Raw genomic sequence first — 48,953 nt, 5'->3', positions numbered from 1 at the left:
TGGTGGGTGATGACGGAGTCGAACCGCCGACATTCTGCTTGTAAGGCAGACGCTCTACCAACTGAGCTAATCACCCTGTGCTGTTGAGGCGCGTATTTAATCACAGTGCCAACACTTCAGCAAGCTATTTTTTAAATTAGCAATCACTTATTAGCTAGTTATATGTTTTTTATAGATATAATTATTAAAGTAGAAATATGACTTATACATTAAATCATTCTGTAACAATAAAATTATAATTCAATTTGAAGATAAAACCAATTTAAAACAACCTTACCACAGCCATACATGGCTCAAACCTCAAAACACACTAATCTATAAATTGTCTTTTTATCCATCATCCCACTACATTACAGCCATACCAGTTTTTTTGTTCAGGGGCTAACCAGGCTCAGCTGATCATCAATATCGAACTGCAAAATTAACAAAACAAAACATGTATAAATATGCAATAAGCAATAAAATTGCCAATATAGATAAAAAAGGATTTAATAATTCATTACTGAAATCGAGAATTAAACTAAAGTAAAAGCTAAATACAATCTTAAACTACACAATAAACATATTAATAAATATAAAATACGCAATAAAATTTTAATAAATATCGATTAATTTATCCTTTACATTAATTTATTGGCTCTATCTAAGCAAAGTTAATCTGTTTACTTCTAAAATAAATTAAAAGATTATTTTTATTCAGGTTAGCATCCATGAGCATAAAATTGCTTAAAAATTCTTTTGGAATATAAAACACAGGCAAACGTTTCAGCTACCAACCTACTGTCTAACGGACCACATACATACCTTCAAACTGAATGATTACTCATGTCTGGATAGTATCCAGCATAAATGTCGGGCTAAAAATTAGCCCTTCTAAATATTTTTTTATTACTTCTCTCTGTTCACCTTGCACAAGTTAATCAGCTGGCTAAAAACAGATCTCATCAAACGCAGGAAACTTATGAACCAGCAACCTGAAGCCATTCACAATCAGCAAACCAGAAAAGAGCAACTTTATCAAACTCTACGATGTACTATTCTGGGAATCTTGAGCTTACTGTCCTACTCCTCAGTCTCAGCCTCGGCCAATATCTTTGCCAATATCCCTTTACACTTACAAAGCAAATCGATTACCACCTCATCCTACAGCGTTAAACCCAATATCACATTCTACATCGACGATTCCGGCAGTATGTCTATGAACATTGTACCCATTACATACAAATGTCGTGTAAGTAAGTGGGTACCTAATCCAGATGGAAAAGGTGGCTACTGGCCACCTTTTGCTGGCTATGAATACGGTTTTAACGTGAAACCCAAAAATACCTCAGAAGTCCGCTATAGCTGCGACACCTATCGTCGTATCGATTCAGTAAAAGAAGTATTAACAGACATCATCAATAACTATCATGATGATATGTATTTTGCTTTTCGACCCATGTGCGGTACAGGTGACCAAAAAAAATTCAACAAATTTTATGACACTTCAGATCCCGACAATTACCAGAACATGCTGGACAATATTAAAAAACTTGAAACTCCGTGTGATACACCAACCACACGCCAGTTTCCTGTCATCGCCCGTAATCTAGTGATAAACAAACTTAAATACCGTTGTCAAAAATCCTATATCATTCTGTTGAGTGATGGCGAGGCAGACAATACCTACTCCGTATCCGACAAAAACTACAATAACAGCAAAGACTCACGCTACGATGCTTATTTCGACCGTGATTACAGCAGTGAAAATGAGCGCCTCAATTTTCTGGCACGCAATCACAACATCAACAAACCATTTCGTCTGAAATACTACACAGACAGGCTCAATAATTCTAACTTTGGCAACTATATCTACACCAAGGATTATTATAATTCCAGTGGTCGATCCATTAATGCATCACCAGTTAGAAGAAAAAACGATGAAGCAGGCCAACCATGGGATGAAGTTGACCCCAAAACCGGTAAACGCTTTGTTCAAACTGCGCAGACCTTTACCATTGGTGTAGGTTTAGGCCAGCGTAATACCAATGAAGCCAAAATAGCCATTCCTTATCTGGAAAACGGTGCCACACCTAGTGGTGAATTTAATGAAAAAAACAACCCCAAAGGGCGCTTTTTCAACGCCAATTCCCGTGATGAAATTATCAGTGCCTTTGACAAAATTTTTAAAACCATTAAAGGAGAAATGACCGCTTCTACCATTCAAACCACCACTACTGCCCCCACCATTGCCATATCTAACACCAGTATCGGTAATTTATCCATTACCGCCAAAGTAGAAACCGGAGCATGGAGCAGCCGCATCTGTATATCAGATCTCGATAAAAAAAATAACAACGATACTTGCCCTATGCAGCCATCCTTTGATAACCGGCAATTACTACTGAACGATGGCAAAAACACCTATCTCTTTGATGGCAATCTAAACAGTTTGAACAACAGCACATTTAAAATTAGCAATAATAATAAAAACCGTTTAGAATGGCGCGACGGTTTACTGGCTTGGTTAAACCGCTCTCTTACCGATTCAACACTCAAAAACAATGATTTTGTATTGGATTATCGCACCCGTCGTCCGTTGAAAGATTTTGGCAATACCCGAGATATCGGCGATATCATCGACAACCCAATTCTTACCGCCGGCAATATCGAAAACAATCGCCAGCAATACCTGATTACCTCAGCCAACGACGGCATGGTCTATGTATTTCGCTCAAGCAACAGTTCAAACCACCCGTATGATTTAAAATTCAACTACATGCCAATGGGCATCGAAAGACAAAGTAACAATGGTTCTGATTTGATCGCTCATTACTATAAAGATTTAACCAGTAAAAAATACGGTTCTAACGATTCCTACCCCCATCGCTACCTCCTCAACGGCGGTATGGTCGTACAACAGACTGATGGCAGCAACAATCGCCCACAACAAATTTTTATGGTTTCTACTTTAGGACAGGCTGGGCGCGGCGCCTTTGGTATCAACATCGGCGGGCATGATGTCATAACTGGCCGTCCTCTTGCTGCAGAAAATATGAATTCATCTAATTGGTATCAAGATGTATTTCTGTTTCAGACTCCTAGCGGAAAAGACAACCAATTCGGATATACCGTTGGCACACCTGCAATTGCCCGTGTACGCGTAAACAAGGCAGCCAACGCATCGGATACATCTATAACCGACCACATCCGTCAGGCAGCATTCATCAGCAATGGTTACAACTACTCCTCAACTCTGGCTCAGGATATAAGCGCCAAACCCTCCCCTGAATCGGCATTATATATTTACGATATTCTCGGAATCGATGTAGGCACCAAAGCTTACACGCGTACAGGCACAAAAAAAGGTGAACTGATTGCTAAACTGACTGCACCAAATAGTAAAGGCGGTCTATCCAGTCCCACCGTTATTGATATCGATGGTGATGGCATAGCCGACATTGTTTACGCTGGCGACTATGGAGGAAATCTCTATCGCTTTGATTTGCGTTCCCCTAATCCGGCCAACTGGAAAGTGCATAAAATTTTTACTGCTGATGCTCCTATTACTTCAGCACCAGGTGTAGTTTTGATACAGACACCCGGACAAAATCACAGTACCAGTCAAACCGCGATTATCACGTTTGGTACTGGAAGTGATATTTATCAATCAGACTTGAATAACAAACAGCAGCAATCAGTTTATGGAATCTACGACAATTTAAATCAGACACAAGTAGAAGAAATAAATAAAAATAATTTGTTAAAACAGGAATTTATTCAAAAAGAGCGTTATAGACTACTGAGTAATTACCCATTAAACCCAAAAGTTCACCGCGGCTGGTATTTCCAACTGCAAAACAACACTGGAGAACGTGTAGTCACGAAACCAGTGATAGTATCTTATGCCGGAGCTGTCCTTTCACGCACGTACAACGTGAAAAGAGAAAACAAACTTCCTGATCCATGTAAAGTAACTACCACAACACAGCGCACCTCAGTCATCACAGGCAAAATCCAGTATAATGTAAGAAATGGAGGTGCATTACAGATTTCAGATCCCAACTTTGTGTTTGATGAACATACACCAGCAGGCGCAAGTGTCAACAAAGAAGGACCTTTTGGTTTTATAGTATTAGGCTATAATGCTATTGATATAGGTGAGTCGACTACCCAAAAGCCACTAAGTGAAAAAACGCCTCTCCCAGATAGTTGCTCACGTGCAGCTGTAGTGGCCGCCACAACCGATGGAGAAAAATTAACAGTAAATGTTCCACGCTGTCCTATCAGCATTAAGCAACTTTCATGGCGTGAAATAAGAACCAGCTATCATTAATTAAAACCAAGTATGCTTTAACAGTTTATTCTTTTTAATAGGCAGATTATATTCAAATATAATCTGCTTTATTTTCTCATACTGTGTGAATTCGTCTGATTCTTTATTTTGACAAATTATTACATTGAGCAATAATCTTCATACATATTTTGGTAAATGTCGATAATATCAATTATTTAATTCTTTATTAAAACATACCATAAAATAATTGTTTGGCTGTTAGTTTCATTATTAGGATTCGAACAGACATGTAATTAATCTGATAACTTTTGTAAATAAGTTTTAATTCAAATCAATTGACTTAAACAGTTTTTATACCTATATTATCATATATTAGTTTTTATAAAATATACTTAATTTTGAAAAATATTTTTACATTTTAATTAGTTTAGAAGACAATATCTTCATAAAATTTAACCAGCTGCCCAAGTAACAAGGTAAGGTATGAATAAAGTAGCAATTTAGAATTGAAAACCGGCTTTTCTAAATCTAAAGCAATCATGATCTCAGCAATTATTGAAGATTTGAGTGCTAAGTGAATTTTTAGTTGAATGTATATTTACATAACAATGTTTTAAATTTATTTTATTACACATTTCTTTAAAAGTAATAATATGAAAATATATATGTTTAACTGTTGATTGTATGTAATTAATTTCAAATTTAATATTTGCAGTTATATTAATCGGAGAACAACCCTATGTATAATAAAATCACAAGGGAAGAAAATTCCAGTTGTGGCTTTGGTAAAAGAATTATATTCAAAGCTGTAGCTGGGGCTTTGAGTTTAATTATGCTGCAAACTCAGGCAGCATCTAATATCTTTGCTGATGTTCCTCTGCGTTTACAAAGCAAATCTACTACCACAACTGCTTATAACATAAAACCTAATATTACTTTGTATATCGATGATTCGGGTAGTATGGGCGATTCAATCGGTTATCAATGTCAGTATCGTACATACACTTGTCAAAGATTAAACCCAAACACCAAAAAATGTTCTAACTGGGGTCCGACCAGCGGATGGAGCGGAGAGAATAATATGGTTACGGGATTTCCAGATTTAGCTAGACTAGATGAGCAAATTGATGATCCCAGTTTACCTGTAAATGAACACAAATGGACTTTTTATGGTTACTGTAAAGCTATCGGTATCGATGGTGACAAGAAAACAACCAAAATGATGATGGTACAAAGAGTATTATCAGATATTGTTGACACCAATAAAAATGAATTTTATTTCAGTCTCCAACCAATGAATAACTGGGCTGATTTAGAAAAAAATCCTAATGGATCATATCCTGCATATATTACTCCAGACTACAACAAATTTTATGATACCTCTGAGCTTAAAGATTACCAGTTTATTAAAGATCATATAATTGGCAACAAAGCGCAATCTATTCGAGGATTAAGAGCATCGGGAGGCACACCCACAGCCCTAAGGTTGAACGCTGTTGTACGCAATACAGTGATGAACAAATTGAGATATCGTTGCCAGAAATCTTATTTAATCCTATTAACTGATGGTCTGGATGCCGGAACACTTCCAATAACAGATTCCACATATTATGCCGGACGACTCAACTACGGTTATGATGGTTATTTCGATGGAAGCAATATCAGACCAGATGGTACCCTAGTAAACATAAATAATCGGTTTAATTTGCTCAATTACTACACCAATACTTTGGCAAACAAAAATTTTGGTGATTACATTTATTCCAAAGATTTTGTTAACAACTATGGTGGTGGTTACCAAGTAAATACCAATAAGTTTACGGATAAAAGATCAGTTGATGAAGCTGGTCAACCATGGAATGGACCGGATCCACTGGGCGATAAACCTGGACACACAAAAAATTTTACTCAGACAGCACAAACATTCACTATAGGTGTGGGACTGGGAAGCAGAGCTTTGTCAACTGACCAATCAAGAGCAATAGCATATTTGTTAAATGGTGCTTCTCCAAAGCCTGACTATGACCCCAAAACTAACCCAAATGCTAGGTACTTTTTCAATGCAAATTCGCTGCAGGAAATTAATGATGCATTTAAGAAAATTTTTGAAGAAATAAAAGGGAAAACAACCACTACTACAGTTAATGTCACTACCACTGCACCCACAGTAGGTGTTTCTAGTACAACAACTAAAAACGCCATGATTACTGCCCGAGTAGAAACCGGTGGCTGGAGTAGTCAGATTTGTATTAATAAACTGGATGATACAGATATTGCATCTTGCAAAATTCAGCCTGGCTATGCTAATCGTAAATTGTTGCTGAATGATGGTACAAACACTTATCTGTACTCTGATTCATTGAAAGATTTAAATAATAATTATTTTTCAATTCCAGATAATGACAAAAATAAGTCAGAATGGTTGAATGGCTTGCTTACTTGGCTTAGCCGTTCAAAAGCTGACAACGAAATTAAAAAAGACGGATATGTTCTGAACTACCGTGAGCGTAAGCAAAAAGAAAATTATGGAGACACCCGCAATATAGGCGATATTGATGATAATCCCATTCTTACTATTGGTGAGAATCAAAATAACGGATATCAGAAGTATATGATAACTTCTGCCAACGATGGTATGGTATATGTTTTCCAATCTACTAATAATGAAACTCAGCCTTATGATTTGAAATTTAATTTCATGCCTATGGCTATTGAGCGACAAAGTAATGATGGTAGTGATATTGTTGCACACTACTACAAAGATTTAACTGATAATAATTATGGTAGAGATAGTGAACATCCACATCGATTTTTATTAAATGGTGGTTTTTCTGTTTATGAAACTGAAAATAGAGGCGATGCACCTGAACTGATATTTATGGTTTCTAATATGGGTCAGGCCGGACGCGGAGCATTTGCTATTAATATCGGCGGAAAAGATTTGATTTCTGGAAAGCCAATAGGCGCTGACAATATGGGAAGCTCCGACTGGTATAAAAATGTATTTCTTTTCCAGACGCCCAGCGGAGAAAATAATAAATTTGGCTATACAATTGGTACCCCTAGTGTAGCCCGTGTTCGGGTCAATACCGATAAAGATGCCTCAGCTGTTTCAGTTAAGGATCATATCCGGGAAGCTGCGTTCCTTAATAATGGATATAATTACTCTGAAGACTACCGTAACTTGCCAACTCAACAATCTGAAGAGTCAGCATTGTATATTTATGATGTACTGGGTATAGATGTCGGTACTGCTGGTTATGTCAGAACTGGAATGCATGCCGGACAACAAATAGCCAAGATAGTTGCGCCAGGCGGATCGGGAGGGTTATCCAGTCCGGTTGCTTATGATATTGATGGTGATGGCGTTGCTGATCTTGTTTATGCCGGTGATTATGCAGGTAATTTGTTCCGTTTTGATTTGCGTAGCCCAAATCCAGCTAATTGGAAAGCGACTAAAATCTTTTCAGCGGGTGCTCCTATTACTACTGCACCAGCTATTTATGAAGCCCAACAAGACCCTAATAATTCTTCATCGGATCAGAAAACGAATCGTAAAGTGGTTATTGTATTCGGTACAGGTAGTGATATTTATCAGTCTGATTTGGAAAATAAGGACCAACAAACCATCTATGGTATTTACGATGATCTGACACCAAATGTTGACCCACTGGTTAGTAAAAATTCTTTACTGCAACAAGTTATGACCTATAACGGTGGAACAGGTGTGTTAAGTAATAATCCTTTTTCAGCTGACAAATACAGAGGCTGGTATTTTAATCTGAATACTGATGGTGAACGTGTGGTAACACCTGTAGAACAGCTTTTATATTCTGGAATGGTGCTTACCCGTTCTTATTCAGTTTCTTCTGATAATAAGCTTCGTGATCCTTGTCAGCCGGTAACCACAAATGAAAAAACCAATGTTTACACAAGAAAAACGCAATTCAATGCTCTAACAGGTGGTGCATTGCTTGAATCGGATCCGCATATCATCTTTGATCCAAACACTCCTTTAGCAAGCAGTGTCGGCATTGATAGTCTAGTAGGTATGAAAATTAGTGGCGGAAGTAATAAGAATGTTCTCAGCGTTTCTGGTAAACAAACTTCATTAAATAAACAAAAGGAAAATCAGACAAGCTGTTTACGAACCGCTCCTCAGATAGCTATGACTGATGGATCCAAACCAGTGATAAATGGTATTCAAATGTGTCCTATCAGTATTAAACGATTGTCATGGAGAGAAGTGAAAACAAGTTATCTTGATTAAATTAATTAAATAGCTAGTCTTGATAACTTTAATCTGCACTTACTACTTGAGTAATAGCTTAGGTAGTAAGTGCTTTTTTTTATTTAAAATATGAAAAATAATTTTTTTATTGGCTTGAAAAGAAGTTTAGATTAGCGTGCGTTTAAAACTAATATAAAAAGCATATTTTTTAAATTTTAAAACAAGTATTTATTCAGATAATAATCTAATTAGTTTGCGAAATGGCCAAGTTTTTCCATTTTGGTGTGCAAATAATGCTGATTTTCTGGATTCTGTCCTACATGTAAGGGTACGCGCTTGACTACGTTGATGCCCGATGCTTTAAGGGTATCTACTTTATGAGGGTTATTGGTCATCAGCTGTACTGAACTGATGCTAAGATAATCGAGAATATATTTGGCCAGACTGAAATCACGTGCATCTATAGGCAGTCCTAAGGCCAGATTGGCTTCTACGGTATCCATACCTTCATCCTGAAGCTTGTAAGCTCGAATCTTATTGAGTAAGCCTATGCCCCTGCCTTCTTGCCGCAAATAGACAATTACACCACGCCCTGCCTTCTGTACGGCCTTCATGGCTGCTTCTAGCTGTGGCCCGCAATCGCAGCGTCTAGAAAAAAGAGCATCACCGGTCAGGCATTCTGAATGGATGCGGCCAAGAACTGGTTCGCCACTGCTTACATTACCTACTGTAAGTGCAATGTGTTCCTGTTTATTGCGTACATCTTCAAAACCGTACATTGTGAATTCACCCCACTGGGTAGGCAAACGGCATGCGGAAATGAATCTTACGGGGCTGTTATCTTTTATCTGATTTTGTTGTGTTGCTTTCATGTTTTTATCTCTTGATGGAAGTCTCGATGGCCTGATGCAGGTTTTGCAATAATGGAGGAATGACAATGGCTAATGCTGTACAATCTATCAGTTCGGCTTCGGTAATAGCATTGGGCTGTATGTGTGCTGCATATAGTACGCCCAGTACTTGCCCCTGTGAATTGGTAATTGGAATAGCCAGCTGGGAATGAGCAGCCTGCTCGCCAGTTAAGCTGCCATCGCTCAGCCAATGCTGGACATTATTCACCTGATTCAGCCAGCCGGTAGTGGCGGTACGTGCAAATAAATACTGCTGCACCTGTTGCTGGCCGCAAACGATTTGTGCTGGCAGGCTGCTACCACGGGAAAGCAGTCGATACAATTGTCCTGCTATTTCATCCAGCTCATATAAGTATAATGCAAAGATTTCATTATGATGACGGCTGGCTATTGAATCTAAAGCCAAATACATCTGGCGCAAGGTATATGTGCTGTTGTTATTGGTAGTAAAAAGTTCTGTAGGCTGAAGCTGATGCAATGATGCGGTGTTCACTCCTAGTTTTTCTGCAAGACTAAAACCATTTTCCTGATACCAAATTACTGACATATCTATTTCGGCCTGTGCGAGTGTTAAAACCGATTGGGCAGCCAGCATGGCCATCTGCATTTGGTCTGCCGATAATTTTAATCCTTGAGTTTGCAGGTAATCATGCACCTGAGCACAAGCCATACGTTTCCTTGGAGATTTCTTTACAAACAAATATTGTAACCGAAAATGATGCTGATTCTTGCAAATATGCTTCAAGCGTCTTTAAAAACTTATTTATTCATTATTAAATTATTTATAAGTTAATGTGATGACAGATATTAATGGTTATTTATCAGTTATTTTCATGAGTGTTGTGATGGTCTAGGTCTGATTGGTTTCAATGATTCTGTGGGGATATTAGGTGACTGTTTCTTTGTATCTGGGTGAAGGATAAATATGGGCCGTTAATTTAATTGTAACAAGTTAAAATAATGTTAAGTACTTGTATTATATTAAATTACATCGAATAATATCTTCACCGTAGTTTCACGGTTACTATTGTGAATAGGAGTAGTATATGAGTAATCTTAAACCTGGCGATAATTCTGGTACCAACGGTGGTATTTATCAAGAAGTTGATCAGCACGGTCATCCTCTGGAGAATTTTGCAACAATTAAGGATCATGAAAAAGCACCGCCTACTCAGCACGCAGGTAATTGCTGGAAACTGAAAAGCAGAACACCAGACAGTAAGCATTAGTTTTACTTAGACAGCTATCTGGCTGTGGTTTTTGATGGGTTTATAAATATAATCTGTGGCAGTCAGATAGCTCAAAAGATTAAAACATTGAAAAATAATATCTTTTTTTGTTTTTATTTTTTTGTTATTGAAACTGTACTGTGATGGATACGTGAATTAAGAATATGAAACTCTGCTTTTCTGACTAAATCAACTTTTACATGGATATTACTATATAATGATTTAAATCTAGTATCCCATTTTTTGTCTACTATTTAGATTTCTTCTCCAGTTTCTTCCTTATTTCTTGCTTAGAATATAGCTATTTGTTATCTCTGCGTTCTCAAATGCTGTCTCCAATATTTGTTTATTTTTTTCGTTAATATTCTGATTTTTCAAATCTATTTTCATAATACTCTTTTGCATTTTCAGCAGATATTAGGTATTTGCCATATAATTTTCTTTACTTTACTTCAAAGTCGATATTTAATACCGTTATTTACTATCAATAACAGAACTAGCTTTGATAAACGTAGAGAGAAATCACCATGAAAAAAATTACTGCATTGTCTGGGATTATTGCAATGGTTTCTATGCCGCTAATAGCTGCCGGTCAAGGAGGATTTACTGGTCCTTCTGTGTCCACGCAAAAGAGTGGATATAAAGACCCTAATGCCCCTGTAACCACTGTTATTCATGCCAAATCTTTGCCTGACGACAGTCGTGTAATTTTGCGTGGCAAAATAACCGAACGTGTTTCGGATGATATGTATAAGTTTAAGGATGCTACTGGGGTAATAGATGTGGATATCGACCAAAAGCGTTGGAACGGACTAAGCGTCGATCCACAGGATACCGTGGAAATTCAGGGAGAGGTAGATAAGGACTGGAATTCAGTAGAAATCGACGTGAAACATCTTCGTAAGATTGTGCCATAAATCTAGCGATAAACAGCGCCTAAATGTTCAGGAGACGCTATCTTTGTTTTGTCTGAGTATGCGTTGATTTTGTTAGCCTGACTATGTCTGGCATGGCTTGTAGAAATATGTGACTAAATAATTTAATAAAAATATTATGCTGTATGATTAATACTAATTAAAGTATAAGTATATCGGCTTTATGCCACAGCTTGAGGAAATGAGTGTGAAAAGGTCGCTACCCAGTTGCTGCTTTGTTGGTAAATATGTTTTGCCAGTTTGAATATATTGATTAAATATAATTTATAAATATCAGGTTTGTTTATGTCTTTTCTGCAAATACTGTCTTTGGTATTGCTGGTATTGATACTGGTGTTATCTATCTGGCGACATGTAAATATTGGTTTATTAGGATTTTGTGCAGCTGCCGTAATGCTGGTGGCTTCACAGACTTATCCTGATAGTGGTATGGCCTCTCAAACTCAGGCTTTAACTGCTAAAACGGTATTGGCTCATTTCCCAGGATCTATTGTGACGTTGTTGATCGGGGTGTCTTTACTGTTTGCTCATTTTGAACGCAGTGGCAGTCTCAGCTGGATTACCGATAAGGTCTATAAAACAATTGGTAATCATGCGATGCTGATTCCTTGGGTGGGTTATGTGTTTGGTCTGTTTATCTCAACGGCCGGTGCATTTTCTACGGCTACCATTACTTTACTGGTGCCGATTACGGCTGCTTTGGGCAGACGTTTGCCAAAAATATTTTTTATTTGTGAGGTGGCGGCTGTTGTAGGGGCGAATACTGGGGCATTATCACCTATTAATCCTGTAGGGATGGTGATTAAAGATGCTGCCAGCCATGCGAATGTGAGTTTCAACGGCTGGCAGCTCTGGTTGTTGGGAACGATTGTAAGTGCTGTAACAGTATTGATCTTGCAATTTATTTTTAGCCCTAAAAGAATGACAGATAGCCCAAAAGGCCAAAAACCCGGGCGTGGGCTAGCCCTGTTGAAACCGATAGCGTTGGATAACAGTGAGAAGAAACAATTGTGCCCTTCTTACGCTGTGTGCTCCACTCTGGCTGTATTGCTGTTTATTGTGCTGGTGGTGTTTGCCGATGCTGATGTCGGCCTAACTTCGATTTCGCTGGCTGTAGCTATGATGCTTTTGTTTCCGCAGCAAAGTAAGGATTTTTCTAAAAAAATTCCTTGGAATGCGGTGATTGTGATTAGCGGACTGCTGGTGTTTATTGGGACAATGATGTCAGTACATACGATGCAGGCTGTGGAAGAAAGCTTGCTAAGTATGACAAGCAATCAGATTATTCTGCTATTTATCATTGCTTATCTCACGACCTGCCTGAGTAATGTGGAATCATCTACTATAGGGGTAATTAGTTTGATGACGCCGATGATTTTCACCATTTTCGGTGGTTCTGAACATTTACCATTGATTTTGGCTGCCTGTACGGCACCAGCTCTGCTGAGTGTGATTAACCCGATTCATATTGCCGGAACGTTAATCGTCAGCTACACCGATGAGCAGCAACAGGATGCGATGTTTAGGCGTCTGCTGACTATCGCTTTTTTTACAATACCGATTATTCCGGGTGCCACAATGATTTTACCGGCTATTTTATTCTGAATGTTACCGGCAGTCTGATGTTTTACGGGTGATGGATTGGATTTGTGCATAGAAAATATTCTGTGATTATGCAGCAGGTGCTTAGTTATTGCTTATTCATCTGATAATTCATTTATTTTCTGATTCAAGCTAACAAACTTTACTCTTTAATTTAATTCAAAGAATTAGTGATTAGGTTAATTTTTGTTTGTTAATTTTACCCAGATACTTTATAACGTAAACACATTTATCTGAATATTTTGCTGTAAGAAACATACTGAAAGCTGAATAAATTTAAATTTTGTTTGATTAGTGTGAATTTCAACGCAACTTTTCTTTTCAGAATGAAAACAAATCAGGACTACTTATGAACTTACCACAGATATTATCGCTCGTATTACTGGTTGTGATTTTAATTCTGGCTGTCTGGCGACATGTCAATATTGGTTTGCTGGGGTTCAGTGCAGCAGCTGTAATGGTGATGGTCTCTGCTTTAGGTGCAGATGGTTCCGCTGCTGAGACAGTGCTAAGCAGTAAGGCAGTGCTAAATCATTTCCCCGGTGCCATAGTGACGCTGCTCATTGGTGTATCTTTGTTGTTTGCCCATTTAGAAAAAAGCGGTGGGCTGAGTTGGTTTACCGATAAGGTATACTCAAAAATGGGACATCGAACCCATTTGGTACCATGGATAGGCTATTTTATCGGTTTTGCCATTTCTACAGCCGGCGCGTTTTCTACTGCTTCGATTACTTTGCTGGTTCCTGTAATAGCAGCTCTGGGCAGAAAACATCCCCGATTATTTTTTATCTGTGAAATGGCTGCAATTATCGGGGCGAATACTGGAGCTCTGTCTCCTATTAATCCCACTGGACAGGTTATTCTTGAGGCAGCAAAAAAAGCTCAAGTCATCTATAGCCCATGGCTAGTATGGTTTCTGGGGATGGTGCTCAGTTTTGTGCTGGTTATCGCTTTACAGATAGTTTTCCAAGATAAACGGGTAGTTGATGTATCCGAAGTGAACAAGGGCAAAAAGGGTTATCTGTTACTTAAACCTGTGACTCAGGAAAGTTGTGATAATCATCAATTGCAGCCTTTTTATGCACTTTGTTCGACAATTGCGGTGCTGATTTTTCTGTTTCTGGTGATTTTTGCTAAGGCTAATGTTGGTTTAACTGCATTAACGTTAGCTGTGGTGATGATGCTGTTTTTCCCTAAAAACAGTAAGGATTTTGTGAAAAAGATTCCTTGGAATGCGGTAGTAGTAATCAGCGGGCTTTTGGTTTTTATCGGTACGATGATGCAGATTGATACCATGAAAGCTGTAGAACAGGGACTATTGAGTATGACCAGCAGTAAAATTGCGCTATTGTTTATGCTGGCCTATCTGACCACCTTCCTCAGTAATGTTGAATCGTCTACTCTTGGTGTAATCAGTCTGATGATTCCGATGGTATTCACGATTTTCGGAGACTCACCACAAATTTCCCTGATTCTAGCAGCTTGTGCGGCTCCGGCTATGCTGAGTGTGGTTAATCCGATTCATATTGCAGGCACACTTGTTGTGAGTGTTACGGATGAAAAACAGCAGGAAACGATGTTTAAACGCTTACTGATTATCGCTTTTGCTACAGTACCGTTTTTCCCTGGTCTGGCTATGATTGTGCCGGCCATCATGATGTAAACTGATAATGAAATACACACATTTGCCGATGAATAAGCGCTGTTGGTGATACGGCTGGTAATTTCTGTTTTCTCTCTGTAGTTTTGCTGCTTAAGACAGGTGGACAGTTTGAGGGAATGCAAAAAGCGGTTAACAATTGGGCAGGAGTACGGCACAATTGACTTCTGTTTTCGACTGATATTTTCATATGCAGATTTATTTGGTTGGTGGTGCGGTAAGAGATAAATATTTGCAGCGTCCTGTGTCTGACCGCGACTGGGTAGTAGTGGGTGCCACGGCAGTAGAAATGTCTGAGGCTGGCTATCAGCCAGTGGGCAAAGATTTTCCGGTGTTTCTACATCCGCAAACACACGAAGAATATGCGCTGGCGCGTACAGAACGCAAAGTCGCCGCAGGCTACAGTGGATTTACTTTCCATGCAGCAGCAGATGTGACGCTGGAGCAGGATTTAAAACGGCGTGATTTAACCATCAATGCAATGGCAGAGGATTCTGAAGGCCATCTGATTGACCCTTATCATGGTCTGGAAGACTTACGTCGTGGAATTTTGCGCCATGTTAGCCCTGCTTTTGCTGAAGACCCAGTGCGCATTCTGCGCATTGCCCGCTTTGCGGCTCGTTATGGCTTTCAGGTAGCAGATGAAACCATGGGGTTGATGCGACAAATGGTGGACAACGGGGAAGTCAACGCACTGGTCGCAGAAAGAGTATGGCAGGAACTGGCTAAGGGATTGATGGAAAACCAGCCGCGTCTGATGATTGAAGTTTTGCGTGCCTGCGGTGCCCTGAAAATTATTCTGCCAGAAGTAGATGCTTTGTTTGGGGTACCACAACGAGCTGTGCATCATCCAGAAATAGATGCGGGTGAGCACACGCTACTAAGCCTTCAGTATGCTGCGGAACACGATTATTCATTACCCGAACGTTATGCAGCCCTCACCCATGATTTAGGTAAAGCGTTAACTCCTAAGGATAAGCTACCTGGTCATCCTGGACACGATTATGCTGGAATCAAGCTAGTGGAAGCTGTTAATCAGCGCTGGCAGGTTCCCAAAGCCTGTGCCCAGTTAGCTTTACTGATATGCAGCTATCACATCAGGCTGCACAGTGTGGGACAGTTGAAACCCAAAACTGTTTTGGAGATTCTCAAGCAAACTGATGCGTTACGGCGTCCACAACGCTTTGCTCAAATTCTGCGAGTCTGTGTGGCCGATGTCCGTGGTCGGCTGGGTTTTGGGCAACAACCTTATCCGCAGCAGCAACACTGGCTGGCATTACAGTCGGCAGCCATGGCAGTTGATGCTGCGGCCATTGCACGAGCTTCTGATAATCCGCAACATATTGCGCATGCTATAGAACGAGCGCGGCTACATCAAATCAGCCCATTGCAGAATGCTTATCGTCAATCACAATCTAATGGCTATTAATTATGGTAGTTGCAACGTTGGTTACTTCTCTGGCCGATAAATTAAAACTGCATAAACAGCAGGCTGCCGAAACTTACCGGCGACGGAAGCATCCCTTTGTTTACTTCCGCCAGCACACGCAAATTATTTCTGAAATACTGACTACTTTGTGGCAGCACTTTTTTGCCGAGCAGGAATTATGTTTACTGGCAATAGGTGGTTTCGGCCGTGGTGAGATGTATCCATATTCAGACGTGGATATGGCTATTGTTAGCAGAGAGCCAGTCAGTGATATGTTGCAACATCAGATCGCTGCATTTATTCAGATTTTGTGGGACATTCATCTGCAACCTGCTGCCAAAGTAGGTACGATTGATGAATTATGCGAAAGCGCACGGCAGGATTTAACCGGCGATTCCGCATTGCTAGAAAGCCATTATTTGTGTGGCAGCCGGCAGCTGGCGACAGAGTTAATCCATCAACTGGATTTACAGCGTGATGTCGCTGCATTTACAGAAGGTAAAATACTGGAGCAGAGCCAACGTTATACAAAAGCTTCTGGTGAAGCCAGCTTGTTAGAAGCTAATGTAAAAACGACTCAGGGTGGTTTACGTGATATTCATACTTTATTGTGGCTGGCAAAAGTACAGGGACTACCGCCCCAGATTCATGATTTGATGCGTAATGCCATTCTAAACCGCACCGAGGCAAGATTGCTACTCAGCTGCCAGAAGCAGCTTGCCAGAATCCGCATTGAGCTGCATTTGACCGCAAAACGAGCTGAAGACCGGCTGATTTTCGACCTTCAGACACAGGTGGCAGAAAATCTGGGATATGTGGATGATACAAATTCACGTGCCAGTGAAAAGCTGATGCATGATTTTTACCGCGCCATTAAAGGTGTAAAACAACTCAGTGGCATTCTGGTGCCGATGCTGCGAGACCGCGTCTATGCCACGTTGCCTCGCGTAGTTGTGGAGCTGGATGAACATTATTATCAAGTTGGCAATATGCTGGCGGTACACAACCTTGAGCTTTTTCGGCATAAGCCGGAGCATATTTTTATCAGTCTGCGGATTGCACAGGAACACAGCGATATTATTGGTCTGGCACCAAAAACCCTGCGAGCATGGTGGGCTGCAGCTCATCAGCAAGTGAATGAAGCGTTTTATCAGAATCCAATCAATCGCGAATGCTTTGCTGGCTTCTTCCGGCATGGCAATGGTCTGACGCACTTACTTAGATTTATCAATCTGTATGGTGTGCTAGGCAAGTATCTGCCGGCGTGGGAAAAAATTGTGGGTTTACTGCAACACGACCTGTTTCATATCTATCCGGTAGACGACCATATTTTAATGGTGGTGCGTAATATGCGCCGTTTGGCTATGGAACGACACAGCCATGAACAGCCATTTGCTTCTACTTTGATGCATGCTTTTGAACGCAAGCACATTTTATATATGGCGGCATTGTTTCATGATATAGCTAAAGGACGTGGCGGCGATCACGCCGTGAAAGGCGTAGCTGATGCACGTTCCTTTGCAAAAGATCATTTTCTGGATGCAGAGGAAAGTGATTTGCTTGCATGGTTGGTGGAACAGCACCTGTTGATGTCGATGACTGCGCAAAAAGAAGATATTCAAGACCCTGAAGTAGTAGCTCGATTTAGTAATCAAGTTAAAACAATTGAACGGTTGACCGCATTGTATTTGCTTACGGTTGCAGATATTCGCGGTACTAATCCAAAAATCTGGAATTCATGGAAAGCCAGCCTACTGGAAAGTTTATATAAAGCCGCACTGCATTACCTAAACGGTAGACAGAGTAACCGGCAGACAGCCATTCTTGACCGGCGTCAGCAGGCGATGCATGAATTAAGTCAGTATCAAATCAGCGAGTCACAGCAGCGTGAACTGTGGCATATTCTCGGGCAGGCGTATTTTGCACGCCATGAATGGCAGGATATTTTGTGGCATTTGTCCAAAATCATCAATTATGAGCAGCAGCCACAGGCACATAGTCAGTGGCTTCCGGATACAAATACATTAAAAGTGATGGTTTATATGCCAAACCGGCCAAAACTCTTTACAGAGCTGGCTTCAGTGTTTAGTGAGGCAGGAATGAATATCCTGACTGCGCGTGCTTATATTACCGACCACAACTTTATTCTGGATACTTTTATTCTACAATTTCCATCTGGCCTCAGCACTGCTGATTACCTCAGTATTCAGAATAAAACTGAGCTGGCACTAAACCAGTTTGTGAATGGCAATCTGTCGATGAGTGCTGCCACTCCGGCTAGTCTGAGCCGGCGCAGCAGGCATATGCCGATAGCGCCCCGCATTACCATCGATGAGGAAGATAACCCTGGCTGGTATAATTTACACGTCATTACGGCTAATCGACGCTTTTTATTGGCCAATATTGCCGCAGTGTTATCAGAGCTGAATATCAGCATCCGATTTGCCAAAATCACCACATTGGACGAACGTGTAGAAGACAGCTTTCTGGTGTATGCGCCCCATCTAGCAGATACCCAGCAGCAATTACAGTTAAAAAATGCACTGCTAGACCAGCTCCTGTGCTGAGCAAGACAATGTAGTAACGGCCTAAAAACTACAGGTAAACAATACATATAGTGAAGAGATAATGAACACATTCAGGACTGACAGGGAATTATTACGCCAATGGCAGCGGCTGGCACGCAGTCAGTTTCCTGCTATATGCCAACCTCGTCCTGCAGAAAGCCATAAAGGTACCTTTGGTACACTGGGTATTATTGGTGGCGCTGAAGGCATGGCTGGATCGGTTTCTTTGTCGGCTGTAGCAGCTTTGCATTGTGGATGCGGTAAAGTCTGGCTTGGCTTTAACCAGCCTTTTTTACCCTTACCGGTACTGGCACAACAGCCGGAAATTATGCTAGCTACTGCTGAGCAACTGCTGCAACGCTCAGACATTAGTGCATGGGTAATCGGTTGTGGTTTGGGCACACAAGAATCGGCTGTATCAGTACTGACAGCATGCCTGCAACAACACAATATAGTTACGTTGTTGGATGCAGATGCGCTTAATCTGCTGGCACAGCAGCCAGATATCCTGACCGGTAGAAAGAATAAACACAATATTATACTGACACCTCATCCCGGAGAAGCCTCTCGCTTGCTGCAATGCAGCATCAGTGAAATACAAGGAAACCGCAACCAAGCAGTATGCCGATTGGCAGCAAAATATAATGCATGGGTTGTTTTGAAAGGACATCATAGCCTGATCGCTTCACCTAACGGGCAAGTTTGGCAGAATAACAGTGGCAATCCCGGGCTAGCTACGGCTGGCAGTGGAGATGTGCTCGCCGGAATTATCGGAAGTCTATTGGCGCAACAAATACCATTGGAGCAAGCCGTTTATGCTGGTGTGTGGTTACATGGTACAGCTGCCGATATCCTTGCTGCCAATGAAATTGGCCCTATTGGTTTATGTGCCGGTGAAATTGCCCCAGCTGTACGCTGGCTGAGAAACCGCCTGAGTGAAACTAATTGAATAGTAAACAAGCCGGATATTTGGATAAGTAACCGGCTTTGACTTTCCTTCTAAAGGTTTATTGTACGAAAGGGCTATTATTGCTTATCTGCCAGTGCCCAGTTCACGGCCGCAGTAGCGTGGATGGCAGTTGTATCAAAAACAGGCACCGGACTATCTGCTTCAGATACCAGCAACATGATTTCAGTACAACCAAGAATTATGGCCTCTGCTCCCGCATCTACCAAATGTTGAATAATCTGCCGATACTGCTGGCGCGACTCTTCACGAATAATGCCGGACACCAGTTCGTTATATATGATTTTATGCACTGTTTGGCAATCATGATCATTTGGAATCAGTACCTGCAAACCATATTTATCGGTGAGCCGTCCTTTGTAGAAGTCCTGCTTCATGGTAAATTCCGTACCCAGCAACCCGACTTTGCGAAGTTTTTGGCGGCAAATTTGTTCGGCAGTAGCATCGGCTATGTGTAGCAATGGAATGCAAACACTGTTTTGCACTTGCTCCGCCATACGATGCATGGTGTTGGTGCAAATAACGATACATTCTGCACCGCCCTGCTGCAACTGACGCGCGGCATGGCACATTTTTTCAGCCAACTTATCCCACTGACCCTGATGCTGTAACGCTTCTATTTCTGCGAAATCAACAGACAACATAATGCTTTGAGCTGAATGGGTACTGCCTAGTCGATCACGTACCTGCTCATTTATCATGCGGTAATATTCCGCAGAACTTTCCCAGCTCATGCCGCCAATTAAACCGATGATTTTCATTATTAACCCCCTTGAAATACATCTAAAAAATTATTTATTTTAATAATTTGAGAATTTGTTCAGGCTTCTCAATCACATAATCAGCTGGCCAACTCGCTGTATCGTCTGTGGCACTGATGTAACCCCAGTTTGCCAATACGGTAATCATACCGGCTTGACGTCCTGCTTGCATATCACGTTCAGCATCACCAACATACATACAATTTTCCGGTGCCACACCGATTTGTCTGCAGGCGTAAAACATCGGTATGGTGCTGGGCTTGGGAGCGCTGGTGGTATCACCACTTACAACTACAGATGGTTTAACACTATATTCTAATTTTGGAAGCAGGCGGTCAGTAAACACATGTGGTTTGTTGGTAATAATGCCCCAGACAATATTTTGCTCAGCTAACTTGAGCAAAAGCTCATTGACACCTCCAAACAATACAGTTTCATCAGTAAAGTGCAGCTCGTATTCGGCCAGAAAATCACGCCGCAAAGTGGCAAATTCAGGATGATCCGGTTGCCATCCAGTTCCTAGCGTGATCAGGCCGGAAGCACCATGGCTGGCTACCGGTCGAATTTCGGTCATGCTTTTTTGCGGCAGATGCTGCTTTTCCAAAACTCGGTTGAGAGTGGTACCCAAATCTGGGGCAGTATCTGCAAGTGTGCCATCTAAATCAAATAATACCGCTTTAATCATGATTTCGTTTCCATCCATGAGCTGCATGTATTGTATTAATGTGCATGTTGATGAGCAACAGAAGGCATGCAGCATAACAAATTGTCACTGTGCGTATGGGCATTGCTTTCCGTCTGTACTGTTACATGATGGATATCATGTTTGAGCAGAACAGAGGCAAGCTCATTCACTAGTTTCTCTGCTTCGGCAACGGTAATGGTACCATCCACAACGATATGACAAGACAATGCGTTCATATTACTGGTAATTGTCCATGCATGTAAATCATGCACGGCCTTGATTCCTGGCATGGCCAATATCACATTGCCTAGCTGCTCAAGTTCGATGTCGTCTGGGGTTCCTTCCATTAGAATACGCAATGTTGTTTTCAGAATACCGATACCACTGTAAGCAATCAAACAGGCCACTACTACACTGGCCAACGGGTCTGCCCAACGCCAGCCGAACAGCATCATGAGTATGGCCGCAACGATCGCCCCTACAGATCCGAGTAAATCACCCAGCACATGTAAAAAAGCACCGCGCATATTTACATTATGCTCGGTCTCAGTACTTCGATGCATATACCACGCGATAGCGATATTCACCAGCAAACCCAAGACACTGATAATCAGCATGCCACGAGTAGCAATGGCTGGTGGATTAACGAAACGGCCAATGGCTTCATAGACAATCAATACTGCAATCACCATCAGTGCGATGCCGTTAACGGCTGCGGCAATAATCTCAAAACGCTTATAACCGAATGTCTGCCGCTGATTAACCGGCCGTTCACTCAGATGAAATGCTATTAGAGACAATGCCAGTGCTAGCGCATCGGAAAACATATGGCCGGCATCGGAAAGCAGCGCTAGACTATTGGTTAACCAGCCACCGATGATTTCCACCAGCATATAAGCCCCGATAACCAACAATGAAACACGCAGCACCTGCTTATCCGCGGCGTGTGCTCCAAGATGATGGTGATGCCCGCTTTCATGAGTGTGCTCATGAGTACGATTGTGTTGGTGCATAGTAAGCCTTATCTAAAATAGCCTGAGAATGCTTCAGGCTAAACCCTGACGTAAGGTAAAAGTCAATTACTGATATCAGCCGAGCTGAGGACAAATGATGGCATAATGCATTAAAGATACAGAAATTTATTGCCACAGATTAGCTGAGCTTTTGGATAATAGCAAAAAAAAAATAAACCTACTGCTATTTCAATTCACTTAATATAAAAAGCTTTCACTGAGACTGGTCAAACAACAATAGATAGTGCGGTTATGTTGATATATGATAACTATAGTTATATTCTAAAATAAAATTTTTTTGGATAACAAAATTTTATATTTGAATTTCGTTACAATATTTCACACTTACAGGTAAAATAGTCACTTTCTAATTTGATGCAATTTTGCCCCACCATGGCTCTATCAATATAGAAATTTACAGCCAATCTAGATTAACCGAAAAGAATGTTATTCAGCAGCCTCAGAACGAAACAAACACAGTATTCCGAACCAGAACGGTGAATAATTTTTATTCAGAAATCAATTAAGCCACTACAGTAGAATCTTTGTTTGCAACTTCGAGTGATATACAGCCTAAATCTCTGTGTCCTGCCGATAGGCATAAACATGAATTAACTGATTTTAAACAGAAACTTTTCTGCTTATATGTTTGGCATGGTTAAACAATCTCTTTTTTATTTTTGCTTATTGGCTTCATGTTTAGCTTTATATCCATCGAATTTAGTCTGTGTTTCATTGTTTTTTTCTGCCTATATTGGCTTCTGGGCGCCAGACCAAGGATCCAGAATTTTCTTTTATTGTGTACCAGTTATCTGATTGTGTATCTATGCGGTAGACTGCCGGCTCTGGCCACCCTATTAATATATACATTTATCATTTATGTGATATCAGCCTGCATTAATCGCAGTAAAAAACCGAGAATCTGGCTGATATCTGGAATTACCATTACCATTCTGCAACTGATATTGTGGAAATATTCCGATTTTTTCTCTGCACAAATAAACGAGAATTCGGATTGGTTTAGGAGTAACACAGACTGGATAGCTAATGTTATATTACCGCTGGGCTTATCCTATTATTCATTTCAAGCAATTAGCTATCTGGTTTCTCTTTATCAACTTCGCAATGGTAGACAAATAGCCGGCCAGCCTTTATCTTTGTCTGCTCTGGCATTGCATCTTGCTTTTTTTCCGACCATCACCGCAGGGCCAATTGCTCGCGCTTATGATGCTCGTGGTTTAACGGACATATCTGGTCAGCCCTGTGGCATGGCCGCGCAAATCCAAGCTGTAGAACGCCGCCGTATTTTGGCCCCAGCAGTGGCTTTGTGTCTGATTGCAATGGCACTGACGAAAAACTGGTGGTTTTCGGGCTGGATTGGAGATAACTGGGTGGATCCGGTTTTTGCCAATCCCATGCAGTATCAGAGTTTGGAAATACTGGCTGCCATTTACGGTTATACTTTACAGCTGTTTTTTAATTTTTCAGGCTACAGCGACCTGATGGTAGGCATGGGTCTGCTGTTGGGCTTTCGCTTGCCGCTTAACTTCCGTTCGCCGTTATTAGCTTATAATATTCGCGATTTTTGGAAGCGCTGGCACATCAGCCTGTCTACATGGATTAGGGATTACATATTTATTCCGTTAGGTGGCAGCCGGAGCAGCTATATACGCACACAGCTTAATCTGCTTATTGCAATGGCATTATCCGGTATTTGGCATGGCAATGGCTGGCCATTCCTCATCTGGGGATTATTGCATGGTACAGGGATGATATTGCTAAACCTGAGCGATTGGCTATATAGCCGTCTACGTCACTGTACTGCTGAACAGGCACGCGATAGTCTGAGCAAAAGTGGCCGTGTAGGCAAAATTTTAAGCATCATCATTACAGTACATTTCGTGTGTTTCTGTTTTGTGTTTTTTCGGGCACCCACCCTTAACGATGCTTTAATGTTGCTGCACGCTTTGTTCTGTAATTATATTAACGTACCGCTAAGTACCAACCCTTTCTACTTTTTCAGCCTGTTGCTGCTGGCCTGGATAGCTTATCCATTGCTAAACAGACTGACCAAACAGTTATTCCAGCGTGCAGAGAGTTTACCGCGCTACAGTCTGATTGTGCCTTTATTATTGCTGCTGGTGCTGATATTAATCTGTGCTCCGGCCGGAATTCCGGGATTTATCTATGCAAACTTCTAAATATCGCCGTCTGCCGACCTACCATAGTCATAATCAGAAAAAAAAATATACTCAGTTTGAGCAAATGCCCGTGGTAAGCGTGAAAACAGTGACCACAGTACCCATGGTAGTGGCATCCGATGAAGAATCAGAATCAAAGGTACAACCACCCAAAAGCAACAAACAGCAGTTTCGGTATGTTTTGCTAAGCTTAATCCTCGCTGCCGGCTTATCTTTATGGTTGATGCAGGATTCAGTAGAAAACTATTATCAGCAGACGTATCATAAAAACAGTATTTTATCCAAACTAAAACAATATTCGTGGTGGCAAGCAGGCGCCAAAGCAGTATTGGTACTCAATAGTGGTATCAGTTGGCTGAATCAGAACATTACATCTGCCAATCACAATGTCACAACAAGCTTTAATCAGCATGTTGCTGATGCAGATAAAAATAAGACCACCATTACACAAAAACCACAGTTGACAGTGCAGCAGAATCTGCAACAGACAGCTAAACCAGACAGTATCAAATCAGCTTTCACACTGGGTGCCGAAGATGAAGTATTCTTTGCCGGTGATTCCTTAATGCAGGGGGTGGCGCCACATATCCAGAAATGGCTAAGCGAAGGCTATGGTATCAAAAGCATTAATCTTGCCAAGCAAAGCACTGGACTCACCTATCCTGGCTTTTTCAACTGGCCTGAAACCATCGCTCGTACCTTAAATGACAATCCCCGCATTAAGATTATGGTAATATTTCTGGGGCCAAACGACCCGTGGGATATTCCTGATCCGCATAATGGCACTCGCTTTATCAGCTTTGCTTCTGCGCGCTGGGAAAGCATGTACCGCAGCCGCATACAAACGATTATGGACACTGCCCGCCAGCATCAGGTAACTGTGCTATGGCTTACCCCGCCGGATATGCGCCGCCATAAACTTAATCAGCAAATGGTTTACCTGCGTCAGTTGACTACTGACGAGGTAATGCGAAATCATGGTTTTGTTGTTGATACCCGCGCCATGCTCGGTAGCAATGGAGATGAATATACTGATACCTTGATGCAACCAAATGGCAAAAAAATCAAAACCCGTAGTGCAGATGGTATTCATTTCACCATCTCAGGGCAGAAAATTATTGCTAGAGATATTTTCCACCGCTTTATCTTACCGGCACAGCCAAATAAAAACGATTACTCAAATGTACACTAAAACACATTTAGCTATCCTAAGCTGCTGCTTGTGGATTATGGCCTGCTCTGCCGATCCGGCTCCGGCTCAATCTAGCCGTAATCACCATAGTACAGCTTTACCGGACAATAACAGGGCACAGCTGGCAAAGGCCTTTAAGAAAAAAAGTATTAACATCGTACAGCTAGGAGACTCGCATACAGCTGCTGATTACCTCACAGACGCTGCCCGTGTACGCTTGCAACAGCAGCTGGGCAACGGCGGCCCGGGCTGGGCTATGCCTACTCAGTTTCCCGGTATGCGGCTGGCAAGCTATATCTATCAGAATCAGGGCTGGCAGGCTATATCTAGCCGCACGGACACCAACATAAACTATGCGCTCGGCGGCCTGATTGCTACTCCTGCCGTCGGTTCAGTAATGACTATAGCAACCAAAGAACCAGAAGCTGAGCAAACTGTAACAGTCAGCATCCGGCAAGGGCCGAACGATGAAGATTTATCCGTTACCGATAGCAACGGCCAGCAGATTGAACTGGCCGCCCATCCTAAGGATAATCAGTGGCATTTCAGCCAGTTTAATGCCCGTTTTCCGATTACCGTCAAAGCAGGCATGAATTTTCAGACTGCCATCGGTGGCTGGTGGGCACGTAATCAAAACAAGCAAGGGGTAGTATTTTCGGCACTTGGAATCAACGGTTTTCAGCTCAACCAATGGAATCGCTGGAATACAACGGCGTGGCAGCAAGAACTGAACGTTATAGCTCCAGACCTCATTATTTTGGCCTTCGGTACCAACGAAGCCTACAACAATCTAGACACCGCCACAGTAAAACAGAATCTTATCGAAACCATTGCTCTCATCCGTACCGCCTCACCCAATAGCGCTATCATGCTGCTAGGTGCTCCAGAAAGCCTTAAAAGTACTGCTGGTGCATGCGGCGTACGTCCAGAAAAACTAACCGAGCTGCAAAACATGCAGAAAGAAGTAGCGCAAAATCAGCATACTTTCTACTGGGACTGGCAGGCTGTCATGGGTGGCGAATGCAGTATGAAAACATGGATTGGTGAGGGGTTAGCGCGTAGCGATGGTGTGCATTTCACAGCCAGTGGTTATCAACGTCTGGGTGAGGCACTGGCCGACAGCATACTAGCATTACCACAGCATCGTTAACGCTTTATCAAATACAAAACACCTGTCCAGACAACACGGACAGGTGTTTTTTCCAATCAGCTTAGCGTGTGGCCAGCCCCTGCTGATGCAAAAATGGCAGAATATGCGGGCGCACCGGCTGAGCAAAATTATTGGCAACGGCCTTACTCCAATTGAGATCCAGACCACTACGATCACGATAATACTGCGTCAGCTGCTCATCATAGGCAGCCAGCTTAGCCGGATCAAGCGGACGATAGCGGTTTTCACTCACCAGCGTCTCCAAAGGCAGGCGCGGACGATACATCGGATCCTGTGCCGGATATCCCAGACACAACCCAAACAGCGGAAATGTTAGTGACGGTAATTCCAGAATTTCAGCTGCACGGGCTGTATCATTGCGTAAAGAACCAATATACACACCACCCAGACCCAGTGATTCCGCAGCCAGCAAACAGTTCTGAGCCATGATACCTGCATCAACTGAGCCAATAATCATCGCTTCAGTCCAATCAAGCTGCGCTTCCGGAAAAGCCAGCCGGTGTCTGGTATAGTCTACACAAAATACCCAAAATTCAGCCGCCGTACGCACATATTTCTGATTGGCAGCCACTTCGCACAAAGCCGCACGCTTATCTGCATCTGTGACACGGATAATATGTGTACTTTGCATAAAACTAGAAGAAGACGCCGCCCGTCCTGCCTCCCATATAGCTTCACGCTGCTCATCAGTTAAAGCTTCTTCAGTAAATTTACGAATTGAGCGGTGGCGATAAATTGTGGGCAAAGTAGCCGCACTCTTCAAATTGGTGTGATAAGTCATAATTATTCCTAAAACGATTATTTGCGTGCCAGCCGCAAAGTTAGCTCTGCTAGCCGTTTACCCTGAGCAAATGCCAGCGCTTCTTCAGCTTCACTTAACTGAGTGTTGTTGTGCATTCCGGCTACATGGCTGGCACCATAGGGCGTACCACCACTATGTGTAGCATTAAGCTGTGGCTCGCTAAACGGAATCCCGCATATCAACATCCCATGATGCAGCAATGGCGTTATCATACTCAGCAAAGTACTCTCCTGTCCGCCATGCAAACTAGTAGTGCTGGTAAACACACAGGCAGGCTTGCCAATCAGGCTGCCGGCCAACCACAGACTACTGGTGCTGTCGAGAAAATATTTCACCGGTGCGGCACAATTGCCAAAACGGGTAGGACTACCCAGCGCCAATGCGGCACAATCCTGCAACTCTTCAAGCGTAACATAGGGTGCACCTTCATCCGGAATGACGGCAGCAGTTGCCTCACATTCAGCCGATACCTTAGGTACAGTACGCAACAAAGCTTCACAACCAGCCACACTATTTATACCTCGTGCCAGCGCTAGCGCCAGATTGCGGGTACTGCCAGATAAACTGTAATACACCACTAGAATAGGCAAATCTTTCATCAAGCGCTCCTGAAACTGTTTTCATGCCATTATTGTGCCGTAACTGCCCCTACTTGAACAGTCAGCACCGAAATTCTGCTGCAAAACCACATTTTTGGTTACAATCAGTTAGCCGCTTGTCAGGAGTAGCCATGAATATACATTTATTTAAAAGCAAATATTTACAGCAGCGCCTGCCCCAGTTTTTACTCTTTGTCGCACACAATTACCAGCGCTGCAATCTGCCTCTGATTGCTGCCAGCCTAACCTTCACCACCCTACTGGCATTGGTACCGTTTTTTACTATTACTGTAATTGTGGTTAACGCATTTCCCATGTTTGCGGATATGGCCACACGGTTTAATCAGTTTCTAACTCATATTATTGTTCCTGCAGCCGGCGCAGATTCCGTAAGCGATTATCTATATGCTTTTCGTGACAAAGCCAGCGGCCTCACCGCAGTAGGCATCAGTTTCATGATCATCACTTCGCTGATGCTGATTCAGACCATAGAACACGCATTCAACCAAATCTGGCAGGCTCGCGACCAGCGTCCGATATGGATACGTATTCTGATTTACTGGGCCTTGCTGACACTGGGACCGTTGGTGCTGGGCATGAGTCTTTCAGCCCTCGGTTTTTTGTCCAATCCAGACAACGTAGCCGGCCAAATTCCGTTTTACAGTAAAATTTTCAAAATCAGCACCAATCTAGCATTGATAACTCTATTGCTGTTTCTACTGTACAAACTGGTACCATTCTGTTTTGTAAACTGGAGGCATGCCTTAACCGGTGCATTAATTACTGCAATCGGGCTGGATTTACTGCGACGAGGATTTGCTATATTTGTCACCCACTTTGGCAATTATCAGCTTGTATACGGTGCTTTTGCTGCCATACCAGTATTTCTAATCTGGCTGAATTTGTTATGGCTGCTCTTACTCGCCGGCGCCGTACTCACTTCTTCATTACCTTATTGGCATCAAGACAGATTTCTTCATCTACGTGTGTATCAGCCGTTTGAAAATGCACTTGACCTCATGTACAGACTAATCCTGTGCCAGCAGCAAGGACAAGCCATCAAATGCTGTGAACTACAGCAGCTTCTAAGCATCAGCGACAAACATCTGGACCAGATACTAAGCAAACTCAAACACAAGCACTACATTACCGACAGCAGCAATGGCTGGGTATTACAAACCGATCCCAACAAAATTACGCTAGCCGATTTATATCAACTATTTATATATCAGCCCAACCAGTACTCAGCCATAGCCAGCTCCATACAAACACTGCTCAACCCCTGTTTACAACATATGAATATCAGCCTGAGCGAATGGGCTCGCCATTTCCGCGCGCAAGAAAAAGAAAATCAACAACAGAAAAAAGCACAAAAACCAAACAAGGCACTGGCAATTTCGGATAAATAGTTTTACATTTACCGGTTTTAGCGTTGCATAAACAACACAATACCTGACCATGAGCAAGTTTAACCAAGCAGCAGCGTTAATCAGGCGCCTGAAAAATAAAATAGCCAGTCATCCCCGACTATGGTTTGGCACAGCAGCAACACTGATACTGCTGCTGGGTATTGTGATTCCGGCCAGCTGCCAACACCAGCCACAAACCTACCAGCCACAGCAAACTACCATCAAATTGCCTCCGGTAAAAATCACACCACGAACTACCAATCTCAACTTCTGGCGCGACGAAGTCGTACAGCCGGGCGATACCATCAGCATGGTTTTACAACGATTTCATATTAATGACGAAGAAATCCGACAAATTACCAACCTGAAAATCATTAAAAACCAAGTTCAACACCTGCAAGTGAACCAAGTATTCAGCATCCGTATGGACAACAATGGCCACCTGACCGATATCCAGTTTTTCAATGATGACGATAACGGTGAAAAAAATCTGGTAGCACTCAAAAAAACCGGCAACAATTGGAATGCCGATATCGGCGCAGTAGATACCGAAACCCTCCCAACATTCAAAGCCGTTGTCGTCAAAACCTCCGCCCGTGGAGCACTGGCGCAGGCCGGCATACCCGTCGAAATCCGCGAATCATTGCGGGAAATATTCAAAGACAAAATAGACATTAATACCCTGCAAAGCGGCGACACCATCCGCTTGATTTACGACAGCCTGTACTATCGCGGACAGGAACTGGCTACAGGTGACATCCGTGCTGCGGAATTCAGCCACAACGGCACCCTATATCAAGCCTATTATTTCGACACTGGCAATGATGGCAATGGCCAGTATTACGACGCCACAGGCAAACCCTTACGGCAAGGATTCACCAGTGTACCTGTAGAAGGGGCACGCATTTCCTCTCCGTTTGGTACCCGTTTCCATCCAATACTGCAAACCCTGCGTATGCACAGCGGTATAGACTATGCCGTGGCTAGCGGTACACCGATCCACGCACCGTCTGACGGAATAGTAGAAAGCTACGGCATCAAAGGCGGCTATGGCAACGCGGTGATATTACGTCACAACGACAGCATGCAAACACTTTACGGACACATGAGTGCTTTTGCCAACCTCAGTCCCGGCCAACATGTACAAGCCGGAGATATAATTGGCTACGTTGGCAGCACCGGCGTTTCCACCGGCCCACACTTGCATTACGAAGTTAGAATTAACGGTCAGCCAGTTAATCCCGCCAGCGTAGCCCTGCCCACCCGAAAACTGAATGCACACGAACTGGCGACTTTCAAAAAGATGGAGCAGCGTTGGAATTCCCGTCTGGCAGACATCCGCAATCTGAGTGTTACTATCGCCCAGATGGATTAACCGTACACACTAGCACGCTAGAACTCAGTTCCGAATACGCATACAATAACCGCTTTGCTGACAGTGTATCCATCATGAAAATTGCCACCTGGAATGTCAACTCTTTAAACGTACGCCTGCCCCATACTCTGCGTTGGCTAGAAGAAAACCAGCCGGATATACTGGCCTTGCAGGAACTGAAACTTGAACAAGACAAATTTCCGGAGGCAGAATTCACCGGCATCGGCTATCACGCTGCATGGAACGGCCAGAAAACCTACAATGGTGTGGCCATTCTCAGCCGTCAACCGTTTCAAGAAGTGAGCATCGATATTCCGGAATTAAACGAACCGCAAAAGCGCATCATTGCCGCCACAATCGATGATATCCGCATTGTCTGTGCCTACTGTGTCAACGGCGAAGCCATAGGCAGCGAAAAATTTGCCTATAAAGAACGCTGGTTTGCCGCTCTCCAAGCCTATATGCGCACACAGCTAGAAAAATATCCCCAAACTATATTACTCGGCGATTTCAACATAGCTCCGCATAACATCGATGTATACGACCCTGAAAAATGGCAAGATAAAGTTTTATGTTCGCCACAGGAACGGAGCTGGTTTCAGCAACTGCTGCAATTGGGCTTTACCGACAGCCTGCATCAACTGTATCCCGACAGCGCTCACTATACATGGTGGGATTACCGCATGAATATGTTCAAACGCAAGCTTGGCCTTCGCATCGATCACATCTTGCTGAGTGAAAAACTTGTCCCACTGCTGCGTGACGTACAGGTGGACAGTAGTGCACGCGGCTGGGAGCGTCCCAGCGACCATGCACCTGTAATCGCTACCCTTGCCTAATGAACAGCATGCAACCTTTTCAATACTATATCGGCCTAATGTCAGGTACCAGCATGGATGGAATTGATGCCGTGCTGGCCACACTCAGCGGTACCAAATGGCGGGGCGTCAGTGCTCATGCCTTCATTGCTTATCCCGATGAACTGAAACAACATTTACTTGCTTTACAAATCCCCGCTCACAACGAGCTTGCACAGGCCGCACTACTAGCACAGCAACTGGCTCAGCTCAATGCACAGGCCGTCAGTGCCGTTCTCAGCCACGCTCGGATAAAGCCAGAAGCCATCACCGCACTCGGTTGTCATGGCCAAACCATACGCCATGCACCACAACAGCACTACAGTATTCAGTTGATGGATTGGGCACTGCTGGCCGAGCTGACAGGTATTACCACAGTTGGAGATTTCCGTAGCCGCGATTTAGCCGCAGGTGGTCAGGGAGCACCACTAGTTCCAGCCTTTCATCAAGCTGTGTTTGCCAGTACACAGCAATCACGCGTAGTACTGAATTTAGGCGGCATAGCCAACATCAGCGTCCTAACTCCTAGCCGGCCGGCTTTCGGCTTCGACACAGGGCCTGCCAATATGCTGATGGATGCATGGGTACAACTACACTGGCAACAACAATATGATCACAACGGTACACTTGCCAGTAATGGGCAAATTATTGTGTCACTGCTGCAATCCATGCTTAGCGATGCTTATTTTGCCAAGCCTTATCCCAAAAGCACCGGCCGTGATTTATTCAGCCTGAATTGGCTCAGCCACTACCTCAGTGGTAGAGAAAATCCGGCAGATGTATTGCGTACCTTACTGGAACTCACCGCACAAACAGCTGTCAGCGCCATCATCAGCGCCGCACCCAGCACCGAATGCGTATACGTCTGTGGCGGCGGCAGCCGAAACATGCTGCTCATGCAAACATTGAGACAATTACTCAGCCGGCACCACATCACCCTGCATACCACTGATGCATTACAACTTCCAGCACAACTGGTTGAAGCAGCCGCTTTTGCATGGCTTGCCGCATGCTGGTATCAGCGCCAGCCGGTAGCCACTCACCTCGCCACCGGTGCTGCCGGTGCACGCATTCCTGGCTGCGGCTACTGGGCTTAACCATCAGCAAAAAACCGTTAAATCCTGTTACCAGCATCAGTATCACGCCCAACAGACTTTATAATAACCAGTTAATTTAAGATAAGAATACCGCTACAGTCGCAATATTTATGGCCACAACACCAAAAAAATCTGTTTCCCGCAAACAGCCCGCGCAAAAAGTAAAATCAACTAAAGTCAGCAAACCAAAACAGCCTTGGTTAATGAATTTAATTAACGACATATTCTGGTTACTGGCACTAATGGTAACGATTTTTGTCATGCTGTCTTTAGCCAGCTTCAACATGGCCGATCCTGCATGGTCGCGCGGTATCGTCCAGCTCGACAAAATCCATAATCTAGCCGGCCTTACTGGAGCATGGTTGGCTGACATCGGCTATTACATTTTTGGCTTTTCAGTCTGGTGGTGCATCATTGCAGCACTAATTGCCTTGTATCAGAGTTTCCGCCCCCTAAATGCCCGTTCACTCAACACCAGCGATAACAGCAAGCCATACAGCAGTTGGCTGGCCATAACCGGCCTGATTATCCTACTGATTTTCAGCCCCACACTGGAAAATTTAGTACTGGCAAACCTGTTAGAAGAAGCCCTGCCCATCGGCGCCGGCGGATTAATCGGACAGGTATTGAGCCATCTACTGCAACAATTTTTCGGCCTAACCGGCGGACTGGTAATCAGTATTTTCATGATGCTGATTGGCCTATCGCTACTAATTCAAGTTTCATGGCTAACGGTAATCGAAAAAATCGGGGCGCAATTCGAATGGATATGGTGCAAACTGCTGCGCCGCCCGCAACGCCTGATTACCGAATTCCCGAATAACAAAACTGTACAGCGCATGGTCAAACAAGCCAAAACCATCACTGCCAAAAATATTGATACACCGGTTGTGGCCAGTAGCAATCGCAAAAACGTAGTCGTGCGCAGCGAAGCCCCCGCAGCTCAGGAACTAACCATACCCGAACCAGCAGATACCAGTCCCGCCAGCAGCAAAAAAACACAGGGATTGATACAGCTACCGGAAATCAATCTTTTGACCAAACCCACCATCCAGCCAACAGCCATCAACAATGAAGAGCTGCAACAAACTGCCGCACACATCGAATCCAAACTAAAAGAATTCGGAGTAGAAGTAGACGTTACAAGCGCTACCACCGGCCCTGTCATCACCCGCTATGAAATCGAACCAGCACAAGGCGTAAAAGGCAGCCAGATAGTCAATCTCAACAAAGATCTTGCGCGCTCACTTTCCGTTCAGAGCGTAAGAGTCGTGGAAACCATTGCTGGTAAAACCACCATGGGTATCGAACTGCCAAACGAACAGCGCCAGAACGTTCTACTGGCAGAAATTTTAGGCGCTAGAATATTTCACGACGCCAGCGATAAACTGACCATGGCCATGGGCAAAGACATCGCAGGCGCACCTGTTATCGCCAGTTTGGCCAAAATGCCACATTTACTAGTAGCCGGTACTACTGGTTCCGGTAAATCGGTCGGCGTTAACTGTATGATATTGTCGATTCTGTACAAGGCACAGCCAGATGAAGTCCGCTTTATCATGGTAGACCCCAAAATGCTTGAACTGAGCGTATACGACGGTATCCCGCATTTACTTGCACCTGTCGTTACCGACATGAAAGAAGCGGCACAGGCACTGAACTGGTGTGTAACTGAAATGGAAAAACGTTATCGTCTACTGGCACACGTTGGCGTACGCAATATCAGTGGCTTCAACGACAAAGTAGCCGTAGCCAAAACCAGCGGCACACCACTTGTTAATCCATTCAGCACCAATCCAGATGAACCAGAACCACTAAACAAACTGCCGTATATAGTTGTGGTAATTGACGAACTGGCTGATCTAATGATGGTTGAAGGAAAAAAAGTCGAGCAGCAGATTGCCCGTCTGGCACAAAAAGCCCGCGCAGCCGGCATTCACCTGATATTGGCCACCCAACGGCCCAGCGTCGATGTCATTACCGGACTGATAAAAGCCAATATCCCCACCCGCCTATCCTTTCAGGTATCCAGCAAAATTGATAGCCGTACCATTCTCGACCAGATGGGTGCTGAAAACCTCTTAGGCAAAGGAGACATGCTGTTTTTACCTCCGGGGCAGGCTGAGCCTACACGGCTACATGGTGCCTTTGTATCCGATGAAGAAGTACATGCCGTTGTTAATTTTATCAAGCAGCAGGCACCTACCCAATACGTAGAAGGCATACTTTCCGGAGAAGCCGCACAAACCAACGTCAATCAGGTTAACCCAAATGCCAACAGCGACGAATTATTCGATCAGGCCGTAGCGTTTGTACTTGAAACCCGAAAAACCTCAATTTCATCCCTCCAGCGCCATTTACGCATCGGCTACAACCGTGCCGCCAACCTAATGGAAGCACTGGAAGCCGCCGGAATCGTTTCTGCCGCCGAGCTGGGAGGCAACCGGCGCATACTGGCACAAAAGGACAATATCTAAATCTTTGTCTCTTCTGCCAGCTTCCAAAAAACTCAAGCCGCAACCATAATTGATTGCGGCTTTAAAATTTTATCCTGATAACCTATTTCGCCCTTTTGCCGGCATATACAAAACCAAAGGCACCAATCACAATCATCGGCAGACTCAACCATTGCCCCATCGACATATGCATGGCTAGCAACCCTAAAAAATCATCCGGTTCTCTCGCAAACTCAACAATAAAACGAAACACTCCGTAGCCCAGCAAAAATAACATCGATGTCTGTCCCACAGGACGTGGCTTTTTCACAAACAGCCACATAATCACAAACAGCACAATACCTTCCAGCAAAAACTCGTAGAGTTGCGAAGGATGACGTGGCAACATCTGAAACTTTTCCCATACCGGCAGCCATTTCTGTGGATCCTGCATCACCAGCACCATATCTTCTTCTCGCGCATGCGGAAAACCCATCGCCCAAAAAGCATCCACACTGGTTACCCGTCCCCATAGTTCGCCATTAATAAAATTACCAATACGCCCGCAGGCCAGTCCCAGCGGCACCAGTGGCGCCACAAAATCCGCTACCCCCCAGAACCGCAAGTGGTGACGGCGCGCAAACAGCAACATTGCCACCAGCACACCCACAAATCCGCCGTGAAACGACATCCCACCCTGCCAGACTTTCAGTATTTCCAATGGATGGCTCAGATAGAATGCCGGCTGATAAAACAGCACATAACCCAAACGGCCGCCTAATATCACCCCAAAAACACCCCAGGTAATAAAATCATCCAGCAGTTCATTAGTAAATACCGTTTGTCCGCTTCGTATGCGCCGTCGCCCAAGCCAGATAAACAAACAAAAACCAACAATATAACTCAACGCATACCAGCGAATCGCCAGCGGTCCCAGATGCACCAGCACCGGGTCAAAATTCGGATGAATCATCATAAACTTAGCATTCCTCAGATATCCTGCCCAACGCACCGGCCAAAAACTCACAGCCGGACATAAACACCATGGCCATAACACCACAGCCAAAACAGCTCACAGTTTAACTCAAGCAGCCAAACCATGCCCTAATTTCATTACAACCACACATTAGCCACTAACGGATAGCCGCAGCAAATATCACAAATATCTTCAACTGCATTGACATCACAACGCAAGCCGCCTAACATAAAATATGTATTTTATATACATATTAAAACAATCAGGAGAGCACTTATGCAATTAACTGACAAACAAATCGAACTAATTCAGGCCACCATACCCACACTCCAGCAACACGGCATAGAACTAACCCGCTATTTTTACAATAGAATGCTTAGCAACCATCCGGAGCTAAAAGAAACATTCAATCTCGGCAATCAGCGCAACGATGCACAGCCACAGGCACTTGCCAAAGCCATACTCGCCTATGCACAGAACATCACCAAATTGCAAAATCTTGGCGAGGCCGTCAGCCAAATAGCGCATCGCCACGTCAGCCTCGACATACAGCCAGAACAATATCCAATAGTCGGAACCAACCTATTACATTCCATCAGCGAAGTATTAAACGTACCTATGGATAGCGAATTGATAGCAGCATGGACAGCCGCTTATCAGCAACTAGCCGATATTCTCATAAAAACCGAAGCTAATCTTTATCAGCAGCAGGAAAAGAATTATGGCGGCTGGAATGGTTGGAAAAAATTTAAAATTGTAGACAAACAGCCAGAAAGTAGCGAAATCACATCTTTTTATCTACAACCTGCAGACAATACACCACTACCCACCTATCAACCCGGACAATATATATCCGTACGCGTCATGGTGCCCCAGTTAGGAATCAAACAACCTCGTCAGTATTCTTTGTCAGACAGCAACCATCCAGATTATTTTCGCATCAGTATAAAAAAAGAAGCTGCCGACCAGCAGCATGAAGCAGGTTATGTTTCCAATACTCTTCATCAACATTATCATATCGGAGACGAAATAGAAGTCACCCATCCCACTGGTACTTTCCTATTACACCATACCGATAAAAGCATCGTACTCATCAGCGCCGGTGTTGGTATTACTCCTATGATTGCCATACTCAATACCCTTGCCGCAAACAAAAACCAACAACATATCAGCTTTATCCATGCCTGCCGCAACAGCGATGTACTAGCCATGCACCAACACATCATCGGCTTGCAGCAGAGCATGCCCAATCTACATAGCTATCTGGCTTGTGAAAATCCTGGTACCGAACTGATGGCAGACAAAAAAGGGCGACTTGAGCTTTCCGAATTGAATAATAGCCTCCTACCCAGCAATGCCGACTATTATCTGTGCGGACCCAAAGCATTCATGCATAGCCAATATCAGGCTTTGCGCAAACTGCACATCCCCCAGAATCAAATCTTTATGGAGCTCTTTGGTACAGGTGGATTCAGCCAGCTTGCAGCCTGATAAACAGGCAATTTTTAAACATTGAACTTTTCATGGCAGCTGAAAACGGGCAAAATCATTACATCAACAACCCAACAGTCTGCCATGCAATTAAACCGTTTCACCGATTTAGGTTTGCGCGTCTTATTATCCCTGCAATATCTGCCCGAATCCGAACTTTCCACCGTAGAAAACCTAGCCAAACAGCTTAATGTATCCAGAAACCATCTGGTAAAAATCGTCTATTTCATGGCACAGGCAGGATGGATAGAATCCTTCAAAGGCAGAAACGGCGGCATCAGACTGGCTGCCGGCAGCCAACAGCTTCAACTAGGCTTAATCGTACAAGCTCTAGAAGAAGCCTCATCCGAAATAACCACATTAATCAACTGCCAGCAGCCCCCCTGCTCCATGACAGAATTCTGCTTTTTGCCCAAGTTGTTCAATCAGGCACAACAGGCATTCTACGCATCACTAAACCAATATACCCTCAAACAGCTTCAAGTACCTGCTACCAATCAGGCCGTTATCAAATGGCTTACTCAATAGAGCGAATTAAAAAGCCGGTATTTAATGCCGGCCAAAACCCTTACATCACATCTTCAGTTTCAGATGAAGGAGACTCAGATACCGGCGCGCCAATTATTCCATTCAGCAGCCCCTCTGCAGCAGGCGGCTGTGGAATCAGCGTATTCAAAGCCAGTACTGATGCATTCAATACCGGATAGTCTCTAAAATCAATCTGATACCCCCCGTCACTGGTCGAATGCAGACTAGCACGTGCCCCTAACGGGAATGTAACCTTATCAGTTGTATGTCCAAACGGAAATCCAGTTAACACGGGTATCCGCGTCAAACGCGCCATCGTCTGTACCACCGCATTAAATGTATAGCTACTGTCATACACATCCCGTATCGTACCCATACGAAAATTGCCCAGCACAATCGCCTGCTGCCGCTTCAAAATGCCACTCAGATATAAAGTTTGAAGCATTCGTTCAATCCGATAAGGCTGTTCCCCTACATCCTCAATAAACAGAATCCCGCCCTCAACCTGAGGCATATAAGGGGAACCCACCAGCGCAGACAGCACACTCAGATTACCGCCCCACAACACGCCTTCAGTTCGAACCTGATAATTCTGCATCGCAGGTACCACAACCGACATCGACGGATTGCAGCTATTATCTATAAACGAACGAGTGGTGAATTCACTCATCTGTGGCTTACCAAACTCACTATACAGCATCGGGCCGGCAAAACTGCACATCTGCCCCTGTGCCAAAAGCGCCAACTGTACTGCCGTCACATCACTATAACCAAACAGCAGCGTACCCTGTTCTCGCATACGGGCACCCAAAGTCGGCCAATTAACCAAAGGCAGAATACGCATCGCCCCATAGCCCCCGCGCAATCCCATCAACACTTTAGGAACTTGCACACGGCCGGCGGCCACATCCTGCAAATCAGCCGCACGCTCAGCATCACTGCCGGCAAAACGCTGATAGCGGCGCACATATGCCTGCTGATTAGTAACTGCAAAACCAGCAGTAGCCAGACGTTGTGCCGCCAAATCACTGCGGCTGGTACTTTCTCCAAAACCGGAACACGCAAAAATACGCATAGAATTCAGATTACCATTAGATGGTTTCAGCACTTTAGAAGCAGACACCGGTGTAACAGAAGGTTTCTGAGTACTGCCACATGCCTGCAACAAACCAGCACCGGCAAAAGCAGCACCAGCACGCAAAAATCCACGACGGCTTTGATGTTGTAAATCCATAAATACTCACTTTCTGCTCCGGCAGCTCATCCCGCTGAGAAAACAGCAGCCAATATCATACAAAACAGCTCAAACCAAAAACTACCGGCCTGCACCGTTAAATAAAATCCTACTATAGCCCTGTTTGTCATTAATAGCAGCAAAAAAATTAACACAAGGCATGGAGTCACCATGCCTTTCTACATACAGAAAATAATTTAATGTTGCTGAGGTATTGCTTTTAATAAATCCAGCAGAATAGCCCAGCATTCTGCCACTGCCGCAATCTCTACCCTTTCCTTAGGCGAGTGCGCCGCACGGATTGTTGGGCCGAAAGAGACCATATCCAGATGCGGCGCTTTTCCACTCAGAATGCCGCATTCCAACCCCGCATGAATAATTTGCAATGGCGGTTTCTTACCATAATGGCGCTCAAAAATATCACTAGTCCGCTTCAGCAAAGCCGAATCGGGATTTGGTGCCCAGCCAGGATAATCTGCCGTCAGTTCTAGCTTTGCTCCAGCCATACGTGCTAAAGCTTGCAAACGCAGACTGAATTCATCTTTTGGTGTCTCCAGCAACGAACGCATCAGACAGTGAATCAGCAAACCATCCGCACCTGTCCTGACTTCTCCCATATTCGAAGATGTCTCCACAACCCCCTCAAAGTCCGGACTCATACGCATTACCCCGTTGGGAACCGCCATCAACAAATCCAGCGCCTGCTGCGTACTCTCAAGAGAAGCTGCCTGAAGCATATTTTCCGCAGCCAGCACCTCAATACATAACTGCGTTTCTTCCGCCCACTCATGTGTAATGACCGCTGCAATCGGCTCCAGCAGCGCTTTTGCCCTAGCTTCATCCAGCACAATCACCGCTTCCGCCTCGCGCGTAATCACATTTCGCAACTCACCACCCTGCCACGAGCCCAGAGCAAATGGTACCTGCGCATAGATTTCAGCCAGCACACGAGCGAGCAAAACGTTAGCATTAGCATGATTTTTATCAATATCTACGCCAGAATGGCCGCCACGTAAACCAGACACACGTATCCTACAAGCAGAAGCCTGATTAGACTGCCAATCTAGCGGCAAGGTTATACTGGCATCTCTTCCACCGGCACAGCCAATAAAAATCTCACCCGCCTCTTCCGTATCCAAATTAATCAGATACGGCATCTGCAACCAATCAGCACTCAGTGCTTCCGCACCACCCATGCCGATTTCTTCTTCCACCGTCACAATCAGCGTAATATCAGGATGTGCCACATCATCAGCAAACAGCACCGCTAGCCCCATAGCCAGACCAATACCATTATCTGCACCCAGCGTAGTATCGTTGGCCCACATCCAACCATCCTTAATCTGCATCTGTATCGGATCACGCTTAAAATCATGCAGCGACCCCGCACCTTTCTGCGCCACCATATCCATATGTGCCTGAAGTGCCACCGGTGCATAGTTTTTCATTCCTACTGTCGCAGGTTTCTGAATACGCAGATTACCCTTAGCATCAATATCCGTGTTCAGACCCCGCTCATGTGCAGCCTGCACCAACATGTCCCGCACCGCCTGTTCATGAAATGTAGGACGAGGCACCGCACACAAACGAGCAAACCATTGCCATACCGGCAGCGGTTGTAAATCTTCTATAGTATTCATATTTAAATCCATCACCAACAAAATAAATCAGGCCACCATATGGCAGCCTGAAGATAGTGTCAACCAGCAAACTAAAACTTAACACCTTTATGCAAAGCCACCACCCCTGCCGTTAAATTATGGTAACTCACACTATCAAAACCAGCATCCAGCATCATCTGCTTCAATGTCTCCTGATCCGGATGCATACGAATAGATTCAGCCAAATACTGATAACTGTCTGCGTCCTTCGCAATCAACTTACCCATCAGTGGCAGCATCTTAAAAGAGTACAAATCATATACCGGCTTAAGCGGCTTAAATACATGAGAGAATTCGAGCACCAACAGCGTTCCACCAGGCTGCAACACTCGATACATTTCTGCCAGTGCCACATCCTTGTGCGTCATATTTCGCAAACCAAACGACACCGATACCAAATTAAAATAATTATCCGGAAACGGCAGCTTTTCTGCATCACACAATGCCACCGGCAAAGCCATTCCCTCATTCAGCAGCCGGTCACGCCCCACTGTCAACATCGAAGAATTGATATCCGTCAGCCAGACCTCACCACTGTGTCCTACCCGTTTGGCCCAACCACGCGACAAATCACCCGAACCACCGGCAATATCCAGCACCTTATCTCCTTTACGTAAAGGAGCTGTGGTAATCGTAAAATGTTTCCAAACCCGATGCAGACCACCAGACATCACATCATTCATCACATCATAGTTTTTGGCTACCGAATGGAATACACCGGCAACGCGTCCCGCCTTTTCATCTTCATCAACAGTCTGATAACCAAAATGAGTTTTGTGATCGCTCATACCACACTTTCAGAATTAAACATTGCCCAAATAAAATCAGCCAGCCATCCACATCAGCCCAGCCGCAGCTTCAATTAGGTAGGTTCACGGCTGGCACCAGCCAGCAATAATTTTTGTTCATAAGCAGCCCAAAGCTCGGACTGATGTATCGCCAAATCATACAAATGAGCCCAATCATACAGTCCAGTGTCATGCCCATCAGAAAAAGCAATACGCAAAGCATAATTACCCACCTGCTGTAATCCGGCTATCGTCACATAGCGTTTACCAGTTTGCAATACCTCTTGACCCGCACCATGACCTCGCACCTCTGCACTAGGCGAATAGACACGTAGATACTCAGCCATCAGTTCAAACGTCTGTCCAGCATAATTCAGTCGCAGCACCTGCCGATTCTGGCACAAACGGATTTCTGTCGGCACCTTCTCCTGCATAGAAACCGTATCCCCATCACAAGACATTAAGAAACCATACCTATTCTAACCTAATCTACCCTATACTGCCCACCCAATAAGCATTCGGCATAATTGGTAATATCACTAATTTACATATAATGAACAGATTAAGAAAAAATGTATTCAACGAATTCAAGTACTTGACAAATATAATTCATTTTATTCATTTAACGAATTAAGTATGCTTAAATGTTTTAATGAAACTAATTCCAAGCAGTTAAATCATTAATCAGTAGAATTTAAACTAAAACTGGCTTTTTTTAGTTAAAAAATACCTAGCAAAATGCCGATGTTAGACACTAATCATAAAAACAAATGACAAACTCCAATTAAATTACCATATTTACCCATTATTGTTTTGTTTCACTAAATGCAAAATATTATTGATAGCGGTTTGAGCTTGAGGACTATTTTTCCAACAAACTGAGCCTGTTAACAATACCCCTTGGTTAAGGATTTCATCTGAAGTAACCTTGCGTAATTTATCAAAAGAATCGAGCTGCATTTGCTCGAGTCTGTCAACAATTTTGCTACCCACAAATTTTAGTTCTAGCATTTGCTGGCGCTCAGATTCAGAAAAAGCCATATCAAACCTTTTAAATTACATAAATATTAATTTTAAGTTACGTTTGCATTATTGCGTTCAATTTTTTCTACTCCCTGATTTTGCTTCGAAACGTTTTAAAGGTGCCACCGAACTGATATAAATAAAAATCACTACCGTCCAAGATTCAGGGAAAAATAAATAACAAATAGATTAATGACATTAAAATCAACATAATCTATCTTTGAGCAAATATCGTTCATACTACAGCTTTTTGGGCAATACCCTAAATTTATTCTACCCAATCCGTACAAACCATTTTATGCATACACTTTGCAAGCCACCACTTAAAGAAGTATATTAACCCTATCAAAAATAGCCAGAGGACGCATACCATGCAAACCAAAGCCATCATCGAATACATCGTAAAATGGTTACGCGACTACGCCGCTCAGGCCAAATGCAAAGGTTTCGTCGTCGGCGTCTCCGGCGGTATCGATTCCGCCGTGGTTTCCACACTTGCAGCCCAAACCGGCCTACCCACACTGGTACTAGAATTGCCCATTCACCAGAAAGTAAACCAAATAGCGCGCGCGCAGGAACACATTCGCCAGCTTAAAAGCCGCTTCAACAACATCGAAGAACACTGGGTCGATCTCACCCGTACTTTCGATTCATTCACCATGGCCGTTGACATCGGCGACAACAAAGATGAGCAAACTCAGCTAGCACTAGCCAATGCCCGCAGCCGTCTGCGAATGATAGCCCTCTACTATTACGCTCAAGAGCGTGGTCTACTCGTAGTCGGTACCGGCAATAAAGTAGAAGATTTCGGCGTTGGTTTCTTTACCAAATACGGCGACGGCGGCGTAGACCTCAGCCCCATCGCCGACTTACTAAAAACACAAGTATATGAACTGGCCAAAGAACTGAATATCGATCAAAAAATAATCGACGCCCCGCCCACAGACGGCTTGTGGGATGCAGACAAAACCGATGAAGAACAAATTGGCGCTACCTATCCTGAGCTGGAATGGGCAATGGGCGTTTACTCCAACCACACCATAGATGATTTCAGCGGTCGCGAGCGCGAAGTTTTTGCCATCTACGATCGCTATCATCGCGCCATGCAGCACAAAATCAACCCAATACCGGTATGTATCATCCCTCCCGAATTACTTAGTTAATACAAAAAAACCAGATTGAAAAATCTGGTTTTTTTGTCGACAGTATTTCTGTACCTGAAACATCCAGAATTATCAGGCCATTTCGCAGCAGTTATCCATAAAACAAAAATTAAAAAAAACTATCACAACCCTAAATCCAAAAAGCCAGACAAGTTATGTCTGGCTTTTGAATTAACATTTGAAACTCAATCTTACTTCAACAAAGAACAAATATATCCCACCACATTATCCATATCCAATTCAGTTGGTTCAGCATCTCTGCGAGCCTGATACTCCACCTTGCCGGCTTTCAGACCGCGGTCACCAATCACAACACGATGCGGGATACCTATCAGTTCTGAATCATGCAGCAGCACACCAGAGCGTTCATCACGATCATCCAACAACACATCTACACCGGCCTGCTGCAATTGTGCGTATAAATCATCTGCAGCAGCCTTCACCGTATCAGATTTACGATAATTCATCGGCACAATCACCACCGTAAACGGCGCCATCGCTTCCGTCCAGATAATACCGCGCTCATCATTATTCTGTTCAATAGCAGCCGCTACTACCCGTGTAATACCGATACCGTAACACCCCATCTCCAGCACAACATTCTTGCCGTTCTGGTCCAGTACCGTAGCCTGCATCGCCTCTGAGTATTTAGTTCTCAGCTGAAATACATGTCCTACCTCAATACCGCGAGCCAGTTTCAGACTGCCCTGACCACACGGGCTCGGGTCACCAGCAATCACCTCACGTAAATCCACAAATTCCGGTTCTGCCGCATCGCGGCCGAAATTAAATCCGGTATAATGATGATCATCCTCATTGGCCCCGATTACCCAATCAGCTGCTTTTGCCGTAGCAAAATCAGCATAAACCTTACCATTAAAGCCCACCGGTCCCAATGAACCACCATGTGCACCATTAAAAGCACTCTCAATCGCAGCCACCGATGCCATCGTCAACGGTGCTTTCACACCGGTCAGCTTCTCAGCCTTGATTTCATTCAGATGATGGTCACCACGAACAAGCAATAGCACCACTGTACCCTCTTCTTCGCCCTCAACCACCAGCGACTTCAGCGTCTGTTCTGCCGGCACATTCAAGAAAGCCACCAATTCATCAATACTGCGCACATTCGGCGTATGAACCTTAGACAACTCTTTAGCAGCACTGTGACGTTCACCACTTAGCGGCAAAGTAGCAGCCAGCTCAACATTAGCCGCATAATCAGACCCATCACTATACGCAATTACATCCTCACCGCTTTCCGCCAGTACCTGAAATTCATGCGACCCCGTACCACCAATACTGCCTGTATCAGCCGCAACTGGTCGATAATCCAGACCCAGCCGGTCAAACACCCTGCAATACGCATTAAACATATCCTGATACGATTGTTGCAATGATTCAAATGTCGTATGAAAAGAATAAGCATCTTTCATCACAAACTCACGCGCCCGCATTACCCCGAAACGTGGCCGCACTTCATCACGGAATTTAGTCTGAATATGATAAAAATTCAGTGGCAATTGCTTATAACTGCGAATCTCACTGCGCACAATATCCGTAATCACCTCTTCACAGGTCGGTCCCAGACAGAACTCACGTTCATGGCGGTCAGTAATCCGCAATAATTCCTTACCATAAAACGACCAGCGCCCACTTTCCTGCCATAACTCCGCAGGTTGCACCACCGGCATCAGCAGCTCAATCGAACCGGCGCGATTCATTTCCTCACGCACAATACGTTCTACCTTGCGCAACACCCGTAAACCCATTGGCATCCAAGTATACAGACCACTGGCTAAACGACGAATCATCCCCGTCCGCAACATAAGTTTATGGCTGGCCAGCTCCGCTTCTGCCGGAGCTTCTTTCAAAGTCGAAATATAAAACTGACTGGCTTTCATAAAAATCTCCCAAAACAGCCGCCATTGTACCAGCCTCCAGCCACTAAAAAAGCATATCCCTTATAGTAAAAATAAATTTTTCAGCAACAAAAGCCTGAGCAAAATCCATTAGGCGTGATATGATTTATCTAAATCAACCACCAAATATCCACTATGAAATATCTGCTCATTTATAGCAGCCGCTTCGGCTACACCAAGAAAATAGCCCAGAAACTGGAAACGCAGTGGACAGGAGCTGGTATTACAGTAGACATAGTAAATCTCGCAGATGCTCCCATTCTCCAGTCAGGAGAATATGATAAAATAATTATTGGAGCCTCTATTCGCTATGGTCACTATGCAGCTGCATTGGCACCCTGGATTATTCAAAATCAGCACATCCTCAACAGCATCCCTAGTGCCTTTTACAGCGTCAGCATATTGGCCAACAAACCACATCGCAACACACCGCAAACCCATACTTATACGCGCAAATTCTTCGCCAAAAGCCCTTGGCAGCCTCAAACAATCGGCATTTTCGCCGGAGAATTGCACTATGCCAGATACAACATTATTGATCGATATATGATGCGCTTAGTAATGAAATTAAACAAAGGCGAAACCAATCTTAATGCGCATATCGAATATACAGACTGGAAAAAAGTAAGAGAATTTGGAGAACAGATACTTAAACTAACCAAATAAACTCAAACCTGATATTACAATCACAAAATTGCCTTTAAAATAAAAAATTGCATACTATTAAACACACAAAAAAATTTCATTCATAATGAATAAAATAACATCAAAATAAAACTATATTCTGAACCATCCCTACCAATTTAATTATTGCAATCTAAAGCATATAAACATAAAAATTAAAAACATTTTAAAATCATTATGATAAAAAAATTAATTGAAATAAACTTCCCTTCAGTCTAAAATAATCATATCTCTACCTAAATTATATATTCTTAATTAAGAATTTAAACTTATATTGTTAAAAACAAATAACAAATTGATTTAATCTGGTAGAAAAAAATAAAAACTCAGAAAATCATATTATTAACATAAAATTTGAATATAAGAATGATTTTTATATCTTATATATAAAAAAGGGGAAAATCTTCATTAAAACCGTTACAACCTCAATTCCATCATGTACAAAAATATTGTAATTATAAAATTCATAGTGCACTAAAAAGTAAATGTATAAATTCATTAATTTATTATTACGAAATACCAAATAGAGTTCAATAAAAAACATGATAATTAATACATTGAAATATTGATAATTGAAAGGAAATCATACCCAAATCAATAAAAACCAGCATACAAATACCAAATGTCAAATTAAATATTCTATTCAGAACTTATACAATTATAAAGTTAAATTAATTTAAAACTAAAAAAATAAAATAGTTACATACTATAAAATATATTTTACATAAAAATAAAACCTTATTAAGAACAATAAGTAAGAAAAAAATAAGCAACCCAAATTTATTAAAATCTACTCAAAGGACTACAATAATGATACAAACAGATAATGAAATGCCAAGTGAAAATAACAATAGCTCATATCAATACATATTTCCAGCTGGACATGGACAAAACACTATCAACAGCCAGATAAGTAACAATAACAATTATCAGCATATTAAAATACTATTCGAAAATACCAATGTTACAGATATTATTTTTTATCATTATAAAAATGATTTCATCATAAAAAATAAAAATAACGAAGATTCAGTTACCCTGACAGATTTTTTTAACACCGACCAAACCAATAAATGCCGTTTTACTTTTATCTTCAACGATAAAACATTCAATCCTGAAGATATAACTGATTTAGTCACCACCTTGAACGGTACCGAAAAAGATGATGTACTTAATGGCACCAATAACAACGACATTATTTATGGTGAAAGTGGTAACGATAAACTAAGCGGAAACGAAGGAAATGATCTCTTAATCGGAGGCGATGGAAACGATACTTTAAGTGGAGGCAATGGAGACGATATCCTAGTCGGAAGTGAGGGGGACGATATTCTTAAAGGCGATAGTGGTTACGACACCCTGATTGGAGGACCAGGCAACGATACCCTTTATGGCGGAAATTTCCATAAAGACCAATATATCTTTCAAAAAGGACATGGACAGGATATTATCATCGACAACGGTTATCAATACGACAAACAAGAGTATAACGATATCGTATTTGAACAAGCTAGCTCCATAAACGCTGAATTCATCCGTTCTAATATGGATTTAATCATCCTAGCATATGGTAACGACGATTCCGTTACTTTCAAAGACTATTTCGATCCAAACAGTAATTACAACAACGCCTTCAATTTTATATTTAAAGATAAAACTTTAAGTTACGATGATATTACTGCTATGTCGTTTACCTTAGGTGGTACTTCTGGTGACGATATCCTAAAAGGCTGGAATGGCAACGATATCATTGCAGGCGGTGCAGGTAATGACCAATTGTATGGTGGTAACGGTGTAGATAATATTTTTGGCGGTAAAGGCAACGACACACTCTATGGTGAAAACGGTAATGATTATTTAAGCGGTGGTGATGGTAATGATACTCTCAACGGCGGTGCCGATAACGATATCCTGTATGGTGGCGCTGGCGACGATACCTTAAATGGCGGTACTGGCTACGATATCCTTATTGGCGGTACCGGCAATGATACTCTTAGCGGTGGCAACTACGAAAAAGACCGTTACGAATTCGAAGCCGGCCATGGGCACGACATCATTACTGATAAAGGAAATTATTAT

At 43.2% G+C, this 48,953-nt stretch carries 36 protein-coding genes and 1 tRNA gene; 22 read left to right on the top strand and 15 right to left on the bottom strand.

The window, feature by feature from the left end; genetic code table 11:
- A tRNA-Val gene (locus J3U75_RS00185) sits at positions 1 to 76 on the bottom strand.
- An 885-nt stretch (positions 77 to 961) separates the two neighbouring features.
- On the opposite strand from J3U75_RS00185, the gene J3U75_RS00180 reads away from it, so the two are divergent.
- Together J3U75_RS00180 and J3U75_RS00175 are read left to right on the top strand one after the other, a co-directional pair.
- Positions 962 to 4,315 carry a PilC/PilY family type IV pilus protein gene (locus J3U75_RS00180; RefSeq protein ID WP_267389972.1) on the top strand — a complete coding sequence of 1,118 codons (3,354 nt, stop codon included), beginning with the start codon at positions 962 to 964 and terminating at the stop codon, positions 4,313 to 4,315.
- 700 nt (positions 4,316 to 5,015) lie between these two features.
- Positions 5,016 to 8,546 carry a PilC/PilY family type IV pilus protein gene (locus tag J3U75_RS00175; protein ID WP_267389971.1) on the top strand — a complete coding sequence of 1,177 codons (3,531 nt, stop codon included), beginning with the start codon at positions 5,016 to 5,018 and terminating at the stop codon, positions 8,544 to 8,546.
- A gap of 209 nt (positions 8,547 to 8,755) precedes the next feature.
- On the opposite strand, the gene ribA is transcribed toward J3U75_RS00175, so the two are convergent.
- Entirely contained in the window at positions 8,756 to 9,379 is a 624-nt protein-coding gene (gene ribA, locus J3U75_RS00170; RefSeq protein ID WP_267389970.1) for a GTP cyclohydrolase II, read from the bottom strand.
- Between the two features lie 4 nt (positions 9,380 to 9,383).
- Positions 9,384 to 10,088 (bottom strand): GAF domain-containing protein, encoded by a 705-nt coding sequence (locus tag J3U75_RS00165; protein WP_267389968.1) that lies wholly within the window; start codon positions 10,086 to 10,088, stop codon positions 9,384 to 9,386.
- A 376-nt stretch (positions 10,089 to 10,464) separates the two neighbouring features.
- Between J3U75_RS00165 and J3U75_RS00160 the strand changes: the two genes are divergently transcribed.
- The 7 genes from J3U75_RS00160 (at position 10,465) to J3U75_RS00130 (ending at position 19,789) form a co-directional block, all read left to right on the top strand.
- The gene (locus tag J3U75_RS00160) at positions 10,465 to 10,647 is read left to right on the top strand and encodes a hypothetical protein (protein ID WP_100141536.1); all 183 of its coding nucleotides are present in this window, start codon (positions 10,465 to 10,467) and stop codon (positions 10,645 to 10,647) included.
- A gap of 527 nt (positions 10,648 to 11,174) precedes the next feature.
- Positions 11,175 to 11,564: a YgiW/YdeI family stress tolerance OB fold protein gene (locus J3U75_RS00155; protein ID WP_267389967.1), complete on the top strand. Its 390-nt coding sequence runs from the start codon at positions 11,175 to 11,177 to the stop codon at positions 11,562 to 11,564.
- A 303-nt stretch (positions 11,565 to 11,867) separates the two neighbouring features.
- Entirely contained in the window at positions 11,868 to 13,187 is a 1,320-nt protein-coding gene (locus tag J3U75_RS00150; RefSeq protein WP_267389966.1) for an SLC13 family permease, read from the top strand.
- 346 nt (positions 13,188 to 13,533) lie between these two features.
- Positions 13,534 to 14,847, top strand: a complete 1,314-nt coding sequence (locus tag J3U75_RS00145; RefSeq protein ID WP_267389965.1) for an SLC13 family permease — start codon at positions 13,534 to 13,536, stop codon at positions 14,845 to 14,847.
- 187 nt (positions 14,848 to 15,034) lie between these two features.
- Positions 15,035 to 16,273 (top strand): multifunctional CCA addition/repair protein, encoded by a 1,239-nt coding sequence (locus J3U75_RS00140; RefSeq protein ID WP_267389964.1) that lies wholly within the window; start codon positions 15,035 to 15,037, stop codon positions 16,271 to 16,273.
- A gap of 17 nt (positions 16,274 to 16,290) precedes the next feature.
- Positions 16,291 to 18,840 (top strand): [protein-PII] uridylyltransferase, encoded by a 2,550-nt coding sequence (gene glnD, locus J3U75_RS00135; RefSeq protein ID WP_267390013.1) that lies wholly within the window; start codon positions 16,291 to 16,293, stop codon positions 18,838 to 18,840.
- Between the two features lie 61 nt (positions 18,841 to 18,901).
- A complete protein-coding gene (locus J3U75_RS00130; protein ID WP_267389963.1) occupies positions 18,902 to 19,789 on the top strand; it encodes an NAD(P)H-hydrate dehydratase in 888 nt (295 codons plus the stop codon).
- Positions 19,790 to 19,866: 77 nt separating this feature from the next.
- Here the strand turns inward: J3U75_RS00130 and J3U75_RS00125 are convergent, their stop codons facing one another.
- From J3U75_RS00125 to J3U75_RS00115, 3 genes are read right to left on the bottom strand one after another with little or no spacing between them, the layout of a single operon-like run.
- On the bottom strand, positions 19,867 to 20,568 hold the full coding sequence (locus tag J3U75_RS00125) for an aspartate/glutamate racemase family protein (protein ID WP_267389962.1): 702 nt from the start codon (positions 20,566 to 20,568) through the stop codon (positions 19,867 to 19,869).
- Positions 20,569 to 20,602: 34 nt separating this feature from the next.
- Positions 20,603 to 21,253 carry an HAD family hydrolase gene (locus J3U75_RS00120; RefSeq protein WP_267389961.1) on the bottom strand — a complete coding sequence of 217 codons (651 nt, stop codon included), beginning with the start codon at positions 21,251 to 21,253 and terminating at the stop codon, positions 20,603 to 20,605.
- 35 nt (positions 21,254 to 21,288) lie between these two features.
- The gene (locus J3U75_RS00115) at positions 21,289 to 22,266 is read right to left on the bottom strand and encodes a cation diffusion facilitator family transporter (protein WP_267389960.1); all 978 of its coding nucleotides are present in this window, start codon (positions 22,264 to 22,266) and stop codon (positions 21,289 to 21,291) included.
- A 797-nt stretch (positions 22,267 to 23,063) separates the two neighbouring features.
- Between J3U75_RS00115 and J3U75_RS00110 the strand changes: the two genes are divergently transcribed.
- Genes J3U75_RS00110 through J3U75_RS00100 form a run of 3 tightly spaced genes read left to right on the top strand, consistent with a single transcriptional unit; the run spans position 23,064 to position 26,809 of the window.
- Positions 23,064 to 24,467 carry an MBOAT family O-acyltransferase gene (locus J3U75_RS00110; RefSeq protein ID WP_267389959.1) on the top strand — a complete coding sequence of 468 codons (1,404 nt, stop codon included), beginning with the start codon at positions 23,064 to 23,066 and terminating at the stop codon, positions 24,465 to 24,467.
- Positions 24,454 to 25,659: a DUF459 domain-containing protein gene (locus J3U75_RS00105; protein ID WP_267389958.1), complete on the top strand. Its 1,206-nt coding sequence runs from the start codon at positions 24,454 to 24,456 to the stop codon at positions 25,657 to 25,659. The genes J3U75_RS00110 and J3U75_RS00105 overlap by 14 nt, the downstream gene beginning before the upstream one ends.
- Complete coding sequence (locus J3U75_RS00100; RefSeq protein WP_267389957.1) at positions 25,649 to 26,809, top strand: GDSL-type esterase/lipase family protein; 1,161 nt, start codon at positions 25,649 to 25,651, stop codon at positions 26,807 to 26,809. Before J3U75_RS00105 ends, J3U75_RS00100 begins: the two co-directional genes overlap by 11 nt.
- Before the next feature lie 61 nt (positions 26,810 to 26,870).
- On the opposite strand, the gene nfsA is transcribed toward J3U75_RS00100, so the two are convergent.
- A complete protein-coding gene (gene nfsA / locus J3U75_RS00095) occupies positions 26,871 to 27,611 on the bottom strand; it encodes an oxygen-insensitive NADPH nitroreductase (RefSeq protein ID WP_267389956.1) in 741 nt (246 codons plus the stop codon).
- A gap of 17 nt (positions 27,612 to 27,628) precedes the next feature.
- A complete protein-coding gene (gene wrbA, locus J3U75_RS00090) occupies positions 27,629 to 28,231 on the bottom strand; it encodes an NAD(P)H:quinone oxidoreductase (RefSeq protein ID WP_267389955.1) in 603 nt (200 codons plus the stop codon).
- Between the two features lie 131 nt (positions 28,232 to 28,362).
- On the opposite strand from wrbA, the gene J3U75_RS00085 reads away from it, so the two are divergent.
- The 5 genes from J3U75_RS00085 to J3U75_RS00065 all read left to right on the top strand — a co-directional run bounded on the left by J3U75_RS00085 (position 28,363) and on the right by J3U75_RS00065 (position 35,446).
- Entirely contained in the window at positions 28,363 to 29,640 is a 1,278-nt protein-coding gene (locus J3U75_RS00085; protein WP_267389954.1) for a YihY family inner membrane protein, read from the top strand.
- 49 nt (positions 29,641 to 29,689) lie between these two features.
- On the top strand, positions 29,690 to 31,015 hold the full coding sequence (locus J3U75_RS00080) for a M23 family metallopeptidase (protein ID WP_267389953.1): 1,326 nt from the start codon (positions 29,690 to 29,692) through the stop codon (positions 31,013 to 31,015).
- Positions 31,016 to 31,089: 74 nt separating this feature from the next.
- On the top strand, positions 31,090 to 31,854 hold the full coding sequence (gene xth / locus J3U75_RS00075) for an exodeoxyribonuclease III (protein WP_267389952.1): 765 nt from the start codon (positions 31,090 to 31,092) through the stop codon (positions 31,852 to 31,854).
- Between the two features lie 8 nt (positions 31,855 to 31,862).
- Entirely contained in the window at positions 31,863 to 32,969 is a 1,107-nt protein-coding gene (locus J3U75_RS00070) for an anhydro-N-acetylmuramic acid kinase (protein WP_267389951.1), read from the top strand.
- Positions 32,970 to 33,079: 110 nt separating this feature from the next.
- Positions 33,080 to 35,446: a DNA translocase FtsK gene (locus tag J3U75_RS00065; RefSeq protein ID WP_267389950.1), complete on the top strand. Its 2,367-nt coding sequence runs from the start codon at positions 33,080 to 33,082 to the stop codon at positions 35,444 to 35,446.
- 82 nt (positions 35,447 to 35,528) lie between these two features.
- Here J3U75_RS00065 and lgt read toward each other — a convergent pair whose 3' ends face one another.
- Complete coding sequence (lgt, locus tag J3U75_RS00060) at positions 35,529 to 36,380, bottom strand: prolipoprotein diacylglyceryl transferase (protein ID WP_267389949.1); 852 nt, start codon at positions 36,378 to 36,380, stop codon at positions 35,529 to 35,531.
- Positions 36,381 to 36,656: 276 nt separating this feature from the next.
- On the opposite strand from lgt, the gene hmpA reads away from it, so the two are divergent.
- Positions 36,657 to 37,871, top strand: a complete 1,215-nt coding sequence (gene hmpA / locus J3U75_RS00055; protein WP_267389948.1) for an NO-inducible flavohemoprotein — start codon at positions 36,657 to 36,659, stop codon at positions 37,869 to 37,871.
- An 84-nt stretch (positions 37,872 to 37,955) separates the two neighbouring features.
- Positions 37,956 to 38,399: an Rrf2 family transcriptional regulator gene (locus J3U75_RS00050; RefSeq protein WP_267389947.1), complete on the top strand. Its 444-nt coding sequence runs from the start codon at positions 37,956 to 37,958 to the stop codon at positions 38,397 to 38,399.
- A gap of 40 nt (positions 38,400 to 38,439) precedes the next feature.
- Here J3U75_RS00050 and J3U75_RS00045 read toward each other — a convergent pair whose 3' ends face one another.
- The 5 genes from J3U75_RS00045 to J3U75_RS00025 all read right to left on the bottom strand — a co-directional run bounded on the left by J3U75_RS00045 (position 38,440) and on the right by J3U75_RS00025 (position 43,123).
- Positions 38,440 to 39,633 carry an LD-carboxypeptidase gene (locus J3U75_RS00045; protein WP_267389946.1) on the bottom strand — a complete coding sequence of 398 codons (1,194 nt, stop codon included), beginning with the start codon at positions 39,631 to 39,633 and terminating at the stop codon, positions 38,440 to 38,442.
- Between the two features lie 197 nt (positions 39,634 to 39,830).
- On the bottom strand, positions 39,831 to 41,273 hold the full coding sequence (locus J3U75_RS00040) for an aminoacyl-histidine dipeptidase (protein WP_267389945.1): 1,443 nt from the start codon (positions 41,271 to 41,273) through the stop codon (positions 39,831 to 39,833).
- A gap of 71 nt (positions 41,274 to 41,344) precedes the next feature.
- On the bottom strand, positions 41,345 to 42,082 hold the full coding sequence (ubiE, locus tag J3U75_RS00035; RefSeq protein WP_267389944.1) for a bifunctional demethylmenaquinone methyltransferase/2-methoxy-6-polyprenyl-1,4-benzoquinol methylase UbiE: 738 nt from the start codon (positions 42,080 to 42,082) through the stop codon (positions 41,345 to 41,347).
- 74 nt (positions 42,083 to 42,156) lie between these two features.
- Positions 42,157 to 42,543, bottom strand: a complete 387-nt coding sequence (locus J3U75_RS00030; RefSeq protein ID WP_323811340.1) for a DUF971 domain-containing protein — start codon at positions 42,541 to 42,543, stop codon at positions 42,157 to 42,159.
- A gap of 337 nt (positions 42,544 to 42,880) precedes the next feature.
- On the bottom strand, positions 42,881 to 43,123 hold the full coding sequence (locus J3U75_RS00025) for a recombinase RecA (RefSeq protein WP_267389943.1): 243 nt from the start codon (positions 43,121 to 43,123) through the stop codon (positions 42,881 to 42,883).
- 353 nt (positions 43,124 to 43,476) lie between these two features.
- Between J3U75_RS00025 and nadE the strand changes: the two genes are divergently transcribed.
- Complete coding sequence (gene nadE / locus J3U75_RS00020) at positions 43,477 to 44,268, top strand: NAD(+) synthase (RefSeq protein ID WP_267389942.1); 792 nt, start codon at positions 43,477 to 43,479, stop codon at positions 44,266 to 44,268.
- Positions 44,269 to 44,459: 191 nt separating this feature from the next.
- Here nadE and J3U75_RS00015 read toward each other — a convergent pair whose 3' ends face one another.
- Positions 44,460 to 46,172, bottom strand: coding sequence for a proline--tRNA ligase (locus tag J3U75_RS00015; protein WP_267389941.1), 1,713 nt, complete (start codon positions 46,170 to 46,172; stop codon positions 44,460 to 44,462).
- Between the two features lie 153 nt (positions 46,173 to 46,325).
- Here J3U75_RS00015 and hemG point away from each other — a divergent pair, with 153 nt between their 5' ends.
- Positions 46,326 to 46,856, top strand: a complete 531-nt coding sequence (hemG, locus tag J3U75_RS00010) for a menaquinone-dependent protoporphyrinogen IX dehydrogenase (RefSeq protein ID WP_267389940.1) — start codon at positions 46,326 to 46,328, stop codon at positions 46,854 to 46,856.
- A gap of 828 nt (positions 46,857 to 47,684) precedes the next feature.
- Positions 47,685 to 48,953: calcium-binding protein (locus tag J3U75_RS00005; protein ID WP_267389939.1), on the top strand; the 1,269-nt coding region annotated here is incomplete at its 3' end.

The organism is Snodgrassella sp. B3088 (assembly GCF_026535815.1).
Lineage (GTDB): Bacteria > Pseudomonadota > Gammaproteobacteria > Burkholderiales > Neisseriaceae > Snodgrassella > Snodgrassella alvi_E.
Note: the sequence above shows the minus strand (reverse complement) of the source record. Positions and strands in the feature narration are given on the sequence as shown.

Bases quoted from the DNA above. Each gene is read 5' to 3' on its own strand.
- J3U75_RS00180 (WP_267389972.1), top strand. From the start codon at position 962: ATGAACCAGCAACCTGAAGCCATTCACAATCAGCAAACCAGAAAAGAG.
- hmpA (WP_267389948.1), top strand. From the start codon at position 36,657: ATGCAATTAACTGACAAACAAATCGAACTAATTCAGGCCACCATACCC.
- nadE (WP_267389942.1), top strand. From the start codon at position 43,477: ATGCAAACCAAAGCCATCATCGAATACATCGTAAAATGGTTACGCGAC.
- xth (WP_267389952.1), top strand. From the start codon at position 31,090: ATGAAAATTGCCACCTGGAATGTCAACTCTTTAAACGTACGCCTGCCC.
- J3U75_RS00165 (WP_267389968.1), bottom strand. From the start codon at position 10,088: ATGGCTTGTGCTCAGGTGCATGATTACCTGCAAACTCAAGGATTAAAA.
- J3U75_RS00130 (WP_267389963.1), top strand. From the start codon at position 18,902: ATGAACACATTCAGGACTGACAGGGAATTATTACGCCAATGGCAGCGG.
- J3U75_RS00125 (WP_267389962.1), bottom strand. From the start codon at position 20,568: ATGAAAATCATCGGTTTAATTGGCGGCATGAGCTGGGAAAGTTCTGCG.
- J3U75_RS00015 (WP_267389941.1), bottom strand. From the start codon at position 46,172: ATGAAAGCCAGTCAGTTTTATATTTCGACTTTGAAAGAAGCTCCGGCA.
- J3U75_RS00025 (WP_267389943.1), bottom strand. From the start codon at position 43,123: ATGGCTTTTTCTGAATCTGAGCGCCAGCAAATGCTAGAACTAAAATTT.
- J3U75_RS00175 (WP_267389971.1), top strand. From the start codon at position 5,016: ATGTATAATAAAATCACAAGGGAAGAAAATTCCAGTTGTGGCTTTGGT.
- J3U75_RS00070 (WP_267389951.1), top strand. From the start codon at position 31,863: ATGCAACCTTTTCAATACTATATCGGCCTAATGTCAGGTACCAGCATG.
- ubiE (WP_267389944.1), bottom strand. From the start codon at position 42,082: ATGAGCGATCACAAAACTCATTTTGGTTATCAGACTGTTGATGAAGAT.
- nfsA (WP_267389956.1), bottom strand. From the start codon at position 27,611: ATGACTTATCACACCAATTTGAAGAGTGCGGCTACTTTGCCCACAATT.
- J3U75_RS00140 (WP_267389964.1), top strand. From the start codon at position 15,035: ATGCAGATTTATTTGGTTGGTGGTGCGGTAAGAGATAAATATTTGCAG.
- J3U75_RS00105 (WP_267389958.1), top strand. From the start codon at position 24,454: ATGCAAACTTCTAAATATCGCCGTCTGCCGACCTACCATAGTCATAAT.
- wrbA (WP_267389955.1), bottom strand. From the start codon at position 28,231: ATGAAAGATTTGCCTATTCTAGTGGTGTATTACAGTTTATCTGGCAGT.
- J3U75_RS00145 (WP_267389965.1), top strand. From the start codon at position 13,534: ATGAACTTACCACAGATATTATCGCTCGTATTACTGGTTGTGATTTTA.
- J3U75_RS00030 (WP_323811340.1), bottom strand. From the start codon at position 42,543: ATGTCTTGTGATGGGGATACGGTTTCTATGCAGGAGAAGGTGCCGACA.
- J3U75_RS00085 (WP_267389954.1), top strand. From the start codon at position 28,363: ATGAATATACATTTATTTAAAAGCAAATATTTACAGCAGCGCCTGCCC.
- J3U75_RS00100 (WP_267389957.1), top strand. From the start codon at position 25,649: ATGTACACTAAAACACATTTAGCTATCCTAAGCTGCTGCTTGTGGATT.
- J3U75_RS00115 (WP_267389960.1), bottom strand. From the start codon at position 22,266: ATGCACCAACACAATCGTACTCATGAGCACACTCATGAAAGCGGGCAT.
- J3U75_RS00120 (WP_267389961.1), bottom strand. From the start codon at position 21,253: ATGATTAAAGCGGTATTATTTGATTTAGATGGCACACTTGCAGATACT.
- J3U75_RS00160 (WP_100141536.1), top strand. From the start codon at position 10,465: ATGAGTAATCTTAAACCTGGCGATAATTCTGGTACCAACGGTGGTATT.
- J3U75_RS00155 (WP_267389967.1), top strand. From the start codon at position 11,175: ATGAAAAAAATTACTGCATTGTCTGGGATTATTGCAATGGTTTCTATG.
- lgt (WP_267389949.1), bottom strand. From the start codon at position 36,380: ATGATGATTCATCCGAATTTTGACCCGGTGCTGGTGCATCTGGGACCG.
- J3U75_RS00050 (WP_267389947.1), top strand. From the start codon at position 37,956: ATGCAATTAAACCGTTTCACCGATTTAGGTTTGCGCGTCTTATTATCC.
- J3U75_RS00065 (WP_267389950.1), top strand. From the start codon at position 33,080: ATGGCCACAACACCAAAAAAATCTGTTTCCCGCAAACAGCCCGCGCAA.
- J3U75_RS00040 (WP_267389945.1), bottom strand. From the start codon at position 41,273: ATGAATACTATAGAAGATTTACAACCGCTGCCGGTATGGCAATGGTTT.
- ribA (WP_267389970.1), bottom strand. From the start codon at position 9,379: ATGAAAGCAACACAACAAAATCAGATAAAAGATAACAGCCCCGTAAGA.
- J3U75_RS00080 (WP_267389953.1), top strand. From the start codon at position 29,690: ATGAGCAAGTTTAACCAAGCAGCAGCGTTAATCAGGCGCCTGAAAAAT.
- hemG (WP_267389940.1), top strand. From the start codon at position 46,326: ATGAAATATCTGCTCATTTATAGCAGCCGCTTCGGCTACACCAAGAAA.
- J3U75_RS00150 (WP_267389966.1), top strand. From the start codon at position 11,868: ATGTCTTTTCTGCAAATACTGTCTTTGGTATTGCTGGTATTGATACTG.
- J3U75_RS00045 (WP_267389946.1), bottom strand. From the start codon at position 39,633: ATGGATTTACAACATCAAAGCCGTCGTGGATTTTTGCGTGCTGGTGCT.